The 57,380-nt window shown below is 65.4% G+C and carries 51 protein-coding genes (2 of these 51 only partly in view); 26 read left to right on the plus strand and 25 right to left on the minus strand.

The genetic code is table 11. The annotated features are described in order from the left end of the window. Positions 1-68, minus strand: partial view of a response regulator gene (locus tag LDO54_RS22065; RefSeq protein ID WP_224012786.1) — the start only. 748 nt of this gene lie to the left of the window's left edge; only the first 68 of its 816 coding nucleotides appear in the window; the start codon lies at positions 66-68; its stop codon lies beyond the left edge, outside the window. 410 nt (positions 69-478) lie between these two features. On the opposite strand from LDO54_RS22065, the gene LDO54_RS22070 reads away from it, so the two are divergent. The 3 genes from LDO54_RS22070 to LDO54_RS22080 all read left to right on the plus strand — a co-directional run bounded on the left by LDO54_RS22070 (position 479) and on the right by LDO54_RS22080 (position 3,849). Continuing rightward, complete coding sequence (locus tag LDO54_RS22070) at positions 479-1,759, plus strand: epoxide hydrolase family protein (RefSeq protein WP_224012787.1); 1,281 nt, start codon at positions 479-481, stop codon at positions 1,757-1,759. A gap of 216 nt (positions 1,760-1,975) precedes the next feature. Then, entirely contained in the window at positions 1,976-2,635 is a 660-nt protein-coding gene (locus tag LDO54_RS22075; protein WP_224012788.1) for a response regulator transcription factor, read from the plus strand. A 179-nt stretch (positions 2,636-2,814) separates the two neighbouring features. Next, positions 2,815-3,849, plus strand: a complete 1,035-nt coding sequence (locus LDO54_RS22080; protein ID WP_224012789.1) for a sensor histidine kinase — start codon at positions 2,815-2,817, stop codon at positions 3,847-3,849. Between the two features lie 13 nt (positions 3,850-3,862). On the opposite strand, the gene LDO54_RS22085 is transcribed toward LDO54_RS22080, so the two are convergent. Beyond that, entirely contained in the window at positions 3,863-4,312 is a 450-nt protein-coding gene (locus LDO54_RS22085; protein WP_224012790.1) for a universal stress protein, read from the minus strand. A 383-nt stretch (positions 4,313-4,695) separates the two neighbouring features. On the opposite strand from LDO54_RS22085, the gene LDO54_RS22090 reads away from it, so the two are divergent. Together LDO54_RS22090 and LDO54_RS22095 are read left to right on the plus strand one after the other, a co-directional pair. Further along, positions 4,696-6,162 carry an aldehyde dehydrogenase gene (locus LDO54_RS22090; RefSeq protein ID WP_224012791.1) on the plus strand — a complete coding sequence of 489 codons (1,467 nt, stop codon included), beginning with the start codon at positions 4,696-4,698 and terminating at the stop codon, positions 6,160-6,162. A gap of 54 nt (positions 6,163-6,216) precedes the next feature. Continuing rightward, positions 6,217-7,179 carry a helix-turn-helix domain-containing protein gene (locus tag LDO54_RS22095; RefSeq protein ID WP_224012792.1) on the plus strand — a complete coding sequence of 321 codons (963 nt, stop codon included), beginning with the start codon at positions 6,217-6,219 and terminating at the stop codon, positions 7,177-7,179. Here the strand turns inward: LDO54_RS22095 and LDO54_RS22100 are convergent. From LDO54_RS22100 to LDO54_RS22110, 3 genes are all read right to left on the minus strand, one after another. Continuing rightward, the gene (locus LDO54_RS22100) at positions 7,176-8,153 is read right to left on the minus strand and encodes an anti-sigma factor family protein (RefSeq protein ID WP_224012793.1); all 978 of its coding nucleotides are present in this window, start codon (positions 8,151-8,153) and stop codon (positions 7,176-7,178) included. The genes LDO54_RS22095 and LDO54_RS22100 overlap by 4 nt on opposite strands. A gap of 31 nt (positions 8,154-8,184) precedes the next feature. Beyond that, positions 8,185-8,700, minus strand: a complete 516-nt coding sequence (locus LDO54_RS22105; protein WP_224012794.1) for an RNA polymerase sigma factor — start codon at positions 8,698-8,700, stop codon at positions 8,185-8,187. A gap of 255 nt (positions 8,701-8,955) precedes the next feature. After that, on the minus strand, positions 8,956-9,372 hold the full coding sequence (locus LDO54_RS22110) for an organic hydroperoxide resistance protein (RefSeq protein WP_224012795.1): 417 nt from the start codon (positions 9,370-9,372) through the stop codon (positions 8,956-8,958). A gap of 269 nt (positions 9,373-9,641) precedes the next feature. Here LDO54_RS22110 and LDO54_RS22115 point away from each other — a divergent pair, with 269 nt between their 5' ends. Next, on the plus strand, positions 9,642-10,925 hold the full coding sequence (locus tag LDO54_RS22115; RefSeq protein WP_224012796.1) for a condensation domain-containing protein: 1,284 nt from the start codon (positions 9,642-9,644) through the stop codon (positions 10,923-10,925). A gap of 57 nt (positions 10,926-10,982) precedes the next feature. On the opposite strand, the gene LDO54_RS22120 is transcribed toward LDO54_RS22115, so the two are convergent. Beyond that, positions 10,983-11,348 carry a BON domain-containing protein gene (locus tag LDO54_RS22120; protein WP_224012797.1) on the minus strand — a complete coding sequence of 122 codons (366 nt, stop codon included), beginning with the start codon at positions 11,346-11,348 and terminating at the stop codon, positions 10,983-10,985. Positions 11,349-11,665: 317 nt separating this feature from the next. After that, positions 11,666-12,034 (minus strand): response regulator transcription factor, encoded by a 369-nt coding sequence (locus LDO54_RS22125; protein WP_224012798.1) that lies wholly within the window; start codon positions 12,032-12,034, stop codon positions 11,666-11,668. Between the two features lie 441 nt (positions 12,035-12,475). On the opposite strand from LDO54_RS22125, the gene LDO54_RS22130 reads away from it, so the two are divergent. The 5 genes from LDO54_RS22130 to LDO54_RS22150 all read left to right on the plus strand — a co-directional run bounded on the left by LDO54_RS22130 (position 12,476) and on the right by LDO54_RS22150 (position 21,325). Further along, positions 12,476-13,108 carry a helix-turn-helix domain-containing protein gene (locus LDO54_RS22130; protein WP_224012799.1) on the plus strand — a complete coding sequence of 211 codons (633 nt, stop codon included), beginning with the start codon at positions 12,476-12,478 and terminating at the stop codon, positions 13,106-13,108. After that, the gene (locus LDO54_RS22135; RefSeq protein ID WP_224012800.1) at positions 13,105-13,821 is read left to right on the plus strand and encodes a response regulator transcription factor; all 717 of its coding nucleotides are present in this window, start codon (positions 13,105-13,107) and stop codon (positions 13,819-13,821) included. Before LDO54_RS22130 ends, LDO54_RS22135 begins: the two co-directional genes overlap by 4 nt. Before the next feature lie 123 nt (positions 13,822-13,944). Next, positions 13,945-14,601 (plus strand): response regulator transcription factor, encoded by a 657-nt coding sequence (locus LDO54_RS22140; protein WP_224012801.1) that lies wholly within the window; start codon positions 13,945-13,947, stop codon positions 14,599-14,601. An 11-nt stretch (positions 14,602-14,612) separates the two neighbouring features. Beyond that, a complete protein-coding gene (locus LDO54_RS22145) occupies positions 14,613-20,666 on the plus strand; it encodes a trifunctional serine/threonine-protein kinase/ATP-binding protein/sensor histidine kinase (protein WP_224012802.1) in 6,054 nt (2,017 codons plus the stop codon). A 209-nt stretch (positions 20,667-20,875) separates the two neighbouring features. Beyond that, positions 20,876-21,325 (plus strand): DUF3331 domain-containing protein, encoded by a 450-nt coding sequence (locus LDO54_RS22150; protein WP_224012803.1) that lies wholly within the window; start codon positions 20,876-20,878, stop codon positions 21,323-21,325. A 45-nt stretch (positions 21,326-21,370) separates the two neighbouring features. On the opposite strand, the gene LDO54_RS22155 is transcribed toward LDO54_RS22150, so the two are convergent. After that, positions 21,371-21,745 carry a response regulator transcription factor gene (locus LDO54_RS22155; RefSeq protein ID WP_224012804.1) on the minus strand — a complete coding sequence of 125 codons (375 nt, stop codon included), beginning with the start codon at positions 21,743-21,745 and terminating at the stop codon, positions 21,371-21,373. A 263-nt stretch (positions 21,746-22,008) separates the two neighbouring features. Between LDO54_RS22155 and LDO54_RS22160 the strand changes: the two genes are divergently transcribed. The 3 genes from LDO54_RS22160 to LDO54_RS22170 all read left to right on the plus strand — a co-directional run bounded on the left by LDO54_RS22160 (position 22,009) and on the right by LDO54_RS22170 (position 25,318). Next, complete coding sequence (locus LDO54_RS22160) at positions 22,009-23,310, plus strand: MFS transporter (protein WP_224012805.1); 1,302 nt, start codon at positions 22,009-22,011, stop codon at positions 23,308-23,310. Positions 23,311-23,428: 118 nt separating this feature from the next. Beyond that, on the plus strand, positions 23,429-24,229 hold the full coding sequence (locus LDO54_RS22165) for a class II aldolase/adducin family protein (protein WP_436975643.1): 801 nt from the start codon (positions 23,429-23,431) through the stop codon (positions 24,227-24,229). A gap of 75 nt (positions 24,230-24,304) precedes the next feature. Continuing rightward, positions 24,305-25,318: a 2-dehydropantoate 2-reductase gene (locus LDO54_RS22170; RefSeq protein ID WP_224012807.1), complete on the plus strand. Its 1,014-nt coding sequence runs from the start codon at positions 24,305-24,307 to the stop codon at positions 25,316-25,318. 130 nt (positions 25,319-25,448) lie between these two features. Here LDO54_RS22170 and LDO54_RS22175 read toward each other — a convergent pair whose 3' ends face one another. Beyond that, positions 25,449-26,597 carry a branched-chain amino acid ABC transporter substrate-binding protein gene (locus tag LDO54_RS22175; protein WP_436975654.1) on the minus strand — a complete coding sequence of 383 codons (1,149 nt, stop codon included), beginning with the start codon at positions 26,595-26,597 and terminating at the stop codon, positions 25,449-25,451. A gap of 453 nt (positions 26,598-27,050) precedes the next feature. Between LDO54_RS22175 and LDO54_RS22180 the strand changes: the two genes are divergently transcribed. Then, positions 27,051-27,851 carry a PhzF family phenazine biosynthesis protein gene (locus LDO54_RS22180; RefSeq protein WP_224012809.1) on the plus strand — a complete coding sequence of 267 codons (801 nt, stop codon included), beginning with the start codon at positions 27,051-27,053 and terminating at the stop codon, positions 27,849-27,851. Between the two features lie 99 nt (positions 27,852-27,950). Here LDO54_RS22180 and LDO54_RS22185 read toward each other — a convergent pair whose 3' ends face one another. From LDO54_RS22185 to LDO54_RS22260, 16 genes are all read right to left on the minus strand, one after another. Beyond that, positions 27,951-29,141, minus strand: coding sequence for an MFS transporter (locus LDO54_RS22185; protein ID WP_224012810.1), 1,191 nt, complete (start codon positions 29,139-29,141; stop codon positions 27,951-27,953). Positions 29,142-29,154: 13 nt separating this feature from the next. Further along, complete coding sequence (locus LDO54_RS22190; protein WP_224012811.1) at positions 29,155-30,150, minus strand: SphA family protein; 996 nt, start codon at positions 30,148-30,150, stop codon at positions 29,155-29,157. A gap of 96 nt (positions 30,151-30,246) precedes the next feature. Beyond that, the gene (locus LDO54_RS22195; protein WP_224012812.1) at positions 30,247-31,932 is read right to left on the minus strand and encodes a CocE/NonD family hydrolase; all 1,686 of its coding nucleotides are present in this window, start codon (positions 31,930-31,932) and stop codon (positions 30,247-30,249) included. Then, complete coding sequence (locus LDO54_RS22200) at positions 31,929-32,864, minus strand: MBL fold metallo-hydrolase (protein WP_224012813.1); 936 nt, start codon at positions 32,862-32,864, stop codon at positions 31,929-31,931. Before LDO54_RS22200 ends, LDO54_RS22195 begins: the two co-directional genes overlap by 4 nt. Further along, entirely contained in the window at positions 32,861-33,802 is a 942-nt protein-coding gene (locus LDO54_RS22205; RefSeq protein WP_224012814.1) for an alpha/beta hydrolase, read from the minus strand. Before LDO54_RS22205 ends, LDO54_RS22200 begins: the two co-directional genes overlap by 4 nt. Positions 33,803-33,805: 3 nt before the next feature. Beyond that, a complete protein-coding gene (locus LDO54_RS22210; RefSeq protein ID WP_224012815.1) occupies positions 33,806-34,924 on the minus strand; it encodes an FAD-dependent oxidoreductase in 1,119 nt (372 codons plus the stop codon). Between the two features lie 27 nt (positions 34,925-34,951). Beyond that, a complete protein-coding gene (locus LDO54_RS22215; RefSeq protein WP_224012816.1) occupies positions 34,952-35,929 on the minus strand; it encodes a phosphotriesterase in 978 nt (325 codons plus the stop codon). Continuing rightward, the gene (locus LDO54_RS22220) at positions 35,926-37,029 is read right to left on the minus strand and encodes a phosphotriesterase (RefSeq protein WP_224012995.1); all 1,104 of its coding nucleotides are present in this window, start codon (positions 37,027-37,029) and stop codon (positions 35,926-35,928) included. Before LDO54_RS22220 ends, LDO54_RS22215 begins: the two co-directional genes overlap by 4 nt. Positions 37,030-37,126: 97 nt before the next feature. After that, positions 37,127-37,867 (minus strand): GntR family transcriptional regulator, encoded by a 741-nt coding sequence (locus LDO54_RS22225; RefSeq protein ID WP_224012817.1) that lies wholly within the window; start codon positions 37,865-37,867, stop codon positions 37,127-37,129. A 140-nt stretch (positions 37,868-38,007) separates the two neighbouring features. Beyond that, positions 38,008-39,153 (minus strand): NAD(P)/FAD-dependent oxidoreductase, encoded by a 1,146-nt coding sequence (locus LDO54_RS22230; RefSeq protein WP_224012818.1) that lies wholly within the window; start codon positions 39,151-39,153, stop codon positions 38,008-38,010. Positions 39,154-39,170: 17 nt separating this feature from the next. After that, on the minus strand, positions 39,171-39,377 hold the full coding sequence (locus tag LDO54_RS22235) for a ferredoxin (protein WP_224012819.1): 207 nt from the start codon (positions 39,375-39,377) through the stop codon (positions 39,171-39,173). After that, entirely contained in the window at positions 39,374-40,549 is a 1,176-nt protein-coding gene (locus LDO54_RS22240; RefSeq protein WP_224012820.1) for a cytochrome P450, read from the minus strand. Before LDO54_RS22240 ends, LDO54_RS22235 begins: the two co-directional genes overlap by 4 nt. Positions 40,550-40,643: 94 nt before the next feature. Next, positions 40,644-41,267, minus strand: a complete 624-nt coding sequence (locus LDO54_RS22245) for a TetR/AcrR family transcriptional regulator (protein ID WP_224012821.1) — start codon at positions 41,265-41,267, stop codon at positions 40,644-40,646. Between the two features lie 109 nt (positions 41,268-41,376). After that, positions 41,377-42,456: a TauD/TfdA family dioxygenase gene (locus LDO54_RS22250; RefSeq protein WP_224012822.1), complete on the minus strand. Its 1,080-nt coding sequence runs from the start codon at positions 42,454-42,456 to the stop codon at positions 41,377-41,379. Between the two features lie 58 nt (positions 42,457-42,514). Then, complete coding sequence (locus tag LDO54_RS22255; protein ID WP_224012823.1) at positions 42,515-43,840, minus strand: multidrug effflux MFS transporter; 1,326 nt, start codon at positions 43,838-43,840, stop codon at positions 42,515-42,517. Continuing rightward, a complete protein-coding gene (locus tag LDO54_RS22260; RefSeq protein WP_224012824.1) occupies positions 43,837-44,571 on the minus strand; it encodes an SDR family oxidoreductase in 735 nt (244 codons plus the stop codon). Before LDO54_RS22260 ends, LDO54_RS22255 begins: the two co-directional genes overlap by 4 nt. Positions 44,572-44,859: 288 nt before the next feature. Here LDO54_RS22260 and LDO54_RS22265 point away from each other — a divergent pair, with 288 nt between their 5' ends. The 11 genes from LDO54_RS22265 to LDO54_RS22315 all read left to right on the plus strand — a co-directional run. Next, positions 44,860-45,975, plus strand: a complete 1,116-nt coding sequence (locus tag LDO54_RS22265; RefSeq protein ID WP_224012825.1) for a porin — start codon at positions 44,860-44,862, stop codon at positions 45,973-45,975. 161 nt (positions 45,976-46,136) lie between these two features. After that, positions 46,137-47,708 carry an ABC transporter substrate-binding protein gene (locus LDO54_RS22270; protein WP_224012826.1) on the plus strand — a complete coding sequence of 524 codons (1,572 nt, stop codon included), beginning with the start codon at positions 46,137-46,139 and terminating at the stop codon, positions 47,706-47,708. 53 nt (positions 47,709-47,761) lie between these two features. After that, positions 47,762-49,027 (plus strand): aromatic ring-hydroxylating oxygenase subunit alpha, encoded by a 1,266-nt coding sequence (locus LDO54_RS22275; protein ID WP_224012827.1) that lies wholly within the window; start codon positions 47,762-47,764, stop codon positions 49,025-49,027. A 15-nt stretch (positions 49,028-49,042) separates the two neighbouring features. After that, positions 49,043-50,122, plus strand: coding sequence for an ABC transporter permease (locus LDO54_RS22280; RefSeq protein ID WP_224012828.1), 1,080 nt, complete (start codon positions 49,043-49,045; stop codon positions 50,120-50,122). Next, positions 50,119-51,054 (plus strand): ABC transporter permease, encoded by a 936-nt coding sequence (locus LDO54_RS22285; protein WP_224012829.1) that lies wholly within the window; start codon positions 50,119-50,121, stop codon positions 51,052-51,054. The genes LDO54_RS22280 and LDO54_RS22285 overlap by 4 nt, the downstream gene beginning before the upstream one ends. Next, positions 51,051-52,970 (plus strand): ABC transporter ATP-binding protein, encoded by a 1,920-nt coding sequence (locus tag LDO54_RS22290; protein WP_224012830.1) that lies wholly within the window; start codon positions 51,051-51,053, stop codon positions 52,968-52,970. Before LDO54_RS22285 ends, LDO54_RS22290 begins: the two co-directional genes overlap by 4 nt. Further along, positions 52,967-53,785, plus strand: coding sequence for a 4,5-DOPA dioxygenase extradiol (ygiD, locus tag LDO54_RS22295; protein WP_224012831.1), 819 nt, complete (start codon positions 52,967-52,969; stop codon positions 53,783-53,785). Before LDO54_RS22290 ends, ygiD begins: the two co-directional genes overlap by 4 nt. Next, positions 53,782-54,774 carry a PDR/VanB family oxidoreductase gene (locus LDO54_RS22300; protein WP_224012832.1) on the plus strand — a complete coding sequence of 331 codons (993 nt, stop codon included), beginning with the start codon at positions 53,782-53,784 and terminating at the stop codon, positions 54,772-54,774. Before ygiD ends, LDO54_RS22300 begins: the two co-directional genes overlap by 4 nt. Before the next feature lie 50 nt (positions 54,775-54,824). Continuing rightward, complete coding sequence (locus LDO54_RS22305; RefSeq protein ID WP_224012833.1) at positions 54,825-55,904, plus strand: acetamidase/formamidase family protein; 1,080 nt, start codon at positions 54,825-54,827, stop codon at positions 55,902-55,904. After that, a complete protein-coding gene (locus tag LDO54_RS22310) occupies positions 55,901-56,806 on the plus strand; it encodes a LysR family transcriptional regulator (protein WP_224012834.1) in 906 nt (301 codons plus the stop codon). Before LDO54_RS22305 ends, LDO54_RS22310 begins: the two co-directional genes overlap by 4 nt. Positions 56,807-57,018: 212 nt before the next feature. Next, positions 57,019-57,380 carry the 5' end (the start) of a helix-turn-helix domain-containing protein gene (locus tag LDO54_RS22315; protein ID WP_224012835.1) on the plus strand. The gene runs 586 nt beyond the window's last position, so the window shows 362 of its 948 coding nt (coding positions 1-362); the start codon lies at positions 57,019-57,021; its stop codon lies off the right edge, out of view.

The following is a 57,380-nucleotide window of genomic DNA, read 5'->3' on the forward strand; positions in this document are numbered from 1 at the left end:
TAGTTGCCGACCAGTTCGCGCAGGTCGCGGTCGTCGTCGACGATCAGCACATGGTCGATTTTATCCATGATGGTCTTAAGCGACGCCGAGCGTCGTGTCCGGTTCGCGTGGGGCGCGGGCCGCTCAGTCGTGCATGCGGCCGCCCGGCCCCGATGCGAACAGATTAGCCGCAGCGCGCCGCGTATTCCATCCGAATCTGGATTGAGTCCATAGACGAAAAAGGATGGGGACCCTATACGTCCGTATAGGTTGTTATAGGCCAACGGCATTCGAATCGTTATTCACGCTTATCCGGCGTTTAATTATTCGGGAAACGCATTTCACGAGTCAATTTAAAAAACTACAAACCAGACATAATCGGGATACATTCGCTGCTTTTAATGATGGCCTGCACTTCGGAATCGGTCATTCGAGAAATGGGTCACGCGCTTTCGTGTTGCCGAACCGAGGTTTTCCCTCATGAACAGGATGAACCAGCATGCCTTCGAATGTCTTTTCTCCGATGCGGCGCAGCCTGCTGACCGCCACCGCGGCGGCCGGCGCGCTGTCACTGTTTCCTGAAGCGATTTATGCCAATACGGCCACGCCCGATATCCGGCCGTTCAAGGCGAATATTCCCGATTCCGCGCTCGACGATCTGCAACGGCGCATTGCCAATACACGCTGGCCGGGAAAAGAAACCGTCGCCGACGAATCGCAGGGCGTGAAACTCGCGCGCATGCAGCAACTGGTTCAATACTGGGGCACGGACTACGACTGGCGTAAAGGCGAAGCGAAGCTCAATGGTTTTCCGATGTTCATCACGGAAATCGACGGGCTCGATATTCAGTTCATTCATGTCCGCTCGCGTCATGCGAATGCCATGCCGCTCATCATGACGCACGGCTGGCCCGGCTCCATTTTCGAATTGATCAAGGCGATTGGGCCGCTCACCGATCCCACCGCCTATGGCGCGAGTGCCGACGACGCCTTCCATGTGGTGGTGCCGTCGCTGCCGGGTTTCGGCTTTTCGGGCAAACCCACGCAGCCGGGTTGGGGCTCGGACCATATCGCGCGCGCGTGGGGCGTGCTGATGGCGCGGCTGGGCTACGAGCGTTTCGTCTCGCAGGGCGGCGACTGCGGCTCGGTGATCTCGCACCGCATGGCCTTGCAGCACGTGAAGGGTTTGATCGGCATTCACGTGAACATGCCCGCGACGGTGCCGCCCGATATCGCGCGGCATCTGGCCTTGGACGATCCCGCACCGGCCGGTCTTTCCGCCGACGAAAAGCGCGCCTACGAAAAGCTGAGCGTGTTCTATCGCGACAATTGCGGCTATTCCGCCATGATGGTCACGCGTCCGCAAACCGTGGGTTACGCGCTTGCCGATTCGCCGGTGGGTCAGGCCGCGTGGATGTACGACAAGATTTCGCAATGGACCTATAGCGGCGGCGTTCCCGAGCGCTCGCTGACGCGCGACGAAATTCTCGACGATATTTCGCTCTATTGGCTCACGAATAGCGCCACGTCGTCGGCGCAAATCTATTGGGAAGATCATTCCAACAATTTCAATGCCGTCGATATCGGCGTGCCTGCGGCCATTACGGTATTTCCCGGCGAGATTTATCAGGCGCCGCGCAGTTGGGCGGAGCGCGCTTATCACAATCTCGTCTACTTCAATGTGGTCGATAAGGGCGGCCATTTCGCCGCCTGGGAGGAACCGTTGCTGTTCGCGCAGGAAGTGCGGGCCGGTTTGCGTCCCATGCGCAAACTGGCTTGAGCGCTTGAATCGCGCGGCTATCGCGCGGCAATCGGGTCGTGAATGAAGGAAGCACTGAATGGCCGCGAATAGCGGCCAATTAGTGAGACTGCTGGCGCTAGCCGGTTGGCGATTAATAACGAATCATGGCGTGGACCGTCGAGAGGGCTTTTGTTACCATCGTTCATTCGCCCCTTTTAAAAACCCGCTTTGTTCGCCAGCGGCCCATTTCCAACGATGTCCGACTCTCCAACCGCTCCGTCCACAACGGACCCAGACAGCGCCATCGTCTATATCGTCGATGACGACGCGCTGTTGCGCCGGGCGTTGACGGGGCTGTTGCGTTCCGCCGGCCTGGCGGTGCGGGCATTCGAATCGACCGACGCCTTTCTCGCCGCGCCACGGCCGGCCACGCCTTCGTGTCTGGTGCTCGACGTGCGTTTGCAAGGGCGCAGCGGCCTCGCGTTTCAGGCCGAGTTGAGCGAGGGCGGGCGCGCGCATCTGCCGATCATCTTCATGACGGGTTATGGCGATATCGCCATGTCGGTGAAAGCGATGAAGGCGGGCGCGGCCGATTTCCTCGCCAAGCCGTTTCGCGATCAGGACATCATCGACGCCGTGCTGGCCGCGCTGGAGAAAGACGCGAGCCGTCTCGAAGCCGACCGCGCGCTGCACGAACTGCGCACAAGCTGGGATTCGCTCACGCCGCGCGAGCGCGAAGTGCTCCAGCACGTGGCGGCCGGATTGATGAACAAGCAGATCGCCGCGAATATGGGCATTGCTGAAATCACCGCGAAGATTCATCGCGGTCAGGCCATGAAAAAAATGCACGCCCGTTCCGTGGCGGAGCTGATGCGCAAGATGGAAGCGCTCGGCCTCTCGCATCTGCGCGCCTGAGTACTTAAAGCGCACGATCGATCGGCGCGAGATCGGCGCGAAATCTATACCTTCATATGATGGCGGCGCGCCACGGCGTCCCGTATTCTGACGCTGCCGCGCGAGCGCTGTGTTGCCCGCGCGTTTGCTAACGTGCGCCCAATCACCGCGCGGTTCAGAACAACGATGGGAGAACGACTATGCGTGCGTATCCGGCAGCTTCTTGCGATACGCCCGCGCGTGCGTCCGAGCCTGCCTCGCATCGTGACGCGGCGTCGTTCGTCGTGGTGATGTCGCGCGCGCTGGCGGCGTTGTTCGTGGCTGCGTGTTGCTACGCTGCGTTCGCGACGTACACGGCGTCGTCGCGCGCGTCGAATGAACCGCTGCATGGCATCGTGCCGTGGATGTTGCCTGCGCTCGTGGCGTTTGCATTCGTCGCGCTCAAATACGGGGAATTGCGCACGCGCCTGCGCCATTACGCGGAGGCGATTGAAGCCGATGCGGGCGAAACCGTCGGCGTTGCGCTGCCCGAAACCGGACCCGCACCGATTGCGCGGCTCGCGCGCGCGGCCAACCACAGCGCGCGTCAACATGCGGGGCGGCAGGCCGAACTGCTGCACGTGCTGGCGGCGTACGCGCACGATTTGCGCACGCCGCTCACGCGCATGGGCATGCGCTGCGAACTGCTCGACGACGACGCGATGCGCGACGCGCTCGAACGCGATCTCGCCGAAATGGCCGAGCTGGTGGAGGGCAGTCTGTCGTGCGCGCGCATGCAATGCAGCGCCGAGGAGCCGATGCGTTCTGTCGATGCCGATGGCCTGCTCGATCTGCTGATCGCCGACTATCGCGACGCGGGTCGCATCGTCAAACTCGACGGCCATGTGGGCCGTCCTGTCGTCACCTGTCCGCACGCGCTGCGCCGCGTGCTCGTGAACCTGATCGACAATGCGCTGCGCTATGGCGGCGACGCCTGTCTGAGCGTGCGCGTGGAAGCGCGGCGGCTCGTGATCGCCGTGCTCGATTCGGGGCCGGGCATCGTGCCCGCGCAACTCGATGCGGTGTTCCTGCCGTGGTATCGCGCGCCTGGCACGGCGTCGGCGGCACCGGGTTCGGGATTGGGGCTCGCCATCGCGCGACGTCTGACGCAGGCGATGCGCGGCGAGCTGCATCTGGAGAACCGCCGCACGGGCGGGCTCGAAGCGCGCCTGAGCTTGCCGCTCGCGAGCGCCTGAACGCAGGCGTGCTTCAAGCGGCGGGCAGCGTCACGGTCACGATCGTCGTGCCGCTCAAACGCTCCGTGAGTTCGTGATGCGCCGCGCGTTCGCCCCACCAGCGCGAACGCCGCGCCTGCTGACGATGACCGACCACGATGAGATCGGGATTGAACGCCTGCATGTGGCGCACGACCACTTCGGTCATGCGCCCGAAACTCACGTAGCCGCTCGCGGCGATGCCGTCACGCGTCAACTGGACGAGCGCCTCATCGAGCGTGCCGCGCGCCAGTTCCTCCAGACGATGAAACGCAAGATCGCTTAGCAGACCTCCGCAATGGGCGTTGGCGCTCTGCGTATCGACGACGGAAACGACGTCCACATGCGCGGACAAGGCCAGCGAGAGTTGCGTGCAGCGTTCGAGCGCGGCCTGCGCTTCGGCGCTGCCATCGTAGACGAGCAGCAATTTCGCAAAGGAGGGCATGACTTTCGGAAGGGTGAGTGTGTGGCTGAATCGTGTATCTGAATTGCGCAATCAAAACAGTTGGGCGGCGGCGTTTATTCCCGCGTGCGGCGCGTCGAATTCTGTTGTGCGGATATATTCCGACATAATTTCCGGCGCACCTTGCGCTATAAAGATTGAGATTCACGAAACGTCTCGAATCGCGGATCGTGCTGCCTGCAAGGCGCGAAATGTGCGAAATGCGCGTCATGGACAAGCATGCGCAACGTTCTGGACAAGGCTCGTGCGTGTCGGATCGCTACACTCATTTGTCATGAATCGACGCGATCTACGCGTGATTCATCGCGAGGTTTCGCCTGTGCGCGACGCCACATTTCCTTTCGAATTTCATCTGGCAAACGATCATGTCCGAGTCTTGCTCCGCACTTTCATCGAATGTCCGCCATCATTTCTTTATCGACGGCGATTGGGTATCGAGCCATTCCGATCAGCGTCACACGATCGTTTCGCCGTCGACGGAAACGCCGTTCATGACGGTGCCGCTCGCGGATGCCACCGACGTCGAACGCGCAGTCGCGGCGGCGCGGCGCGCGTTCGATCAAGGTCCGTGGCCGCGCTTGTCCGGGACCGAACGGGCGACGTATTTGAAGCGGCTGACGCATGAGTTGCGCCAGCGCTTGCCCTTGCTCGCGCAACTCTGGACCGATCAGGTGGGCGCGCCTATTTCGTTTGCGCAGAAGCTCACGCCGTTCGGCGCGAGCCGCTTTGAATTTTTCGCTTCGCTGGCCGAGCAATATGAATTCGAAGACTGGCGGTCGACGCAGCGCGGGCGCGCGTGCGTGCGCCGCGTGCCGGTGGGCGTCGCGGCCTTGATCGCGCCTTGGAATGCGACCTTTCCGATCGTCTCGCAGAAGATCGCGGCGGCGCTGGCGGCGGGCTGCACGATGGTGGTGAAGTCGCCGCCCGAGTGTCCGTTCGACGCGCTGATCATCGCGGAATGCGCGGCGGCGGCGGGCATTCCGCCTGGCGTGCTCAATGTGATTACGGCGGGGCGCGAGGCGGGCGCGCAACTCGTGCAGTCGCGCGAGATCGACAAGATCAGTTTTACCGGCAGCGTGGCGACGGGCCAATGGATTCAGCGCGCCGCTACCGACCGGCTCGCGCGCGCGACGCTCGAACTCGGCGGCAAGTCGGCGGCGATTCTGCTCGATGATGTCGATCTGCCCGCGGCGCTGGCCGCGCTTACGCCGTTCACGATGCCGTTTTCCGGTCAGATCTGCTTCGCGCAAACGCGCCTGCTGGTGCCGCGCCATCGTCACGATGAAATCGTCGCGACGTATGCGCAGATCGTCGCGGGTATGAAGGTGGGCGATCCGCACGCGCCGGACACGGCCATCGGTCCGGTGCTCAATGCCGCGCAGCGCGAGCGCGTGCGCGGCTATATCGAACGCGGCATCGCCGAAGGCGCGACGCTCGTGACGGGCGGCACCGGTAACGCGGGATTCGAGCGCGGTTTCTATGTCGAGCCGACGGTGTTTAGCCGCGTCACCTCGACCATGACCATCGCGCGCGAGGAAATCTTCGGACCCGTGGTGTCGATACTGCCGTATGGCAGCGTGGATCAGGCGATCGAGATCGCCAATGATTCGGACTACGGATTGAGCGGGTCGGTTTATGGCCGCGATGAGGAGCGCGCGTTCGAGATCGCATGCCGGCTGCGCACGGGCAACGTCGGTATCAACGGTGTGGAGATCGCGCCCAACGTGCCGTTCGGCGGGATGAAGCGCTCGGGTATCGGGCGCGAAGGCGGTCGCGAAGGACTCGAAGCGTACCTCGAAACCCAGGCCGTGTTCGTGCCTGGCGCGGCTTAACGATCTATCTGCAGCGCAACGCGAGCGCGGTTATTGGAAACCAGGAGCCAGGCCATGAACTTCGACAAACACGAGATGACGCTCGACGGCGATCCGCATGCGAGCGAAGTCTGGTCGGACGTCATGCTCAACGTTCACGGCTTGCGCTGCGATTTCGACGCGCGCGCGCCCGTGCTATCGCGCGTGCAAGGATGGAAGCTCGGCGAGGTCGGCTTTTCGCTGGCCGATCTCGCGGTGCTCTCGCTCTCGCCGGTCGGCACGGAACGCGCGTCGTGGCAAGGCGACTGGCTGTTCGTGAAGCTCGTGACGGCAGGCCATGTTCACGTGCGAAGTCAGGACACCGTTCGGCGTTTCGATGCGGGCAGTCTGTTCGTGATCGATCCGGCGTGGCCGTTCACCGAGGTCTTCGACGAACGCGCACGCTTGACGGTATTGCGCATTCCGAAAGCGGCGTTGCGCGAGCGCGGCGTGCAGTATTCGAAGCGCGCGCCGTTGACGGTCGATATGCGTTGCGCGGACGCGCGGGCGACGCGCGACATCATTCAGTGCATGGCCGCGCAGACCGTCGCGCCGAGCCGGCACACGCAAACCATGATGGGCGAGCAATTGATCGAACTGATTCAACACGCCGTACTCGATCCCGATGGACGGGCCGCGCGACGCAGCTCCGATGCGCTGATCTGGCAGGCGAAGCGTTTTATCGATCAGCGTATTGGCGATTCGGGACTCGACACGGCGGCGATTGCGGCGGCGGTTCACGTGTCGACGCAGCATCTGCAACGCGTGTTTCGCGCGCAAGGCGGCACGCCGATGCGTTACGTCTGGCAAGCACGGCTCGCGCGCGCCGCACACTTGCTGCGCAGCGATCCGGCGGGCGTGTCGATTCAGGAGATCGCGTGGCAATGCGGCTTCGCCACCGCCGCGCATTTCAGCCGTCTGTTCAAGCAGCAATACGGCGAGCCGCCTTCGGACTTTCGTCACTCGGGCTCGCCGCTGATGGCGTCGTCGCGCGATTAACTCGCGGTCGCCTCGCGCGGATTGGGACGCTGTCCGATCACCTGATCGCCGCCACCATCGACGATCTGCTTGCCGATGGCGGCCAGTTCGTTGTCGTCGAGCGCGGCGATCAGCGCGTAACTCAGCCGTGCGCGACGCCACGTGAGCACGTTGAGGCTGTCGACGTGCTGGCGCGTCATCGCGCTATCGGGCTTGTCGTCCTTCATCACGCAGAGCGCGACCGGCAAGCCGGTTTTCGGCAGATAAACGATCTGCACGAGCGGCTTGTTATTGAAGCGCAGGCGTTGAATGCGTTTGAACGTGAGGCCCGCCGCGCGCAGATCGGGCACGCGCAAGGGCACGCCGTCGTCGCTATGGATTTGTTCGATCACGCGCGCGGCGACTGCCATATTGGGCATGTCGGTGGAAACGGTGTCGCGTGTGTAGAGGCGCTGATAGTTGACGGCCGCCGCGACCCAGGGCATCACGCCCGGCGCGGATGCCGCCGCCGACGATGGACTCGCGGATTCACCGGGCAGCCAGCCAGGCGCTACGCTGAGCACGAGCGCGCCGCACGCGGCACACGTGAACGCACCCGCTAGAAATGGCCACGCGAAACGGGGCAAAGAGAAGCGAGGCCACGCAAAACGCGCTTTCCTTTTCGCATCACCAGACGCGGACCGCTGCGCGTTGCCGATCGGCGCGACTTCGGCAGTGGGCGTGACGGTCTGCGCGGAGAACGGCGCAGCCGCGAATTCATCCGCACCGCCATAAGCCCGGCCCAATTCCGCCACGCGCCGCGCGAGCCGTTCGGGCACCGGCGGCAACCGCTGATACGCAAACGCATGCCGATACCGCAGCGCCGACGCCTGGAAGCAGGCCACGCGCCGCGCGACATCGGGCGAAACGCTCATTGTCTTCTCCACGTTCTCGCGCTCGCGCGGCGTGAGCTCGCCGTCCACGTACGCCATGAGCAGGACGTCATCCATATTCATGCCCCAGGTTCCTCACTATTGGCCACGCTGGTTACGCGCTTTTCTTTTTCTGTCCTTCGATCAGGGCGCCGATTGCCTGGCGAGCCCGGGAAAGCCGGCTCATGATCGTGCCGATGGGCACGCCGAGCACCTCGGCCGCTTCGCTATAACTGAGTCCTTCCACTGCAACGAGCAGCATCACCACGCGCTGTGCTTCGGGCAACTGCTGCACGGCCGCGATGATCTGTCCGTTCATCGCCTGTTCCTCGGGCGTGCGCGCGGACGGGTCCGGCACGGTCTCCAGAAAACTGTCGTCCCAGTCCATGCCCGAGCGGTTGCGCACGTTACGCGCGCGCAGTTCGTTGATCCACGTGGATTGCACGATCGAGAACATCCAGCTCAGCGGCGCGGTGCCCGGCTGCAATTGATGCGCGCGTTCGAGCCCGCGCACGCAGGCGCGTTGCACGAGGTCCTCGGCGTCGTGCCGGTCGCCCGAAATGCGCAGCGCGAACGCCCACAAACGCGGCAGCATCGTGGGCAGGAGGGCGGAGAAGTCGGCGGCGGTCATCGGCTTGACGTCCTGTCCTCGGCCACGCGGGCACGGCTGCTCGTGCGCATGCAACGCGTATGACGCACGACGCGCGCAAAGCGCGCGCGGCGCATGCCGGCGCGCGTGAGAGCCGATTCGAAATTCTCGCTGGATTCCATGGGGTGACGCGGGTGTTGGCTGAGATTCGCCTGAACAGAACACCGGGGGGCGGCCGATATTCCATTCGCGTTCGGAGGCGGCGAGCACGCGCGGGCGCGCGGCTCGCCGGCTGCTTCAGACGACCGTGATCGTCGTGTCGATGTTGCCGCGCGTGGCCTTCGAATACGGACAGGTCTGATGCGCGGCGTGCGCGATCGTTTGCGCGGTGTCGGCGTCGAGTCCGGGCAGCGAAACGTTCAGGCGCGCTTGCAGCGAATACGAACCATCGTTGACGACGAGATCGATTTCCGTATCGACGGCAGTGTCTTTCGGCAGCGCGATTTTCATCTTGCCGGCAGCGAGACCCATCGCGCCGATGAAGCAGGCCGACCAGCCCGCCGCGAGCAGTTGCTCGGGATTCGTGCCGGGCGCGGACGAGCCGGGCGCGGAGAGCTGGACGTCGAGACGGCCGTCGCTGCTACGCGCGGCGCCTTCGCGGCCGCCGGTGGTGTGAGTCTTGCCCGTGTACAGCACTTTTGCGGTGTTTTCCATGATGTGTCCCGTGTTCGGAGTGAGTTGACGACAGGACGCATTAGACCGGTCCAACTTATCTGGCATGTGTCCCGCAGTGCGTGAATTGCAAGGCTATGTATCTGTCACGCGGGGTCGACACATTGAGATACATACGAGCGGCGTTCACACGCGAATGCGTGAATGCGTGAATGCAAAAACGCGCCGCGAACTGAAATATGCGAGATACAAACGCGTGCTGAAATGCAAGGCCATTTCTTTAAGGCGCGATCGACAATCGCGTTCAGCCCATGACGATCATGCAGAACGAACCCGTGGAATTCGAAAGCGATCACGCGAGCCACGCGTGCGAAAGCGCCGTACGAAAACTCGGCGGCACGGAACAGCTTTTCTGGTTGCTCGACCGCCACAGGCCGACGCATTTCGTGATGGCCGCGCAGATCGACCGCGTGTTCACCGCCGATGCGTGGCGCGCGGCGCTGCATGCCGTGCAGCAACGTCATGCGTTGCTGGGTACGCGCATCGTCGGCGACGAGCAGGCGAATCTCGTCTTCCATCGCGATGACGAGGCGCGTATTGCGCTGCGCGTGATTCGAGGCGCGGCATCGGAGTGGCAAGCGCAGGCGGAGCGCGAATTGCGCGAGCCTTTCGACACGTCGGTGGCGCCGCTCGTGCGCGTGACCGTGTTGCAGGACGAGCGTGCGTCTACGCTGCTGCTGGCCGCGCATCACTCGGTGCTCGACGGCATGGGCGGCGCGTATGTGATCGAAGATCTGCTGCGCTCGCTCACGGGTGAAGCGCTCGATCGATTGCCCGTCGTACAACCGCTCGAAACGCTATTGCGCGAGTCCATCGAGCAGGCGGATGCACCACCCGCGCCCACACCCGCGCCGCAAGCGAAGGTGTTCAGGCCCGTTGGCGCTACGTCGTTGCAGGTGGGCGCGAGCGCGCTCGATCCCGCGCTCACGCAGGCAGTCGTCGAACGCGCACGCATCGAGCAAACAACCGTGCATGGCGCGCTCGCGGCCGCTGTTCACGAAGCGGGCCGGCGTGTGTCGGATGCGTGGCGCGCGCGGCCGCTGCGCACCGTCACGCCCATCGACGTGCGTGCGCTCGCGAACGGCGCGGGCACGGCGAACGGCGTCTATATCACGCAGACAATCACCGTCGACGATCATCCCGTTGGCGCGGACTTCTGGGCCGCCGCGCGCGCCATGAAAGCGCAACTCGCACCGGCGCAGAAGCGCGAAAACGTGGTCACGGAATTGAAGGGACTGGATGCGGTGATGGCGACGAAGCCGTCGGTCGAACATGCGTCGGGTTTTCTCGCGCACGTGCTCGCGTTCGACGTGCTGCTGTCGAATCTCGGCGATGCGCCGATTCCGACCGGCTACGCGGGATTGAAGCTCGAAGCGCTGTGGGGGCCGATGGTGTCATCGGGTTTCGCCGACGATCAGGTGATCGGCGTGTGCACGCTCGATGGCGTCCTGCGGCTCACGCACGCGAGTTATGGCGCGCTGCCGGGACTGCTGGCGGAGATGGAAGCGGTATTGCGCGAGGCCGTCGCGCCGTGAGGCATTGACGGCCCGAAAAACGCGGCGCGCAACCCACACGCGCCGCGTGGCACGCCATCAGGGCGTTTCGTACGTCATCAGCTTGCTGGCGACCGTCTGCACGCCCGCGACTTTCGATGCGGTGTCCTGAGCAATCTGATCCTGCGATTGATCGAGGATCGTGCCGGCCAGCACGACCTTGCCGGTGCGCGCCTTGGCGAACACGGCGATGTCGGTGTCGTTGAGCGCCTTCGTGGCGTAGATCGCCTCGCGGACCTTCTTCGCGAGCGCCTTGTTGGCGGCTCGGTCGGCCTTCATTTCGGCGCGGACCTGTTCCTTGGTGAGCGCCGGAGCATCGGCGGCGGGCGCGGCGGTCTGGGCGAACGCGGCGGAGGAGAGCAGTACGGCGAAGGCTGCCGTGAGAGCCTTGGAGCGAAGCGTCATGAAATCACCTGTTGAAGTTTGGAGGAAGAACGTGGAGCCGGGACGCGTTATGTTGTCTTGCCCTGCTTGCGAAAAGCATAGACCGCGCGCGCGCATGCATCCATCAGACCTTCGGTGTTCATCTCCTATACGAAAGGAAACTGCGGGGCATACCTCGGGTTATCGGCGCGACGCCGCGCGATACGGAACGAAAGGCGGAAAGGGAAGCGAATGCGAATAGAAGCGCCCATGCAGGCGCGCGCCGTCTCACACTGTGAGCAGCACACGGGAATCGAAAGGGTATGAAGCAGGCAATCGGCGGAACGAGCGCCGTCACGTCACGATGCAAGCGCTGCGTTCACGGCCGCAGTCAGATCGTCGACACTGACCGGTTTGATGAGAAACGCGCTCGCGCCCAGCGCCAGCGCGCGCTGGTGCAATTCGGGCATCGGATAAGCGGTGATGAAGAGAGTCGGGATCGCGAGCTTCGCGTCGATCAGGCGCGCGAACATGTCCACGCCGCTCATGCCCGGCATCTGCACATCGGAAATGATGCAGGCGGGACGCGCGCGCACGACGGCGCTCAACAGCTCCGCGCCGGATTCGAATGTCACGACTTCGTAATCGAGCGACCTCAAGAGGCTCGACAAGCCCGAGCGGACCGACGCGTCGTCGTCGACCACCCAGATCACTGTTGGCGTACACAAAACTGTCTCTCCCATGGCGTGCCGGAGGGCGGAACGGCTGATCCGTCGCGTGTACGCGGTTCAAGCTTACCTGACGGGAAAAAGCCCCGAAACCATACGGACGTATATGTAGGGTTCGCCGCAATGAGCCGCTATTATTCCACGCAGGTCAAAAGCCCTCGAATACGGCAAGGAATCAAACTGGCCGCCCACGCGAACTTCGCCGGATCGGCGTCGCCGGGCGAGCCCTGCTTGCCGCTCATTCATTACAAAATCAATTCGAATCTATTTCATAGGCATTTCTCCGTGCCTTGTCGCGTCGCTGCGTGCCGCGCGGCGCGAGGCATTGCGGTGGAGTGGAATATGGTCCAAATCGACAGCGAACGTGACGAGCGCGGCCTCGCGACGGCGAGCGGCGCGACGGCGCACGCACGCGATATTGGCGCGTCTGCATCTGCATCTATGTCCGCTACCGTTCCCGCGCCCGACGATGCGATCGCGCAGGAAGAAGCGAAGATCTGCGCGCGCCTCAAGGCGCTGCGGCTCGCGCGGCGCATCGATCTGAAAACGCTCGCGGCATTGTCGGGCTTCACGGAAGATCAGCTGCGCAGCATGGAAAGCGGCGTGCGTGCGCCGCCGTTCGCGTCGCTGGCGCGGCTCGGGCGCTGCCTTGGCGAAGACCTCAGTTATTTCTTCGTCGACCGTTCGCCCGCGCAAACGCAGCAAGCCGACCGGCGCATGTCGATCGTGCGTAATGACGAGCGCAAGCCGGTCGCCAGGGACGATGCCGCATTGGGATTCGAATACGCGACGCTCGCGCATCATATGGCGCGCAAGCGCATGGAGCCGCTGTATTTTTCGTTCTCGGCGCACGCGCAGCATGATTATTTTTTCGAGCATCCGGGCGAGGAATTCGTGTTCGTGCTCGAAGGGCAACTCGATTTCGAAATCGTGATCGACAAGGACGTAAAGACGATCCGTCTCGAACAGGGCGACAGTTTCTATTTCGATTCGGCGTTGCCGCATCGCTGCTTCGCCGCGGGCGCCGACGCCAAGGCGCTGATGGTCGTGGTGAATCAGGAGGACAAGCGGTGAGCCACGTGCAGCCCGAGGCGTCGGCGGCGGTCTTCATCGTCGACGACGACGACAGCTTGCGCAAGGCGCTCACGAGTCTGCTGGAATCGGTGGGCTTTCGGGTCGCGGCGTTTGCTTCGACGAGCGCGTTTCGCGCGCATGCGAAAGCCGATGTGCCGAGCTGTCTGATTCTCGACGTGCGTCTAAAAGGCGAAAGCGGGCTGGAATTCCAGCAATGGGCCGCGGCGAATGCGCTTCATATGCCGATCATTTTCATGACCGGTTATGGCGACGTCGAAATGTCGGTGCGCGCGATGAAAAGCGGCGCGGTGAATTTTCTCGCCAAGCCGTTTCGCGAGCAGGACATGATCGAGGCCGTGACCGAGGCGCTGGAGCGCGATTCAGCGCGCCGCAAGGCGCAAACGTTGGCTAGCACGCTGCGCGAGCAGTTTTCGACGCTGACGCCGCGTGAACGCGACATCGCCGTGCTGGTCGCGGCGGGCAACATGAACAAGGCGACGGCGAGCCAGCTCGAACTCAGCGAAATGACCGTGAAGATTTACCGGGCGCGCGCGATGAAGAAGCTCGCCGCGCGCACGACTGCCGAGCTGGTGCGCAAGGTCCGCGCGCTGCAACTGGAAGGCGCAGGCGCCGGCCGATTTGAAGGCAGGATCGAAGCAAAAAGCGAAGCAAAGAGCGAAGGTGAAGTAGACGGCGCAGCATGGCCGCCGTAACGAGCACGCCAGCAAGCGGCATCGTCATAACAAGAACAGTACACCGGTAACGGAATTGGCCAACCTGCGCTGGCGTCGGGGCGTCGGGGTCAGGCATCGTGCAGGGCTGCATGGGGAACATCGATGGAGAACAACGCTTATCACGCCGCGCCGAAGGTCGACGACGCGGTGGTCTACGTGATCGACGACGACGAGTCGATCTGCGCGGCGCTTTCGAGCCTGCTGCGTTCGTCGGGCTTCAGCGTCCAGACCTTCACGCGTATCGAGGAATTTCTTTCGGCGCCGCGTTCGGACGCGCCGAGCTGCCTGCTGCTCGACGTGCGTCTGCGCGGCGAGAGCGGGCTCACGTTTCAGCAGAGCGCGCGTCAGCATCAGGTCGATATGCCGATCATCTTCATGACCGCGCACGGCGACATCGAAATGTCGGTGCGTGCGATGAAGGCGGGCGCGCTCGACTTCCTCACCAAGCCGGTGCGCGACCAGCGCGTGATCGATGCGGTCTCGACCGCCATCGGCCGTCACGCGGCATGGCTCGAACGCAGCCGCTCCGAGGCTTCGCTGCGCGCGCGTTACGACCTGCTGACCGCGCGCGAGCGCGAGGTGGTGTCGTATGTCGTCGAAGGTCTGCTGAACAAGCAGATCGCCGGTGAATTGAACCTCAGCGAAATCACCATCAAGATCCATCGCAGTTCGGCGATGCGCAAGCTCGAAGCGCAATCGGTCGCCGACCTCGTGCGCAAGATGGAAGTCATCAGCGCGGCGGCGCAGGCACGCTTTTGACGGAGACTTTTATGGCCGTACTGGCGCAGCGGCTGGCGAGCAACGAGATTCCGGGTTGGGAAGCCACGGGCGCGGCGGATGCCTACGGGCGCGTGATCGGCGCGGAGCTGCTGCAGCGCGACGACGATCTGAGCACCTGGCGCGCCATCGCCGAAGGCTGCGAGCAGCCGCTGTTCGTGAAGGTGCCGACGGCGGAGGCGGCTTCGCGCGGCTTGCTCGCGGCGTTCGAAAAGGAATACAGCCTGCGCGAGGCGATCGATCCCGAATGGGGGCTGTGTCCGCGCGAACTGTTTCGCAACGGCGGCCAGTTTCTGCTGACGCTGCAGCATTGCGAGGCCGTGCCGCTGGGCAGCGACATCGCGCACGCCCGCTCGTTGCGGCAGTTTCTTTCGCTGGCCGTGTCGCTGTCCGCCGCGCTCAAGAACATGCACGCGCAGGGGCTCGTGCATAACAATCTGAGTCCGGCGAATCTGTTCGCGGGCAGCGATTCGCGCGTCTGGGTCACGGGATTCGGACATGCGTCGAGCACCTTCGGCCTCGGCGTGCCCGGCGGCGTGGTGGCGATGAGCCGCCTGCCGTATCTCGCGCCCGAGCGCACCAGCACGGCGAGCCAGCATAGCGATCCGCGCAGCGACCTCTATGCGCTCGGCGTGCTGCTTTATCAGCTGCTGTCCGGGCACATGCCGTACGAGGCGCGCGAGCGCGAGGAATGGGTGTATTCGCATCTCGTCAGCACGCCGAGGCCGCTGCGCAACAGCGTGCCCGACCTGCGTCCGCAGATCGAATTCGTCATCAGCAAGCTGCTCGCCAAGGCCGCCGACGACCGCTATCAAACCGCCGCGGGCGTGGAAGCCGATCTGCAATTGTGTCTCGAGGAATTGACGCAAGGCGTGGAGATTTCACCCGCTTCGCTCGGGCGCGGCGACCGCAAATCGCGCGCGGTGTTTCCGGTGCGCACCTATGGACGCCAGCGCGAACTGGAGCAACTGCATAGCGCGCTCGAACGCGTGCGCAAGACCGGCGACGCGATGGCGGTGATCGTCGAAGGCGAGCCGGGCGTCGGCAAGACCTTTTTTATCGACGAATTCAAGCGCAATATCGGCGCGGCGGGCGTGCATTTCACGCTGGGTAAATTTGATCAGTACAACGACAATATTCCCTATGCGGCCTTCGTGCAGGTATTGCGCGGACTCGTGCGGCCGCTGCTGCGCAAGTCGGGGCCGGAAATCGCGCTCTGGCGCGCGCGTTTCGAGGACGCGGTCGGCAAGAGCGGCCAACTGATCGTCAATCTGGTGCCGGAGATCGGCGCCATCGTCGGGCCGCAGCCGCTTTGCGCGGCGCTGCCGCCGCAGGAAGCCACCAATCGTTTTCTGCTGGTGGTGAAGCGCTTTCTCATGCTGTTCTCGGACAAGCAGCGCCCGCTCGTGCTGTTTCTCGACGACGTGCAATGGCTCGATTCCGGCACGCTCGAAATCATCGACGGCTTGTCGTCCGATGCGGAGCTGCGCAATCTGCTGCTGGTGCTCGCGCATCGCAGCATCGAACTGGGCCGCTCGCGCGTGGCGAGCGAGCGGCTCAACAGCATTCTGTTTGGCCGCAAGGTGACGGAGCGCATCGGGCTGCGTCCGCTTGGTCTGCCCGACGTCGTGAGCCTGATCGCCGAAGCGCTCGACGAAGGGCCGGGCGTGGTTGCGCCGCTCGCGTCGGTGATCTTCGAAAAGAGCGGCGGCAATCCGTTCTTCACGATTGAATTCCTGCGCGAGCTGATTCAGGAGCGCCTGATCGTCTCGGACGTGTTCCGCGTGGGCTGGACGTGGGACATCGATCGCATTCGCGACAAGGGCTACACGGGCAATGTCGTCGATCTGCTGACGATCCGCCTCACGCGTCTGAACGAAGACACCAAGCGCGTGCTGTCGATCTTCGCTTGCCTTGGCGGCACGGCGCGCGTGGGCGCGCTCGCGCGGGTGCTCGGGCTGGAAAGCGGCCAGGTGCTCGCGACGATGCGCGAGGCGGAGTCGGCGGGCCTCGTCACGCGCAAGGGCGACGCGTATCGCTTCGTGCACGACCGCGTGCAGGAGGCGTCGTACGCGATGCTCGGCGAGGCCGCGCGCGAAGCGGCGCACGCGCAGATCGGCACGCGCCTGCTCTCGGCCATGTCCGCCGCGCCCGCGACCGCCGACGTGTTCGAGGCCGTGGGCCATCTGAATCGCTCGCAGCGGCGGCTGTCGTCGGCCGACCGCGCACGCCTCGCGGAACTCGATGTGATCGCGGGCAACGCCGCGAAGGCGGCGGCCGCGTGGAGTTCGGCGCGCGAGTATTTCGCGCAGGCCGAAAAACTCATCGTGCAATACGGCGTGCGCGGCGCGAGCCTCGACGTGTTCAAGCTGCATCTCGATCTCGCGGAGTGCGAGTATCTGACCGGCGACTTCAACCGCGCGATCGATACGGCGCGCACGGCGCGCGGCTATGCGGCGAATCTGCTCGAACGCGCGAGCGCGATGCGCATGGAGATCCGCATCCATCAGGCGGCGGGCGATTACCGGTTGGCGGTCGAAACGACTTTTCACGCGCTCGCCTTGCTCGACGTGGACGTGCGAAACGAAGCGCTCGACGACGCCACCGTGCAGCAGCAAATCGCGCTGATGCGCGAACAGTGCCGCGCGCAGCCGATGCGCGAACTGCTGATGCGCGGCTGCGTGCAGGACCCCATGCACGAGGCCGTGATCGGTCTCATCATCGACGCGATTCCGAGTGCGTATATCGGCGTGTCGAATCTGTTTCCGCTGCTCGTGCTCAAGGCCACCGAGCTGTGTCTCGCGCACGGCAATACGCGTCTTTCGGGCTATGTGTATGCCATTTTCGCGCTGCTGCTCGTGGGCAGCGCGCGCGATTTCGATCTCGCGTTGCAGTTCTCCGAACTCTCGCTCGAAGTCAACGAGCGCTATGGCGAGGCGCGCCTGAACGGCACGCTGCTGCATCTGCACGCCGATCACGTGCTGATCTGGCGTCGGCCGTTTCGCACCGCGATTCCGGTGCTCAGCCGCGCGATGAGTCAGTGTGTGGAAGCCGGCGATTTCATTTACGCGGGCTATATCGCCTTCGAAGGCATCTGGCAGGCGTACGAGCGCGGCGAGCATTTGAGCGAAGTGATCGCGCTGTGCCGCGAGAATGCGCGCTTTGCGAACGAGCTGCGCAACAAGGCCATTTGCGTCACCATCGAACTCGAATTGATGTTCCTGCTGCGCTTGCAGGGCATCGAGCCGGGCGGTGCGGGCATTGCATCGACGCATCGCGAACTGGTCGAGAGCGTGCGCGAGGCGCAGTTCGGTTGCGGCATTGCGTTCGCCGCAATCATGGCGATGAAGGAAGACTTTCTGCATAACCGCTTCGCGGCCGTGCTGGAGCGCGCGCAGGAGATCGAGCCGCTGCTCGGCGCGGTGATGGCGATGCCGATCGAGGTGACGTATCACTTCATTCGCGCGCTGTCGATCTTGCGTGTGCTCGACGAACGCGTCGAAGGGCTGACCGAAAGCGCGCAAGCCGATCTGGTCGGCTCGATGGATCGGCTCAAGGCGTGGGCAGAAGGATCGCCCGAGAATTACGGCAGCCGCCATGCGCTCGTGATGGCCGAATACGCGCGTCTGGTCGGCGATATCGAGCAGGCCGGCCAGGCGTATGAGCGCGCCATCGCGCTCGCGCGCGAGAACGGCCAGCCGCATTGCGAGGCGATTGCGCACGAGTTTTCCGCGCATTTTTACGCGCGTCGCGAACTGCGTTCGCTCGCGCAGGCTTGCTTGCGTTCGGCGCGCGACGCCTATGCGCGCTGGGGCGCGGACGCCAAGGTGCGCAATCTCGAACAGGCGTTCCAGCATCTGCGCGAACCGGCGGTGTCGGCGCGCGGCGCGGCGGTGCAGATGGCGCCGCTCGGCACCGTCGACGTGGCGGCGATGGTGCAGCTTTCGCAGGCCGTGTCGAGCGAGATCGATCTCGACAAGCTGGTGCAGGCGTTCATGCGCATCGCCGTGCGCCATAGCGGCGCGCAGCGTGCGCTGCTGATCCTGTGGTCGGGCGAGAGTTTTCGCATCGCTGCCGAAGCGGGTTTCGACAAGAGCGGCATCACGGTGCGCGCGAACGATCTCGGCCTTTGCGAAAGCGTGTTGCCGCTCACGGTCGTGCGGCACGTGATGCGCGTGCGCGAGAATGTCGTGATCGAGGACGGCGCGGAGCCGAACGATTTCCGCGACGACCGCTATCTGGTCGCGGGCCGCTGCCGCTCGCTGCTGTGTCTGCCGTTGTTGCGGCACGCGGAACTCGTCGGCGTGCTGTATATGGAAAACGGCATCACGCCCTATGTGTTCGACGTGGCGCGCGTCAATCTGATGAACATGCTCGCTTCGCAGGCGGCTATTTCGATCGAGAACGCGCGGCTGTATTCGGCGCTCAAGCGCGAGAACATCGAGCGTCGTCACACTGAAGAACGGCTGCGTCGCAGCGAGGCGTTTCTCGAAGAAGGCCAGCGCATCAGCAAGACCGGCACGTGGATCTGGAACGCGACGACGGGCGAGATGCTGTGGTCGCGCGAGAACTACGAACTGTGGGGCGTGGCGGTGGCGTGCGCGAGCCCGACGCTCGAAATGTGTCTGGAACGGGTGCAGATCGAGGATCGGCTGCGCTTCAAGGAAGTGTTCGCGAACGCGATCTGCGAAGACGGCATGCACAGCTTCGAATTTTCGACGGTGCAGGGCAATGGCGCGGTGCGTCGCTTGCAGTTGATCTTCCGGCCGTGGTCGAGCCGCGAAGGCGGCGAGGCGGCACAGGCGAACCACGCGAACCACGCGGTGGGCGAAGGCGGCGTAAGCGGCCAGAGCGCAGAAGCGCCCGCGCGCGAGTACATCGGCTCGACCACCGACGTCACCGACCGCCGCGCTTCGGAAGACGCCTTGCGGCGCAGCGAGATGTATCTCTCGGAGGCGCAGCGCCTGAGCAATATCGGCAGCGTGGGCTGGAACGTGGAGTCGCGCGACATGACGTGTTCCGCGCAGACCTATCGCATTCTCGAAGTCAGCGAGCCGCGCCAGCCGCATATCGACTTCATGCTGGAGCGCATTCATCCCGACGATGTCGAGCAGGTCCGGCGCGCGCTGAGCGAGGCTGAGGCGGGTGCGTCGATCATCGAAGTCGAATATCGCGTGTGCGTGGCGCGCGGCGCGATCAAGTATCTGCGCATGGTGGCGCGGCCGGTCGGCAACGCGCAGTCGAAGGCGGTGGAGTACGTGGGCGCGCTCGCGGACATGACCGAGATTCATCAGGCGCAGAACGCGCTGCTGCGCGCCCAGGCGGAACTCACGCACGTCACGCGCGTGTCCACGCTCGGCGAGTTGACCGCGTCGATCGCACATGATCTCAAGCAGCCGCTGATGGCGATCATCACGCACGGCGAGGCGGGCATGCGCTGGCTGAACCGCGCGGTGCCGTCCATCGACGAGGCGCGCACGAATCTCGCGCGCATTGTCAGCGACGCGGATCGCGCGAGCGAAGTCATCAACCGCTTGCGCGCGCTGGTGCGCAAGGAGCGCTCGAACCGCGCCGCCATCGACATGACGCAGACCGTCACGGAAGTGGTCGCGCTGGTGCGTCAGGAACTCGAGAAGAACGATATCCGTCTGCGCGTGACGGCGGGCAGCGACCTGCCGAAGCTGGCCGCCGACAAGATCCAGATCCAGCAGGTCGTGATGAATCTCGTGTTCAACGGCATGCATTCGATCCTGCGTTCGCCGGGCGGCTCGCGCGTGCTGAAGATTGCGGCGGAACGTTCGGGCACGCATGCGGTGCGCGTCTCGGTGAGCGATTCCGGCACCGGCATTCCCGCCGATATCATCGACCGGCTGTTCGAGCCGTTCTTCACGACCAAGTCGGACGGCATGGGCCTCGGGCTCTCGATCTGCCGCTCGATTATCGACGAGCATCGCGGCGCCATCTGGGCCTTCAACAACGACGATGCCGGCGCGACCTTCTGCTTCGAACTCTCGGCGCTGGACGCAGCAAACGCATCGGCGGATTGAGGCCGCGCGATCAGGCGTGCATACGCACAGAGTCGGTGCATGAGTCGCGTGTGCGCGCGACTTATGCCTTGGTATAAGCCGTAGCACGCCAACGTATGCAGCCGGAAACCGATCGTGCAATGGACCGCGATGATGCTCCACGGATAACGTGATGCTTGCGTGCGCGGGCACGCGAATCCGGCGTGATGCCGACTAACGGAGCCGCAACGATGAACGCGATAAACCTGGTCGCAATGCAATCCGATCCGTGGGCGCATACGCTCTCGGTGCTGTCGCGGCTCGCGTGCGCGCCGGGCGATGCGCCCAGCGCCGCGCGCACGCGCAAGACGGCGTCGCCGCGCCTGGACACGCCCGCGCCGCGTGCGCTGGGTGCGCGCGTTGGCGTCGCCGTGCGCATCGTCGAGCGTCCCACGCCGATGACCGCATCGATCATCTGGATGGACCCCACGTCGTGCCGCTACGGCGAGCAGATCTGGCGCTGCACGAAGGCGCGCCGCAACGGCGTGTGCGTGTTGAGCGGCGAGTCGATCCGGCGCGGCGACGAAATCTATCGGCCATTCGGGCGTCGGCCCGCGCCCGCGAATGCGGAGTCGATGATGCTCGCGGCGCGCGTGCGCATCGCGCCGATCAACGAGTTGCTGGCGGGTGTGGCGATCTGATTGCGCCGGTAAATGAGCCGGTGAATGCGGCGGTGAATGCAGACCTCAGCGTGCGGCCAGCAGCGCGGCTTCCACGTGGGCCGCGAGATCGTTGGCGTTGACGGGTTTGGTGAGAAAGGCGCGCACGCCGATGGCCTGTGCGCGCTCGGCGAGTTCGGCGGTGGGATAGGCGGTGATCAGCAGCAGCGGCGCGGGCACGCCCATCTCGCGCAGACGCGCGAACAGCTGCATGCCCGACATGCCCGGCATTTGCAGATCCGAAATCACGCACGCGGCGCGGTTCGCGCCGATCCACGCCAACAACGCGTGAGCCGATTCGAACGTGGCGACCTCGTAGCCGAGAGAGCGCAGCAAGCTCGCGAGCGCGAGACGAACCGATTGGTCGTCGTCGACCACGCAGACGTGATGAGCGCTGGACACGAATACTCTCCCCGACAGCCGTGCGGCGATGTTGCCGACCATGTTGCTCGTTCTCGATGCGAGCCCGTAGCGCAGTGTAGGGACTCGACATGCTTCGCGAAATCATACGCTTGTATAGCGGCGCGACGCAGCCAGGGAGTACGCGAAGCGCATTTTGAGGGCATGGAATAGGGCGCGCAGGCCAGGTGTTGTTCGCGATGTTCGCAGGTGGCGTGACACGTTCGCGCCATTTCCCGCCCTCCCGCAACCCGGCTCCCTCGACCATGAACACCCTGAACCCGCCTTCGATTCCACTCGCGCCGACACGCGCGCTCACCCGCAGCGACCATCGCACCCTCGTGCTCGCCGCGCTCGGCGGCGCGCTGGAGTTTTACGATTTCGTGATTTACGTGTTCTTCGCGGCGACTATCGGCCAGTTGTTTTTTCCGCCCGCGATTCCCGACTGGCTGCGCCAGTTGCAGACCTTCGGCATCTTCGCGGCCGGTTATCTCGCGCGTCCGCTCGGCGGCGTGATCATGGCGCATTTCGGCGACCGCGCCGGACGCAAGCGCATGTTCACGCTGAGCGTGATGCTGATGGCGCTGCCCACGCTGGCGATGGGCCTGCTGCCGACCTTCGACGCCATTGGCATCGCCGCGCCGGTGCTGCTGCTGATCTGCCGCGTGCTGCAAGGCGCGGCGGTGGGCGGCGAGGTGCCGGGCGCGTGGGTGTTCGTCGCCGAACATGTGCCGCCGCGTCATGTGGGTTATGCGTGCGGCCTGCTCACGGGCGGGCTCACGCTCGGCATTCTGCTCGGTTCGCTGATCGCCTCGGGCATCAACCATCATTATTCGCATGCGGAGATCGCGGCGTACGCGTGGCGCATTCCGTTCGTGATCGGCGGGCTGTTCGGCATGTTGTCGGCGCGGCTGCGTCGCTGGCTCAGCGAGACGCCGGTGTTCGTCGACATGCAGGCGCGTAAGGCGCTCGCCGCCGGTGCGCCGCTGAAGGCCGTGTTGCGCGGCCACCTGCGCGCGGTGCTGGTCTCGATGCTGCTCACGTGGACGCTGACCGCCGCCATCGTCGTCGTGATCCTGATGACGCCGACGCTCGTGGCGAAGCGCTTCCACATCGATCCGGCGCTGGCGTTGCAGGCGAATTCGGCGGCGACCTTGTGCCTGACATTCGGCTGCGTGATCGCGGGCTGGATGGCGGGGCGCATGGGCGCGCGGCGCACGATCGGCGTGGGCTGCGTGCTGCTTGGCTCGGCGTACTTTTTGATGTTGCGCGGTGTGGCCGCCGATACGGCGTGGCTCGTGCCGCTGTATGCGGTGTCGGGTTTGTTCGTCGGCGCGGTGGCGGCGATTCCGGTCGCGATGGTGCAGGCGTTTCCGCCCGCCGTGCGTTTCTCCGGCATTTCGTTCTCGTACAACGTGGCGTATGCGCTGTTCGGCGGACTCACGCCGGTGTTCGTCGCGCTGATGCTCAAGTGGAGTCCGCAGGCGCCGGAGTTGTACGTGGGCGCGCTGTGTGTGGTGGGTGCGCTGGCGGCGTTGGGGTTGAAGCGTGTGCCTTCTGTGAAATAGCTAGGCATCCGAAATAAATCGCGATGCGCGAATTCCACGCGGCGATCCGCAGGCGAAGTGGCATGCGCACGGAGACTTGTCGGCTAGCCGACACATTGCAGGCGAATTCGCGCGCATCATGGCGCTTTCGAACCCCGATAAGGAGCGACCCGTGACTACGTCCACTGCCCGCCTCAAGCACGACATCTCGCCCGCCGAATGGGACGCGCGCGTCAATCTCGCCGCGGCCTATCGGCTCACCGCGCTGTTCGGTTGGGACGACCTGGTGTTTACCCATATCTCGGCGCGCGTGCCCGGCCCCGAGCATCATTTCCTGATCAACCCGTACGGCATGATGTTCGACGAGATCACGGCCTCGTCGCTCGTGAAGATCGATCTCGACGGCCGCAAGGTCAGCGACTCGCCCTACGACATCAATCCGGCGGGCTTCACGATCCACAGTGCCGTGCATCAGGCGCGCGAGGACGCGCTGTGCGTCATGCATACGCATTCGGTCAACGGCGTGGCGGTGTCGGCGCAAGAAGCGGGGCTGCTGCCGCTCTCGCAGCAGTCGCTGGGCGTGCTGGCCTCGCTCGGTTATCACGACTACGAGGGCATCGCGCTCAACGAAGCCGAAAAGCCGCGTCTCGTGCGCGATCTCGGCGACAAGACCTATCTCATGCTGCGCAATCACGGCTTGCTGACCGTGGGCGCGACGGCGGCGGACGCCTTCGTCGCGATGTACTTCTTCGAGGCGTCCTGCATGATCCAGGTGCGCGCGCAGTCGGGCGGCGGCAAGCTCACGACCATCGGCCAGCCGATTCTCGACGGCATCAAGCAGCAGATCGCGCAGGTTACGCGCGGCATGTCGGCGGGCGCGCTCGTGTGGCCCGGTTTGCTGCGCCGTCTCGACCGGCTCAATCCCGGTTACGCGGAATAAGCGTGCATCGCGCGGAATAACGCGCGCGCCAGAACGTTATTCCCCGCGCGGACCCTATAAAACGAGAACGACGGCATGGCAAAGATTTTCATCTACGGGGCGGGGTCGGTGGGCTGCTACCTCGGCGGACGGCTGCTGGCGGCGGGCAGCGACGTCACCTTCATCGGGCGCGCGCGCATCGCCGACGCCTTGCGCGCCCAAGGGCTCACGCTGTCGCGGCACGACGCGCGCCGCTGGCAGGTGCCGCCCGAACGCGCCGATGTCGCGACCCATGCCACGCGCGCCGTTGCGGCCGATCTCGTGCTCGTTACCGTGAAGTCGGCCGCGACGCCCGTTGCCGCGGCGGAACTCGCAGGCGTGCTGCGGCCCGGCGCGGTCGTCGTGAGCTTTCAGAACGGCGTGGGCAACGCCGACGTGCTGCGCGCCGCGCTGCCGCAGCAGACCGTGCTCGAAGGTATGGTGCCGTTCAACGTGGTCGAGCGCGGGCCGGGCGCGTTCCATCAGGGCTCGACGGGCGAACTGACGATTCGTCACGCGGCCGCCATGCAGCCGTTCGTCGACGCGTTCAGACAGGCGGAACTGCCGCTCGTCGAGCACGCCGACATGCTGCCGGTGCAATGGGCGAAGCTGCTGCTCAATCTGAACAACGCGATCAACGCGCTGGCGAACCGGCCGCTCAAGGAGGAGCTGTCGCAGCGCGCGTATCGGCTCTGTCTCGCAATGGCGCAGAAGGAGGCGCTCGCGCTGCTCGGGCTGGCGGGCATTCGTCCCGCGAAGGTGACGCCGCTGCCGGCCACGTGGATACCGCGACTGCTCGCCGTCTCCGATGCGTGGTTTGAACGGTTGGGCCGCGCGATGCTGACGATCGACCCGCACGCGCGCTCGTCGATGTCCGACGATCTGGCGGCGGGCCGCGCCACGGAAATCGACTGGATCAACGGCGAAGTGGTGCGGCTCGCGCGGCATCTGGGGCGCAAGGCGCCGGTGAACGCGCGGCTCGTGGAACTCGTGCGCGAGGCCGAGCGCAGCGCCGAACGGCCTTCGTGGTCCGGCGACGCGCTGCTGGCGCAATTGCGCGCGGTGCGTTAGGCGCAGCGCAGGTACGCATTCGATCCGCACGCGCCGAAAAGCACAAAGCCGCGAAAGCGCTCACGCCTTCGCGGCCTCGTGCATCGCCGTGCGTCCTCGTGCGTCCGCGTGCGGCCCGGTTGCGGGCGGCTTAGTCCTTCACGCCCACGGTCTGCAGCGGCTTCCACTCGCCGCCCACCACCTTGTACACCGTCACGCCGCCGTACTTCAGGTCGCCGTACTGGTCATACGAGAGTTCGCTGGTCGTCACGCCCTTCATGTTGGTCGCCTTCAGCGCGTTCAGGAACGTGTGCGGATCGGTCGAGTCGGCCTTCTTCATCGCGTTGAACACGGCCATCGTGCCGTCGTAGGCATACGGCGCGTACAGTTCGACCGGCTGGCCGAAGCGCTTCTGATAGTGATCGGCGAACGCCTTGCCGCCCGGCATCTGCGCGAGCGGGCTGCCTTCCGACGCGGCCAGCGTGCCGTCCGAGGCGTCGCCCGCGACCTTGATCAGATTGGCCGACTGCACCATGTCCGGGCCGATCAGCGGCGCCTTGATGGCGAGCGAGCGCATCTGCTTGAGCATTGGCGCGGCCTGCGTGTCGGCGCCGCCGTAGAACACGGCATCGACGTTGGCGGCCTTGATCTTCGTGAGAATCGCGCGGAAGTCCACGGCCTTGTCGCTTGTGTATTCCTGATCGACGATGGTCGCGCCTGCCGCCTTCGCGGCCTTGCTGAACTCTTCGGCGACGCCCTGGCCGTAAGCCGTGCGGTCGTCGACGATCGCGAGGCGCTTGAACTTCAGGCCCTTCACCGCGTAGTCGCCGAGCACGCTGCCGAGCTGCGTGTCCGACGTCAGCAGGCGGAAGGTGGTCGGCAGGCCGAGGCGCGTGTAGGTGGGCGCGGTGGCCATGGCGATTTCGGGGATGCCCGCCTTCGCGTAGATCGGCGCGGCCGGAATGCTGGTGCCCGAGTTGTAGTGGCCGATCACGGCGACCACGCCGTCGTCGACGAGCTTCTGCGCCACGGTCGTGCCCGTGCGCGGATCGGCCTGGTCATCCTGGGCGTCGAGCACGAAATGCACGGGTTTGCCGCCGATGACCGGATTGGTGGCGTTCATGTCGTCGACGGCGAGCTGCACGCCGCTCTTGAAGTCGGCACCATAGTGGGCCTGGCCGCCGGTCAGCGGCGCGGCGAAACCGATCTTGACCTCGACGGGCGCGGCTGCGAAAACGCAGGGCGCGATGCTCAGGGTTGCGCCCAGAACGCATGCGGCGGAAACGAACGACTTCTGCATTTTCATTGTTGTTGGACTCCTCGATGATGGATCGTGCGGGAACCTGCACCCTTGACGGTCTTGCAGGCGCGTGCCCCTCGCATTGCGGCATTGCGCTGGTCGGCTGCGAGCAATATAGAAGTCCAAAAGTGGTCGAGTCTTGCAGGAATTAAACAGCTTCGATGCAGAAATCGGCATAGCGGCGCTTTTTCGCCCGGCGCTGTCGTAATTCGCGCGGCGTGCCAATTATCAGAAACACGGATAGGTCGATGGTTTACCCCAACGTCGCGGCGATCGGTTTTGAGCCGTGCGTGGCGGGCTGCTGGCGGTCGCGGGCGATTGCCCGAACGCCGCGAAGCAGTCAATTTCGATCGAGCAAGGCCGCAAGGCGTATCTGTCCGAAGAAACGGGCGGCCGATAGCATAAAAAAGACGGCTATCGGATGAACCCTAACGTTCAGGACAACAAGGCGCCATGAAGCTTCCTCTCTATCAGATCGACGCGTTCACCAGTGAAATCTTCAAGGGCAATTACGCGGCGGTCGTGCTGCTCGAACACTGGCTGCCGGTTTCGCTGATGCAGGCGGTCGCGACGGAAAACAATCTCTCCGAAACCGCGTTCGTCGCGCCCAATGCCAATGGCGGATTCGATATTCGCTGGTTTTCGCCGATCACCGAAATTGCCTTTTGCGGCCATGCGACGCTGGCGAGCGCCTTCGTGTTGTTCAAACGTTTTGCGCAACGCGAGCAGATTGAATTTCACGCCGATGCGGTGGGCGCATTCACGGTGCGGCGCGGCGTCGACGGCATGATCGAAATGGATTTTCCTCAGCGCGAAATCGAACCGGTCAGCGCATGGCCCGATGAACTGGCGCGCGGCTTGTCCCTTCGCCCGAAGGAAGTGCTGGTGTGTCAGCAGGCCTATATCGCCGTGTATGAAAACGAGGAACAGGTGCGCGCCGTCGTACCCGATCTCGCCTTGATCGCGCGGCTCGGACCGCGCGATGTGGTGTTGACCGCGCCCGGCGATCACTACGATTTCGCCTCGCGCTATTTCTGGCCCGCGAATGGCGGCGATGAAGATCCCGTGACCGGTTCGATTCACACGGCGCTCACGCCGCTGTGGGCGAAGCGGCTCGGGAAAACGCAATTGCTGGCGTTGCAGGCGTCGAGCCGCAGTGGCGTTTTGCATTGCCGACTGGATGCGGGGCGCGTGCGTATTTCGGGGCAGGCCGTTCAGTATCTCGAAGGCACGATCGAGGTGCCGGATCTGTAGTTGTCGGGCTGTATTTGTCTGCGCTGGGCTGTTGCTGGCCAGTGAAGATGCGCATCGGGCGGCGGGCGAAGTCAGCCGATGCCGCCCGCCGCTCCAAGGTCACACCGCCTGCGTCTGCTCAAGCGGCGATTCGCTCCGTACTGCCACGCGCGTCAGGTTGAACAACAACAGTTCCATCGCGACCAATGCGATGGCGGCATAGCCAATCGCACCGAAACCGATGAACTTGACGAGCGTGCCGCCGAGAAACGGCGCGATGGCGGCGCCTACCATCAGCATGGCCGGTGTGGCCGCCACCGCGCGTCCGCTTGTATCCAGCCGCGCGAGCAGGCCGAAAGCAAAGGTATGCGTGAACAGGATCGTGAACGCCATCAGCGCCCCCGAGGCGGCAAACCACGCATAACTCCACGTATGCGTCACGATCATGGCGCACACAGCCTGCATGATCGGCACGACGGAAATGACCGTCGTGGCCTTGATGCGCTTTTCGAGCAAGCCCGCCAACGGCGCCGGAAACAGTGTGACGACGCCATAGATCACGAGCGCCAGCGTCACCAGTTCGCGACCGAAGCCGCGCTCCATGCCGATTCGCTCGTAAAAGCTGAGCGTCATGGCCTGCGTCATCGCGAGCAAGGCGATGGCGCCAATCGAATACCAGACCGCACGCGAAAGCGGCTGAGCCCGCGCGGTCGATTCGTGACGATCGTCTTCGCCCCGCTGGCTCGGGCGCGGGAAAAACAGCAGCCCCATCACGGCCGCCAGTCCCATGACGGCCGCGAAAATGGCGAACAAGGTCGCGCCGCCGAACCTGGCCAGCACGCCCGGCGTACCGCCGAGAAAGACGATCCCGAATACGCCGATCGCCAGCCCGGCCCATGCGAATACACGATGAGGATTGAGCGCGCGCCCAATCGTGCCGTGCGTGAAACTGAGCGCGCTTCCCGCGGCCAGGCCGCCGACGAAATGCAGCGGCGCGAGCACGGTCATGGTCGTTTGCCCGAAGCAGAGCGTGAACGCCAGCGCCGCCATGGCAAAGCCCATGACGGCCGCCCACTTCGCATTCATGCGGTTGAAGCGAGAGGCAAAAAATACGCTCGACAGCGATGCGCCGATCAGAAACAGCGTCGGCAACGTGCCCGCCTGTTGAGGGTTGAGCCGGTAATACGCGACCAAAGTCCCGACCCACAACGGCAGCGCGACCAGGTCCAGCATGCCCGCGCAGTGCGAAACCATCAGTGCCGCGATGCCGCGGGCGCTTTCGATTTTCGGTGAGTTGCTTGCCTTTTGCATGGTCATCTCCTGGTCAGAACGAATGAATCCAGCGCAGGTTGACGTGCGTGCCCGAGTAGGTATTACGCTCGACGACCGGGAAATAGAGGTTCGCGAACACGAAGTTCTGGCGATTGATGGTCCACTCGACGCCCGGGCCGAGAGACAGATTGGTCGTGCGCGCGGCGGGCTGGCTGGCGCCGTTCACGCGGTCGTCGGTAATCTGGCGGAACCAGAAGCCGTTCAGGCCGACTTCGAGATTCGGCAATACTTTGTAAGACGCCGCAAAATTGGCCCATACCGCCTGGCCCGCCTGGAAGTTCATCATGTTCGGGACTTCGAACGGATTGTTGATCCCCGGATTGGTGTTCTTCAGGTTGTACAGATAGTGCATACGCACTGAAACAGACGTCTGCGGCGTAGGCAGAACCGTCACCGACCAGTAAGGGTTCAGCGACCAGAAGCCCGAACTCGGATTCACCAGCTTGTTGGGATCGTAGGCACCGGTCGGCGCGATGACGTCGAACTCGAAACGCTGCACGAATACCGGGCGGCCGTTGCTGATCACCGGCGCCATCTGCAAGAACGGGCCGAAGGTAATGTCGCCAAAGCCGGAACGCGAGCTCAGCGTCGGTGCGTAAGGATTGAATTCGGTCGAGTGCGAGCTCAGCCATGCAACGGGCAGCATCGCGGTGAAGCCGAGCGAGCCGCCCAGTACGTGAATCGGCGACGTATAGACGATCTGCGGCATCCACACGAACGCGTTGAGCTGGGCGTCCTTGAAGGCCGGGCTTTGCGAGCCGGTGTTCGTATAAAACTTCGTGTTGTGTTCGTACTGGAAGAGTTGAATCGATGTCCAGCCTGGCTCGGTGGAGCCGAACGCATCGTTGAATGTCGTGGCGCCGAGATCGATCCCGGCGGGCTGGTAGGTCGATGCGTTCGCGAGACAGGACAACGCCGCCCATGTCGCGCCCACCACGACCTGGCGGTATCGTCCGATCCTGCCTTGATATCCCATTCCTTCGGTCATTCTTTTGTCTCCGTTATATAGTAGTACTAGTTATTATGGGTAAAGCTTCACAACTGGGATGCTGGCGGCGATGTGCTGCCGCCAGCAGGTCGACGGTTACTTCGGCGACGACGCGAAAGGCAGAACGAGTCGCGAAAGATGCGTCGCATCCCGATAGATCGTGTGCGCGACCGGCCGTCCAACGGGCAGATGGAACGCATCGGGCGGCAACAGCGAATTGTGCTCATCCACCAGCGGCTCGTTACACATGAGTTCGAGGACCAGCTTGTGGCCGGCCTTGAATTCATTAGCGAAGGGATAGAGCCGAATGACGTATTCGTTGATCACGCCAGGCTCGACCGGCACGCTGCGCGTGTGCGGGTGATATGGATTTCCCTCGCTGGAGCGCTCGTCGAGTTCGCGATGCGATGCCTTGAGAAAGCCCGTCGTGACGAGTTGGCGCTTGCCGGTGGGCGCTTCGTCCCAGAGGCGCAGAATGAAGTTCGTATCGTCCTGATCGATGGCGGCGTAGAGATGCGCGGCGCCTACGCCATGCACCGACGTCGCGGTATGGAAGGGTTCGGTGGACCACGACAGCTTCTCCACCTTGTCCACGATCGTCAGCGGCGCCTGATAGAAGCCCTCGGGATGAGCGTGATCGACATCCATCGGCTCGGGCTCGAACGTCAGCTTGCTACGGGTACGCAAGTACAGGGGCCGGTATTCGATGGGCGCGACGGGCCAATGTTCACCGGTCATCCACTGGCGGCTGCCTTCGACATGCACCTTCACCTGCGGCTCGTCCATGATGCCGTTGTCGATGCCCTTGAGCCAATAGTCGTACCAGCGGAACATGGTGTCGTGTTCGTCGACCCAGGGGCGCGTCTGCATCGGCGGATACGGTCCGATCTCCAGTTTCTTCGGGCCCTTCAGCACATCGAACAGTTCGATCGTGCCGTCGACGGTCCAGCCGCGGCCCTGATTGATCTGCAGGTACACCGGGATGTCGATGTTCCTGGCCAGATTGATTGGGTTCTGTTCCTCATACCACTCGCCGTCGAGGTGATTGGTGACGATGTCGAACCACGATTCATGGTGAATCGGATAGTTGAGCACATGCACGAGGTTCGGCCAGGCTGCCACGTCGGGATCGGCGAGCCGCTCAGCCACGCGCTGTTTGATTTCCGCCTCGGAGTAAGCCTCGAGCATGCGCGACTTGTGACGATGCGTGAAGGCCCAGCCCGAATCGCCGCCACGGCCCTCGCGCGCGGCGCGCGGCATGAACCACATGACGCCGCCGTGATAGGTCGTCTCGTAGAAGTCGAAGTGCCCGCCGCTCACGAAGATCGCCTTGAGATGCGGCGGGCGCTCGGCTGCGGCGAAGATCTGCATGGAGCCGAAATACGAAATGCCGATCATGCCGACGACGCCGTTGCACCACGGCTGAGCCGCCACCCATTCGATGAAATCGTAGGCGTCCTGACCAAGCGGGACGCCACCGGCGTTGTAGTTGCCGATGTGTTCGCCTTCGGAGGCGCCCGAGCCGCGCACATCGCCGATCACGTGCACATAGCCTTCCTTCACCACGCGCGCGATATCGCCGGCCTCGATGCAACCGTCCCACAGCGGAGACGGACGCCGCTGCGGCGGGACGGTGAGCGCCAGCGCCTGGAGTTCCTTGCCATAGGGGCTGAGCGCGACGAGAGCCGGGCGAGGCATATCGCCTTGGGCGTGATAGGCATCGGCCGCCAGATGAACGCCGTCGCGCATCGGCACGCGCAAATCCTTGTGTACGACGATCATGACCGATAACCCTTGTGGAAGTAGCCGTGCATAGTGGTGAAAAACGGAGAAGGTTCGAGCGTGGGATCGCCCTCGTAGCGCAGGTGCTGCGCGATACAGCAGAAGGGCGAACAGGAAGCCTGGGCGACGGCGGCGTCGTCGAGGCCGAATTGTTCGGTAGCGGCGCGCACGCGGGCCTCGATGTCGAGGCTTTCCTGGATCTTTGCCGCCGCCTGTTCGCGGTCGAGCACCACGCCCAGCGATTCGGCGCCCTGGCTTCGATACGGATGGCCGAGGAACAGGCGGTTCGGTTTGACGTGGTCGCGCAGGTGCAGCAGGCTGGCGCGGTACGCGTCCGGGTCGGCGTAACTCGGGAAGCCGTTGGCGGCGCCGTGGATCTGCACGGCGTCGCCGACGAAGACGTCTCGCTGGCCCTCCACCACATACGCGACCGAACCGGCCGTGTGGCCTGGCACGGAATGCACCGTGATCTTCACATCCGGCCCGAGTGAGATTTCATCGCCGTCGCGTACCACGAGGTCGGGTTCCATTTCGCCTGAGATGGCGGCCTCGCAGGCGGCCGTCAACTTCGCTTCCGCTTGCGGGTCGTCGATATAGCGGCCACGCGCGGCCAGATATTCTTCGACATGCGTGCGGCGCGAACGAAGGAACGGTGCGTCGGCCTCGTGGATCACGATTTTGGCTTTCCGGCCCGTGAGTTCCCACAGCGCATGCGCGCCGCCGATGTGGTCGATGTGTCCGTGCGTCAGAAGAATCCAGCGCACGTCCTCGATGCGCCGGCCCAGTTGCGCCAGCGCGGGCGCAATGCCATTGGCGGGCGATGCGGCGATCCCCGTATCGACAATCGCCGGTTCGCTGCCGTCGATGAAAAAACTGTAGAGGCCGAATCGCCCCCACTGGGAAAACAGCGGGTGGATATCGACAGCTTTCATCGTTTGGTATTCCTGATGAAATTGGCCGTTTCGGCAAACACACCCTCGAACTCGGGCAGCCACGAAAAGTATTGGACGAAGCCGTGCGCCGCCGACTCGTAGCGATGAACAGTCGCTGAAACGCCCGCCTGTTTCAGCTTGTGCCCGTACAACTCGCCTTCGTCGCGAAGAGGATCGCATTGCGCCGTGACGATGAGCGCGGGCGGCAGCCCAGAGAGAGTATTTCGCTTGATGGGCGAGACGCGCGGATCGGCGGGGTCGGCGCCGCTATCGATGTAGAACGCGTTGAACGGCTTCAGTGCCGCGGTCTCCAGCCCGTTGCCGACGGCGTTGCTCGTCAGCGATTCGTAGCGCTCGACATCGAAGTCGAGATCCAGCGACGGGTAATAGAGCACCTGGTGCGTGATGCAGTTCAGGCCGGCGTCGAGCGCCATCGCGGCGACCGCAGCGGCGAAGTTGCCGCCCGAACTGTCGCCGGCCACGGCCAGGGTCTGACCGTCCCAGCCGATGCCGCTCGCCGGATCGCGGCCCGTCTTTTCGATCCACTCGACCACGGCGAAGCTGTCGTTCAGGCCCGCCGGGAAGGCGTGCTCGGGCGCGAGCCGGTAGCCCACCGACACCACCGCGCATTGCGTGGCATTGGCGAGCGCGCGCGCGACATGATCGTGCGTGTTGAGGCTGCCGAGAAAGAACGCGCCGCCGTGGAAATACACCAGCACCGGATGACTCTCGGCGGCCGTCGGCTTGTAGACGCGCACGGGCACGTCACCGGCGGTCGTCGGCACGGTCTGGTCATGCACCGCATGCACGGGCATGCGCTGCTCCAACGGCGCAACGTGGCTTTCGTCCGCCGCGCGCATGGCGTCCGGGTTGAGCGGTCCCGGCGGCGCGGGCGGCAAGGAGGCGATGAACTGGGCGACCTTTGGATGGAGTGCCATGATTTAGCTCCGTGCGGCGAGTTCGCCCTGGTGCTGGCTGGGGAAGACGCTTTGGACTTCGTCCTCGCTCCAGCCCTGGCGCGACAGGCGTTGAAGTTCATCGGTGACCGGCTTGCGGCTGGCCTGGAAGTGCGCGAGCGCTTCGGGAATCGAATCGGCTTCGATGAGGCTGGCGGCAAGCGCGCCCGCATCGAGCACCGCCGAGTTCGCGCCCTGGCCCTGGTGGTGCAGCATCGCGTGCGCCGCATCGCCGATCAGCACGACGGAATTCGAATGCCAGTTCGGCACCGGGTCGATGTCATACACGGCGCGCAGGTTCACCTTGCCCATGTCGAGTCCCTCGGTGATCGCGACCAGTTGCGGATCGAAGCCCGCCACGACTTCGAGCAGTTGCGCCTTGCTCGCGAGCGGCGCGGGCGTGGAGTCGGTCGCGAGGCACGTGACGTCGAACGACACTTCGTTGCGATGCTTCAGCGGCAGCAGATAGATCTTGGTGCCGTGGCCCACGTACATGCGAAGGTTGCCGTCGTCGACGAGACCGCAGGTGTCCGCAGCGGGGATCACGGCGCGATACGCGTGTTCGCCGGCAAACACCGGGGCCTGGTCGCTGAACAGATGCTGGCGCACCTGCGAGCGAATGCCGTCGGCGCCGACGATCAGATCGGCGGTCACGCTCACGCCGTTCGCAAACACGGCGGTGGCGCTGTTGCCGTTGTCGACGATCTTGCTCAGGCGATGGTCGAGCTTCACCATGCCTTCGGGCAGCACGCCGAGCAGCGCATCGATAAAGTCGCCGCGATGCACGAAGCGCGTGGTGGCGCCGAAGGCTTCTTTTTCGGGCCATTCTTCCATGGCGATGCGCTGACCAAGAGCCGTCAGGATCTCGAAGTAATCGCTCGCCGAGGTCACGGCCGCGATACGGTCGTAGATACCGAGCTTGCGGAACTGGTCCATCGTCGAGGGGCGCAGGCCGATCCCGGCACCGACCTCTTTGACCTCTTGCGCCTGCTCGTAGACCGTCACCGTGGCGCCCGACTGGCTGAGCGCCAGCGCGGCGGTCGCGCCGGCGTAACCGGCGCCGATCACGGCAATATTCAGGTTCTTCAAAGTACCGGGTGTCATGATGTGTCTCTTGAGTTGATCTTTTTGTTAATGCTGCGGATTGGGCGTCAGGGCGAGAAACTCGGCCGTGTTATGCACGAACAACTGGTCGATGACGGTGTCCTCGACGCCTTCGGCGCGCAGATCGGGCAGCAGTTGCTCGAACAGATAGTTCACGGTGTGACCCTTCACGCCGGGCCAGCCGAGCGGCGAGCAGTTCGCATCCGCCGAGGCCAGCACCTGGTTCACCAGACCGCTGTCGAGGAATCGCAGGAAGTGCTTGAGACGCTCCTGGCGGTGGCGGCCCCAGAACGGCGGATCGGGCAATTCGAGGTCGTAGCCGAAGGTGTCGAAGCCAATCCGGCCGCCTGCGCCCAGAATGGCTTGCTCGTTGACGAGACCCTGGCTCACGCCATCGTCGGCGTGGCCGAACAGCACCCGGTGGCAGGGCAGTTCCTCTTCCGCGAAGATCGTCAGCGCGGGCGCGGAGTCGACCGCGAGGTGGGTGAAAATCGGTGCGCCCGTGATGCGCGCCGCGCGCGCCGCCGCGCGATAGATGCGCAGGTCGAGCTCTTTCATCTTGAAGCCGCGGCTCACGCCCACCTTGATGATCCCGGCCTTGGCGCCGGTATCGCCGATGCCGACGGTGATCTCGTGCACGAACTGATCGGTCAGATACTCGACGCTTGCGCGTTCGAAGAACGGCAAGGCCGTGTCGCCGCCGACGAAGCCCGTGCTGGCGACGATATGCACGCCGGTCTTGTCGGACAGCGACTTGTAGTAGTCGATGTCGCGGCCATTGCAGATGCCCGTCGCTTCGACGAAGGTCGCCGCGCCCCAGGGCTTCGTGTTCTCGTGAAACAGACGCAGCTTGGGCACGGTCTCTTCATAGCGCTGCTCCGGCGTCTTCCACCAGCGGCTGTCGAGCTCGCAGCCAGGCATGCCATAGCCGATGTGCTCGTGAATCGCAACAAAGCCCAGCTCCGAAGCCGAAATGGTGCCCAGCACCGTATTTACGCGTGTCATTTGACTTCCCCATTGACGCTCAGCAGGTGTGCCGTGTTGGTGATCAGCATGTCTGCGATGTGTTCTTGTGACACCCCTGCGGCGTGGAGCATGGGCACGAACTTCGTCAGTACGTCGCAGTAGGGAATGTCGTTGCCGGGTTCGCCGAACGCCACGCCGGTGGCACTCGACGAGAGGATGATGCGATCGGCGTAGCCCGCTTCGATCAATTCGCGGATCAGCTCGACGCGTTCGGCGTCGCTGATATGGAGCGGATCGGTCGAACCGATGTGGTCCACGCCCACGCGCACGCCCGCGCGTGCGACGGCCATCGGCCAGCCTTGGGCGACGGCGTCGCGGCGGTCCATGCCGCCCATGACGAGGCGTTCCGGGCTGAGCACTTCGTCGAGAGCCAGTTGCATTTCTTCGAGCGCATCGGCGCCGCAGCGGATGAAGACGGGCACGCCATAGCTCGCGCCCGCGCGCGCCGCGCCGCGCACGAGGCTGCCGTCGGTCGGCGTCATGCCGCTGCGGGTGACGGCCGTGGCCACCATGCCCGCGGGCGCGCGGCGCTCCAGGCGGGGCACCACCATGCCTTCGTTCACTTCCCGACCGAACATCTCGGCGAACTTGGCCGCCGGCCAGGGCGCGGGCGGATTGGTCTGCGGCGTCAGAAAGTAGCCGCCGAGCATGGCTTCCGGTCCTTGCCCGGTCGACGCGACGATATGAACGCCGGTGGCGCGCGACAGCGCCTCGTACAGACGCAGGTCGCGTCCCTCGAACATGCCGGTCGCATCGACGATGGCGCCGCCGCCTGCCGCCTTGAACGCGCAGAGCTTGGCCGCGATCGCATCGAAGATTTCGGCGCGGTCGATCTTGAGGTCGTACGCGTACTGGGCGCCGGGCAGCACATACAGCAGCGACTCGCTGATCAGCGTGACGCCCAGCTGCCTGGCGTCGACGGGGCCGAGCACCGTGTTGACCAGCGTGGTTTCGGCGCCGCCGTCGTTGCGCGGGGCAAGGATGAGGGAGGTGAAGGGCGGCGTCGGTTCGGGGACGCCCTGGCTGTGTTTAACGCACATGGTTGCCTCCGATGGGCTCCGGGGTGCGATGCACGTCACCAGCAATAGAAACGGTCATGCCTCTCACGAGGATGTCTCCTGTTTGTTAAGGATAATGTTGTATTGTTATGACAAAGTTCGGGGCAAAAAAAACCTGCTAACGACTCAGGCCGAACGCGTACTTGAAGTCTTCGGCGCGATGCACGGCGCGGCGCCAGCCGCCCGGCTGCCCGTCACTGCTAAAGAGCGTGGTCTCGGCGACGAGGACGGGCGCGCCCACATCGACTTCGAGCGCTTGCGCCTCTTCCTCGCTGGCGCCCGACGCCCAGATATGCTGCTCGCCGCGCGTGTACACCACGCCGAGCGCCTGCTCGATCAGCGCGAACACGGTGCCGACGCGCTCGAGTTCCTCGACTGACGGCGCAAAGTCGGGCGGCGTGCACAGGTAGGTGCACGCCCAGACCAGCGGCGCGCCCTTGACCGAAATGACGCGCTGGAGATAGAGCAGTTTCTCGGCCGCATCGAGCCCGAGCGCCTCCCGCACCCCCTCGGGCGCCTCGACGCGCCGAAGGCCGGTCACCCGCGAGGTGGGCGTGAGCCCTTGCTCGGTGAGGTAACGGGTCAGGCCGCCGAGTTCCAGCGCCGGAGGCAGGCGGACATTGACGCCGTGTACGGGAAAGGTGCCCTTGGCGCGCTGGCGCACCACGTAGCCCTCGTCGACCAGTTCCTTGAGCGCCTGACGAATCGGCGCCCGGCTCACGTGAAACCGCTTCATCAGGCTGGCTTCCGTCAAGGCCGGCGCGGTGGCGTTGCCCGCGCCCTGTAGCTCGCTGATCAGGATCTGCTTGATCTGGCTATACAGGGGAACAGTCGAAATGCGGTCGATGGTCTGTTGCATGTGAGTTTATTGGTACAGGTGTGTACCAATAATATTGTTATGCCAAAGTGATGTCAACCTGAACCTCGAACGTTAGCGACGTTAGCGACGTCAGCGACGTCAGCGACGTTAGCGACGTCAGCGACGACTGCTCCGCCTGGTTAGACGCTGTGCGCGGTCAGACGGCGCAGCTTCGGGATCGGGAGGCGATAGTCGAGCGCGGCAGCGGTCGCCGAGCCATCCGGCTGCCGCCAGCGGAGCACACCTTGCCTGCCGGTGCCCTCCACGATCTCCGGCTCGCCGACGACCGGCGTCGGTCCGATCGCCTTGAGCGAGAGACCGAACGCCTCCGTCCAGAAGTACTGCTGAAACGCCAGTTCCGGCGCGTCGGACTTGAGCAGCGCGGCGGCGCTCACCTTCGCCTGATCGATGGCGCTGGTCCACAGCGGCACACGGGCGACGCGCCCCGCGTGCGGGAAGGCCGCGACATCGCCAGCCGCCGCGATAGTCGGGCGGACGAGACCGCGCCTGTCGACCACGAGCGCGCCGCTGGTGAGCAGCCCGCTCGTGGCGAGCCACTCGACATTGGGCGCGTCGCCGATGGCGGTGACGATCACCTCCGCTCCGATCACCGTGCCGTCGCCCAGCGCCACCACCGAGGCGCCGTCGCGCGTGACCACCTCCGCCGCGCCCGTCGTCACGATCGTGAGTCCCTGCGCGCGCGCCGCATCGTGGAACGGCGTCGCGAGCCACGCGCCGAGCTGCGCCGCGAGCGGTATCCCTTTCGCGACGAGTGTCGTCGCGCAGCCGGCCCCGACCGCGCCGGACGCGATCTCCATGCCGAGCGGGCCGCCGCCCACCACCACGACGGACGGTCGTGACGCGAGCCGTGCCCGCAGCGCCAGTGCATCAGCGAGCGTGCGGACGGTGTATTCGTCGCTGCCGCCATCCGGCCCGAGTCGCCGCGCGCGCGTGCCCGTGGCGATCACCAGCGCGTCGTACGGCACCTCGTCGCCATCCGCGAGCCGCACGCGTTGCCGATCGACATCGAGACCGACCGCCGCGACGCCGCGCCGTTCGTGCGCGCCGTGCGTCGCTTCAGGCAGCAAGTGCGAGCTCAGATCGTCGCCATCGCGCAGCAAGGCCTTGGACAGGGCGGGGCGGCTGTACGGCGCGACCGGTTCGTCGCCGATGACCGTGATCCGGCCATCGAATCCTTCGGCGCGCAGCGTGTCGCAAGCGGTCAGGCCCGCGATGCCGTTGCCTACCACCACGATCTCGCGTGGGGCGTTCCGATGCGTGCTCATGAGGTTCACCCTGTCCATTACGTCGACTTGATCTCGACGAGCCTGAGCGCGGCCACCGGGCAGACGCGTGCCGCAGCCTGAGCCGCCGCGAGGTTCGCGTCGTTGATCTCGTCGACGTCGATGGCGGCATAGCCCTCATCGTCGATATGCAGAAGCTGCGCGGCCACCTCTTCGCAGAGGCCATGACCTTCGCAACGCGGACGATCGAGAATCAGCTTGTTCATACGGTCTCCAGTTCCAGGACGGGAACGGTGTTGAACGACACCGTGACATTGCTCGGGACACGCGCGACTTCGCCAATGCGGAACGACTTGATCTGTGTGGCCAGCGCTTCGATGATCGCCGCGCCTTCCATGCGCGCGAGGCCTTGGCCCGCGCAACCGTGCGGGCCATAGCCGAAGGAGAGGTGGTCGATCGGGTTGCGCGCCACATCGAAGACTTCAGGGTTCGCGTAATGGCGCGGGTCGTGGTTGCCCGCGCCCAGCATGAGCGCCACGCGCGAGCCGCCCGGAATCGTCACGCCGCCGATCTCCACGTCTTGCGTCGTCACGCGGCTCCACACATGAACGGGCGAGTAGTAGCGCAGCACCTCGTTGAACGCGGCGGGCACGAGCGAGAGATCGGCGCGTACCTTCGCGAACGCGTCAGGGAAGCGCCCAAAGAGCGCGACCGTGTTGCCGATCGCGGCGAGCGTCGTGTCGAGACCCGCGCCGAGATACTGGTGGATGATGTGGCGCGCGGTGCCTTCGGGAACCACGCCTTTGCGCTCCGCCTCGAAGACGCCCCAGCCGACCGAGCCCGCAGCGAGCGCGTCCTGGGTGATCTGCGAGCAGTAGCCGTAGAGTTCGCCCGCGATGGGGAAATGTTCGGCGGTACGCGGGTTCATCGGCCCGATGACTTCCATCGCGGCTTGTCCCCAGCGGAGCATGTTCGTCCGCGCTTCGCCCTGGAAACCCACAAGGTCGGCGACGACGCCGATCGGAAAGCGGCGGGCGATGTCGTCGATTGCGTCGAAGGACGGCTGCTTGACCAGGCGCGCCACCAATGCCTGCGCATTGGCCTTGATCTGCTCGCCCAGACCGCGCAGCGCGCGTGGCGTGAGGTTTTCCGACAGCACCGCGCGCAACTGCGTATGCACGGGCGGATCGGACGCGAGCGAGGTGCCCTGCAAGGCGCGGTTGACGTCGTCGTTGAAGCCGACGCCCTGAGCGGAGGAGAACCGCGCCGGGTCGGCCAGCGCGTGCTTGATGACGTCGTAGCCCGTGAGGGCGTAGAGCTTCGAGTGCGTCAGATAGACGACGTCGCCGAGTTCGCGCAGCGCGCGATACACGGGGTAGGGGTCAACGAGGACCTCGTCGGCCCAAAGGTCGATGCCTGAATGGGGAATGGGAGTCACAGGCCTGCTTCTCGTAGTGGAGTAAGGCCTGTATTTTTAATTTCACTTTATAATGTGTAAACCCAATGGATACCATAACAGGGTAATCCCTGAATCATGGTGCGCCCAGCATCTTCCACCACAATTCGCTCAATACGTCGAGCGCCGGTTCGGCTTTCAAATCCAGCTCGCCGCGCATCCAGGAGAGCGCGGTCTGTTCGAGCGCGACATAGGCTAGTTCGCCGCGAAAATGCCGCGTGCCCGGTTCGTAGCGGTTGGCTGCATCGAGCCCTTCGCAGATGTCGGCCACGACTTCTTCGATCCAGCCGCGCATCAGCAAGCGCATTTCGGCATCGACCGCGGCCGCTTCGGTGACCGCGAGAAGATAAGGCTTGATCGTCGGCCAGCGCGCCGACTGCTCGCGCAGCCAGCCGCCCAGCTTTTCGCGCGAGCCTTCGCGCACCGCCGCCACCAGCGAACTGGCCGTGGAGCTGCCGCCGGGTGCGTCGAGCCGTTCGAGGATGCCGTTGAGGTCGTGGATCAAGGCGCGCATCAATTCGCGGCGCGACTCGAAGTGAGAATAGAAGGTGACGCGGGTGGTGTTCGCGGCGGCGGCAATATCATCGATGGTGGTGGCCACGTAGCCGCGCGAAACGAACGATTCGAGCGCCACGGAAAGGATGCGCTGCCGGGTCGCTTCCTTCTGGAGTTGCCGTTGGTTTTTGCGTTCTTCAGTCATGGCGGCAACGATAACATCAACAGCTACGGCCGCAACGCCAGCACAAGTGGCGTTTTACCGGGCGCGGATGACGCCCGTCTCCCGCTCACCCGCTCACCCACCCCGCGCCTCAAACCTCAAGACGCGGCACCGCCGCCACAGCAATACGGAAATTACCGCGCGCGTCGCCGCTCGTCTGATCGCGCGGCTGATAACGCTCCTGCACGACGCCATTCTTGCCGAAGCCCGGAATCAGCGAACGCGGCGAACTGCGGCGCAGCCACAGCCGCAGCAAATGGCGGCGGCGCTGCGGTTCTGCGAAATCGGTGAAGCGCGTGCGCGAATGCAGCGCCGCGTAATTCGACAGCCATTGAATGTCGCCGGGACGGAAATCCATCGCGAGCGACATGCCCGGCTCGTAGGTGATCGCTTCGAACAGATTGAGCACTTCGATCTGCTCCGGCGTGAGGCGCGGCACCTCGGGGTAATCCTGAGCCGTGAAGATATAGAGCGAGCCCGCGTACATGCTGAACGTGCCCTCGGCGAGACTCACGATCGGCGAAACATAGGTGTTCGCAGGCGCGTTGTGATCCTGACGCCGCCAGTCCCAATGAAACGGTTCGAGCAGCAGCGGCGCGAGGTCGGGGCGGCGCTTGAGAATTTCGTTGTAGATCTGCGCGCCCGAGACGAGGCACGACGCGCCGCCTTCGAGCGATGGGCGCAGGCACATCAGCGCGACCACGTCGGAGCTATCGGAATGGAACGGCAGCACGTCGCGAATCTTCGAGGAAAGCGCTTCGGGATCGTCGAGCGTTTTGTCGGAGGTGGCGTAGACGTGATCGAGCAGATCGCCGAGTTCGTTCTGGCGGATCGGGTCGCCCATGTGCAGGCCGAGAATGTAGTAGATCGCCGCCGAGAGCGCGTCCGAATACAGATGCGTGCGCAGGCCGCGCACGAGCACGAAGCCGCGGCCATCGTCCACGTCCTGGCACCAGGCGTCGACGGCGTCCGCGCAGGCATCGACGGGATAATCGGCGGCCTTCACGAAACGCAGATCGGGATCGTCTTCGACGAAGCGGCGGCCGAGCGCTTCAAGCTCCGCAATCTGCGCTTCGCTCAGGTGATAGATCCAGTTTTGCAGGGTGAGAAGCTCGTCACCTCGCCAGGCGGCGGGGCCGGTCACGGGAGACAGCATTGCGGAGGTCGTCATGTCGGTGTCGATGGAGAGTGGCGTGGGGAGGTGATCGGCGATCACCACCGTATCATGGTCAAATTTCCGGCCGCGATCTTGTCTGCGGGCGTATGGCGGCTTGATGTCCGCGCGGGTCGGGCGCGATGGCGGGTGTCGCGGCAGATGTGACAGCGGGTGTAGCGGCAGCCATGCTGGCGGGCGCGACGGCGCGCCACCAGCACAGCGCGCCGAGCGTGACGGCGCCTGCGTGCGCGAGCGCCATGCGCCACGCGCTGTCGAACACGAAGTGCGGCGCGGCGGCGGCGATGCACGCGAACAAGGCCATCTGCACGAAGCTTTGCAGCGACGCCGCGAGCCCGCGCGCGTGAGGCAGATGCGCCTGCGTGATCGCCGACATGCCGGGCATGGCGATGCCCATGCCGAAGGCGTAGACGCCGATCGGCACGACGGCCCACGGCAGCGCGGCGGCGCCGTGCGCGTTGCTTGCGAGATTGATCAGCGCGGCGAGCCAGGCCGTGCCGAGTCCCACGCGCACGCTCGCCGCCGCGCCCGCGCGCGTGGCGAGCCGGGCGCTGGCGGCCGAGCCCAGCATCACGCCGGCGATCATCGGCACGAACAGCCACGCGAACGCCGTGGCGGGCCGGTGCAGCACGTGCATCACGAAGTTCGCGGCGCACGAGATATAGAGCGCGAAGCCGCCGAACGCGCAGCCGTTCGCGACGATCCCCAGCACGAAGCGCCGGTGGCGCAGCGCCGACGCGTAATGGCGCGCGAGCGCGCGCGGCCGCCACGGCTGGCGATGCTCGGGCGCGAGGCTCTCGGGCAGCCAGCGCAGGCAGGCCGCGAGCAGCGCCGCCGCGAACAGCGCGAGCAGCGCGAAGATCGAGCGCCAGCCCCAGTGCGCGTCGAGCTGCCCGCCCACCACGGGCGCGGCGGCGGGCGCGAGCGCGAACACCATCATGATGTTCGACAGCATGCGCTGCACCGCCGCGCCGCGAAAGCGGTCGCGCACGATCGCCTGGCCCACCACGATGCCCGCGCCCGCCGAGAGTCCCTGCAAGACGCGCCACGCGAGCAGCGCGCCGAAGCTGGGCGAAGCGGCCGCGCCCGCCGAGGCGAGCGTGAAGATCGCCAGCCCGCCGACGATCACCGGGCGACGTCCGAACGCATCGGAGAGCGTGCCGTAGAGCAGCGTCATCGCCGCATAGCCCATTAAATAGGCGCTCAACGTCATTTGCGCGCTTTCGTCGCCGACACCGAACGCGCGCGCCACGTGCGGCAACGCGGGCAGATAACTGTCGGTGGCGAACGGGCCGATCATCGCGAGCGCGGCGAGCAGCGCCGTGAGGCCCGCGCCGCGCAGGCGCCGGACGCGTGGATGCCGTGGGCGCGCGCGCGTCATACCGGCTGATTCGTCGACGCCAGCATCAGCTCGCGGATGCACACGTGCTGCGGCATCTCCAGCGCGAAGCGGATCGACTCCGCGACTTCCTCGGGTTGCAAGATCACGCCGCCGATCGACGCCTTCCATTCCTCGAAACCTTGCTTGATGGCCTCGTTGGTCGTGACCGACTGCAATTCGGTGTGGCACGCGCCCGGCGCGATCAGCGTCACGCGCACGTTGTGCGGCGCCAGTTCCTCGCGCAGATTTTCGGAGAGCGCGTGCACCGCGTGTTTCGTGCCCACATACGCGACGTGCGACGGATAGGTCTTGCGCCCCGACGTCGAACTCACGTTGACGATCGTGCCGCGCCGCCGCTCGACCATGCCCTTGACGACCGCGTGGATGCCGTTGAGCACGCCCTTCACGTTCACATCGAGCATGCGGTCCCATTCTTCAGGATCCTGTTCGGCGACGGTGCCGAGCAGCATCACGCCCGCATTGTTGACGAGCGATTCGACCGGACCGAAGCGCGCTTCGGCTTCGGCCACGGCGGCGAGCAGCGCGGCGCGATCGGTGACATCGGCTTCGCGGCAGAGCGTGTTGGGCAGGTCGAGCGCTTCGAGCCGGTCGAGACGCCGCGCGAGCAGCAGCAGCGGATAGCCGCGGCTCGCGAGCAGACGCGCCGTCGCGGCGCCGATGCCGGAACTTGCGCCGGTGATGAGGGTGAGTCCTGGGGTTCGCTGAGGCACGGTGTCGATCTCCTTCGTTGGGGGACAGGTTGCGCGCACAAGCTTAGACAGCCAGCCCGGCGCGGGCTTGTCCCCACGCGCGCCGCGACTTGATGCGGCGCGCCCGATTTTTGACGGCGGAACGGCGGGATTTTTGACGGAGTATTAAACAAATTGCCACGCGCATTGGGTCAAGAATCCTGGAAATTGCCTGGATAGCGTTGAGCGTGCTGACTCGGGCCGCACAGAGGCGAGCGGCGGCGGTTCGGTTTTCGACAAGTACGTTTCTCCACTACCCAGGATCACGCTATGAAGAAATATCTGCTGGGCGCGCTATTGATGGCCGCCTTCGGGGGTGCGCATGCGCAAAGCTCGGTCACGCTCTACGGTCTCATCGACGCGGGCCTCACCTACATCAACAACCAGGGCGGCGGACGCCTGTTCGAGTTCCAGGACGGCGCGAATTTCGGCAGCCGCTTCGGCCTGAAAGGCTCGGAGGATCTGGGCGGCGGGCTGAAGGCGATCTTCACGCTGGAAAACGGCTTCACGCTCGGCACGGGCGAGTTGCGCAACAACGGCGCGCTGTTCGGGCGACAGGCCTTCGTGGGTCTTTCGAGCCCTTACGGCACCTTGACGATGGGTAATCAGTACGACTTCATCGCCGACTACATCACGCCGTTCAATCTGAACGGCTATGCGAGCGTGTACGCGGGCCACATGGGCGACATCGACCGCATCTCGGCCGTGCAGTTGCCGAACTCCGTGAAGTACCAGAGCCCGGACATCGACGGCTTCAGCTTTGGCGGCATGTGGAGCTTCGGCAACGTGGCCGGCAACTTCAACGAGGACAGCGCGTGGAGCGTGGGCGCGGGCTACAAGCACGGCGGCTTCAGCGCGGCCGCGATCTACGAGCGGCTCTACAACGTCGATATCTATCCGTTCGCGCAGTTCGGCGTGACGAGCTTCCTCGGCCAGACCGTGGCCACGCGCAACGCCGACGGCAGCATCAACGATCTCTACTACACGACGCCGTTCGAGGTCGATCGGCAGTCGGAATTCGGCATCGGCGCGAGCTACACGATCAACCAGCTCACGCTCTCGGCCAACTTCACCTCGACGAATCTGCGCAAGGGTTCGGAGAGCGACACGATGAACGTCTACGAAGTGGGCGCGATGTACTTCCTGCGCCCGCAGATCGCGATTCTCGGCGGCTATCAGTACACGACGTGGGATCACACCCACTGGCACCAGCCGACCATCGGCGCGCAGTACTACCTCAGCAAGCGCACGAGCTTCTACGTGAATGTTTCGTATCTGCACGCGCAGCCCGGCGTCTACGCGAACCAGGGCGCGGGCTTCTACTCGCTGCCGTCGAGCACCAATACGCAGATCACCTCGCGCATCGCGATGATTCACCAGTTCTGATGCGCCCGGCGCGCACGCGGTCGCCGTAGTCAGGTCCGCGTGCGCGCAGCGACAAGACGCGCCGTTTTTGCCCTTTTAACCTGTAGCCATGCCGTGAAGCCGACGAACGCTCACTCAAGCCTACGAAGGCCGGCGCGGCGCTGCATAACAAGGACTTCCCCATGACCACTCGCAGAAACTTCATCCAGATGCTCGGCGGCAGCCTGGCCGGACTCGCCGCGCCGGGCGCGGGCACGCTCGGCGGCCTGACCGGCCTCGCGGGACTGGGCGCGCTGACGGCCAGCGGCGCGGCGTCGGCGGCCGCGCCGCTCACCATCGCGTTTCCGACCGACGTGCCGTCGTGGGACCCGCTCGTGCGCGTGGCCCCGAATCCCATTTCGATCTATCGCAGCGTGTTCGACGCGGCCATCGACATCGACGAAAAGGGCGTGCTGCGTCCCGGCGTGGTGACGGCCTGGCGCTGGAAAGACGCCTCGGGCAAGGCGCTCGAACTCGATTTCCGCCCCGACGTGCTGTTCCACAACGGCGACAAGCTCACCTCCGACGACTTCAAGTTCACGCTGTTCGACCGACTCCAGGCCGACAAGTCGCTGCAGGTCGGCGGCATCTGGTGGGCGCTCGAAGGCATCGAAACGCCGTCGCCCACGCGCGCCGTCATGCACTTCAAGGCGCCGATGGTCACCGCGCCCGCGTTCCTCGGCTACATGGGCAGCTATCTGCTGCCGCGCAAGTACTTCGAGAAAGTGGGCGCGCAAGGCTTCGTCGCGAAGCCGGTCGGTTCCGGGCCGTACCGGCTCGTGAACTACGAGCGCGATTCGCGCATGACGCTCGCCGCGTTCGACAAGCACTGGCGCGGCGCGCCGAAGATCCGCGACGTGGTGTTCCAGGTCGTCAAGGATCCGACCGCGCGCGTGGCGGCGGTGCAGGCCTCGCAGGCCGACGTCTCCGGCATGCTGCCGCTGCGCGAAGCGCTGCGGCTCGCGCAGGGCGGCACGCACGAGAGCAAGATCACGCCGACGATCGACTCGTACATCGTCCACATGGTCAACGGCGGGCCGACGGCCGACCGCAACGTGCGCCTCGCGATGCATCACGCCATCGACAAGCAGGCGCTCGTGCGCGCGTTCTTCAACAACGTGCCGGTGCCGATGTCCACGCCCGCCGCGCCCGGCACGCCCGCGTTCGATCCGGGCTTCACGTTCGCCTACGACCCGGCGCAGTCGAAGCAGCTGCTCGCGCAGAGCGGCTATTCGGCGGCCAAGCCGGTGCGCGTGAAGTTTCTCGCCACCAACGGCGTCTATCCGAGCGATTACGACGTGGCGCGCGCGATCCAGCAGATGTGGAAGAAGGTCGGCATCGAAGCCGATCTGAGCCCGATCGAGCCCGCGCAGTTCTTCTCGCAGGCCGTCGCGGGCACGCTGCCCGGCCCGACGCTGTGGCTCTGGCAGAACGGCAGCGGCGACCCGGAACTCTCGGCGGGCTCGTACCTGAATCCGAAGACCGGCTTTTCCGTGTGGCGCAGCGCCGATGTCTCGCCGCGTCTCGATCCGCTGCTCGTCGAACTCGACGAAACGAAGCGCATCGAGGGCTACAAGGCGTTTCACCGCTGGGCGGTCGGCGAGGGTTACGCGCTGCCGCTGATGCAGGGCATCGCGACCGCCTCGTATCGCAAGGGCGTGCAGTACACGCCGTTCCTGAGCGGCTGGATGCTGCCCGACTACTGGAGCGCCTGAGTCCGCCGCGCGGCTCAAACGCGCAGTTAAACGCTTATCGCAGAGAACCACCGATGAAGAACCGATCCCTGAATCCGAAGTACGACGCAGCGTTCTTCGCCGCGCTCGACCGCTCCGCCGTGCCCGTGAGCCAGGCGGAAACCTTGCCGCCCGACTGCTACACCGACGCCGAATTCTTCGAGTTCGAGAAAGAGGCGCTGTTCAACCACGAATGGCTCTGCGTGGGCCGCGAGGAATGGCTCAAGCAGCCCGGCGATTACTTCACCACGTCGATCGTCGGCGAGCCGCTCGTCATCACGCGCAATGCGCGCCGCGAGATCAAGGCGATGTCGTCGGTGTGCCAGCATCGCGCGATGGTCGTCGCCGAAGGATTCGGCAATGCGCGCGCGCTGCTGTGCCCGTATCACCACTGGGCGTATTCGCTCGACGGCGAATTGATCGCCGCGCCCGCGATGGACGAAACCGAGGGCTTCGAGAAGAAGGACTTCTGTCTGCCGACCATGCAGGTCGAATGCTGGCAGGGCTTTATCTTCATCAACTTCGATCACGACGCGCCGCCGCTCGCGCCGCGCCTCGCCGCGCTCGACGCCGTGCTCGCGCACTTCGATCTCGCCAACGCCGAAGGCCCGCGCCCGGAGAAGCCGTTCCACTTTCCGTGGAACTGGAAGGTGATGTTCGAGAACAACAACGACGGCTATCACGCGAACCGTCTGCATCACGGCCCGCTGCACGATTTCGTGCCGAGCGCGCTCGCCACCTTCCCGACCGATCTGCCGAAGGACACGGCCGGTTATTACCGGTTCAACGGCACGCTGCATCCCGACGCTGCGTTCAACCCCACGCAGAAGGCGCTGTTCCCGATCTTCCCGAAGCTCACCGACGAGGAGCGCCATCGCATGGCGTTCGCGAATCTGCCGCCGACGCTCTCGCTCGTGCTCTCGTGCGACAGCGTGATCTACATGATCCTGCGCGCGGATTCGGCGGGCACGCATCATCTCGATCAGGGCGTGCTCTATGCGCCCGGCGCGATGAAGGACCCGCTGTTCGAGAAGCGCGTGGAGATGAGCATGAGCGCGGTCTCGGACATCATCGCGCAGGATCTGCATGTCGATGAGATGGTGCAGGTCGGTCTGCAATCGCGTTACGCCGTGCGCGGGCGCTATTCGTGGCAGGAGCGCGCGCAGCAGGAACTGAACGCGTGGCTCGTGCCGCGTTATCAGACCGCGTATGCGCGTTTGAGCGAGACGGCGGAAACGACGGCAGCGGCGACGAGCATCGCGCAAAGCAAGCTCGCCGATATCGCCGTGACGGTCGCCTGAGCGGAGGACGTGCAGATGGAGACGCCAATGCAGACGCAGATCGGCACGCCGATAACCAATCACGCCGCAACACAAAGCGCGGCGGCCCGCTTCGCCTGGCGTTTCATAACGCGGCTGATCCGACGCGCCGCGATTCTGGCCGCCGTCTCGGTGGTGATCTTCGCCACGCTGCGTCTCCTGCACGCCGATCCGGCGGCGATGCTGCTGCCCGCCAACGCGACGCTCGAACAGGTCGCGGCGATGCGCCATCAGCTTGGCCTCGATCAGCCGATTGCCGTGCAGTATCTGCATTGGCTCGGCGGCATGCTGCACGGCGACTTCGGACGCTCGATGCAGAACGGCCAGCCCGTGGCCGCGCTGATCGGCGCCGCGCTGCCCACGACGCTGCAACTGCTCGCGCTCGGCCTGCTGCTTGGCGTGAGCGCGGGCGTGGGCAGCGCGCTCTACGCGTTCAGCCGGCGCGGCACTTTCGCGGAGCGGCTGTGCGAACTCGTCAACGGCGTGGCGATGGCGGTGCCCGATTTTCTCTGGGGCATTCTGTTCGTGCTGCTGTTCGGCATCGCGCTGCGCTGGCTGCCGTTTCTCGGTCCGATCGACAACGTCTACATCGTCGCGCGCCACACGGGCTTTCTGCTGATCGACACGCTGATCGACGGGCAATTCGCCGCCTTCGGCAACGCGCTGCTGCATCTCGTGCTGCCGTGCGTCGCGCTCGCGCTCGGCATCGCGCCGCCGCTCATGCGCATCCTGCGTTCGAGCCTGCTCGACACGTGGGCCGAGGAATACGTGCACGCGGCGCGTCTGCGCGGCCTGAGCGAAGCGCAGATCCTGCGCCGCCACGGCTGGCGCAACGCCGCGCTGCCCACGCTCAACCTGCTTGCGATGCAGGCGAGTCTGCTGATCGGCGGCACGCTGCTGATCGAAAAAGTGTTCGGTCTGCCCGGCATCGGCGCGCTGATGATCAACGCCATCGGCTCGCGCGATCTGCCCGTGATCGAAGCGCTCGCGCTGATCTACGCCGTGGTCGTGCAGTGCGCGAACGCCGCCGCCGACGCGCTCGAAGTCCTGCTCAACCCGCGCCTGAGGATTCAATGAGTACGCCGCTTCCTCCCCATGCCGCGGCCGATCTGTCGACCGCACATCCGAACGCCGCGCCGTCCTGGCGCACGACGCTGCGCCGCGTGCTGCACGAGCCGCGCGTGTTGTTCGGCGCGTTCGTGCTGTGCGCGATCGTGTTCGCCGCCGTCGCCGCGCCGCTGATCGCGCCGTTTCACCCCGACGATCAGGATCTGCTCAATACCTTGCTGCCGCCCGCGTGGATGCCCGGCGGCATGCGCGAGCACTGGTTCGGCACCGATTCGCTCGGCCGCGACGTGCTGAGCCTCGCGCTCTACGGCACACGCATTGCCGTGCTGGTGGGCGGCATCGCGCCGCTCGGCACCGCGCTGGTGGGCGGCGCGCTCGCGCTGCTCGCGGGCTGGTGCGGCGGCAAGGTCGACTGGTTCGTGCTGCGCGTCGTGGAGGTGTGGATGTCGTTTCCCGCCGTGGTGCTCGCGCTCGTGCTGGTCGTGGCGCTGTCGCCGAGCGAGACCAACGTCATCATCGCGCTGATTTTCGTCGACTGGACGCGCTTTTGCCGCGTGCTGCGCGCGGAGATCGTCGTGATCCGACGCCGCGATTACGTGGCCGCCGCGCGCATCGCCGGGGCGAGCCCGCTCGGCATCGTCGTGCGCGATGTGCTGCCGGGCGTGCTGCCCGCGCTCATCACGCTGATGAGTCTCGAAGTGGGCATCGCCATCGTCGCGGAATGCAGTCTCTCGTTTATCGGCCTGACCGGCAATGCCGCGAATCCCGGCTGGGGCGGCATGATTTCCGATGGTCTCGCCAATGTGTTCGCCGCGCCCTGGGGCTTGATCCTGCCGATCGCCTGCATGGTGCTGACCGTGGTGGCGACGACCTTCCTCGGCGAAGGGCTGCGCCGCACCACCGATTCGCGGCTCATCGAGCGCACGGAGTCCGCGTCATGATCGCGCTGTTTCGTTCCCTGCACGCGCATGCGCAAGGCGCGCCCGCTGGCGTGGCTTCGGCTTCGGCTTCGTCGGCTTCGAGCGACGCGCCGCTGTTGACGATCGACGCGCTCAACGTCGAGCGCAACGGCGTGGCCTTGCTGCGCGACATCACGCTGACGCTGGCGCGCGGACGCACGCTCGGCCTCGTCGGCGAATCGGGCGCGGGCAAGAGCATGCTCGGCCGCGTGCTCGCGCGCAGCCTGCCGCGCGGCTTCGCGCTGAACGCGCGGCGGCTGAATTTCGCGGGCATCGATCTGCTCGCCGCGAGCGACGCGCAGCAGCGCACGCTGCTCGGCAAGCGCATCGCCTTCATTCCGCAGGAGCCGATGAGCGCGCTCGATCCGACGCTCTCGATCGGGCGTCAGTTCGCGCTGCATCTGGCGCGGCTCGGCGTGTGCGCGAAAGAACGCCGCCAGCGCAGCATCGACGCGCTCGCCGAAGTATTGCTGCCCGATCCCGAGGCGCTGCTCGCGCGCTATCCGTTCGAACTCTCGGGCGGCATGTGCCAGCGCGTGTGCATCGCGATGGCGTTCGCGAGCAATCCCGACCTCGTGATCTCCGACGAAGCCACCACGGCGCTCGACGTGACCACGCAGCGCCATGCGGTCGAGCTGATGCGCGAGATGCAGCGGCGACGCGGCACGAGCGTGCTGTTCGTCACGCACGACATCGGCCTCGCGCTGCACGCCTGCGATGAGGTCGCCGTGCTCTACGCGGGCGATCTGGTCGAGCGCGGCGGCGTGCGCGACGTGGTGGGCGCGCCGCGTCATCCGTACACGCAGGCGCTGCTGCGCGCGAATCCGCCGCTCAAGGGCGAGCGCGTGCGCGTGGTGCCGCTCGACGGCCATATGCCGGGCTTCGAGGAAATGGCGGCGCTGGCGGGCTGCCGATTCGCCGCGCGTTGTGCGCATGCGAGCGACATTTGCACGAGCGCGCCGCCGCCCGAACAGACGCTGAGCGCCATCTCGACGGATTCGGTACCCCGCGCCGCACGCTGCGTTCACGCCGATGCCTTGCCCGACGCGCCCGCGCGCGCACCGCTGCCGCCGCAAACCGCGATGAACGCCGCGCCCTTTCTCGCGCTGCGTGGCGTGACCAAGCACTACGCCGCGCGCGGCGGCGCGAAGACGCCCGTGGCCGCGTTGCAGCCGCTCGATCTGGAGATTGCGGCGGGCGAGTTCGTCGGCGTGGTGGGCGAGAGCGGCAGCGGCAAGAGCACGCTCGGCCGCCTCGTGATGGGGCTTGAGACGCCGAGCGCGGGATCGGTGGTGCTCGACGGCGTGCCGCTCGACGCGAGCCGCGCCATGTGGGCGAAGCGCATCGACGCGATCCAGATGATCTTCCAGGACGCGCGCGCCGCGCTCAATCCGCGCCGCCGCCTCGCGAGCATCGTCACGCAGCCGATGGAAAACCGCACGCATCTGCACGTGGACCGCGCGCGCCGCGCGCTCGATCTGCTCGACGAAGTCGGCCTCGCGCCCGAACACGCGGCGCGCTTTCCGTCGCAACTGTCGGGCGGCCAGCGCCAGCGCGTGAATATCGCGCGCGCGCTGTGCGAAGTGCCGCGCCTGCTGGTCGCCGATGAAATCGTCTCGGGCCTCGACGTGTCCGTGCAGGCGCAGATCATGGAACTGCTGCTCGCGCTGCGCGAGTCGCACAAGATCGCGCTGCTGCTGATCTCGCACGATCTCGCCGTGGTGCGCTACCTCTGCTCGCGCGTGCTGGTGATGCAGCGCGGCGTAGTGGTCGAAGCGGGCCCGACCGAAAACGTGCTCAGCGATCCGCAGCATCCCTATACGCGCAGCCTCATCGCGGCGGCTCCGCACGCCGACCTGAGCGCTCCGTGCTCGACTCTCACCGCCATCGACTCATGACCTCGACTCCGTCCTCCCCGCGCATGCCCGTGATCTTTTTCGGCCACGGCAGCCCGATGAACGCCCTCGACGACAATCGCGCCACGCGCGCCTGGGCCGCGCTTGGCGCGGCAGCCGCGAAGCCGCGCGCGATCCTGATGATTTCCGCGCACTGGCTGCCGCGCGGCGTGGCCGTGACGGCGATGGACGCGCCGCGCACGATCCACGATTTCGGCGCGTTTCCGGCGGCGCTGTTCGCGCAGCGTTATCCCGCGCCCGGCGACCCCGCGCTGGCGCGGCGCATCGCCGAACTGCTCGCGCCGGAGCCCGTCACGCTCGACCAGACCTGGGGCTTCGATCACGGCACCTGGTCGGTGCTGCTGAAGGCCTATCCGAACGCCGATATCCCCGTCGTGCAACTCGGCCTCGATCGGACCCGCGACGCGCGCGCGCATTACGAACTGGGCCGCGCGCTGCGTCCGCTGCGCGACGAAGGCGTGCTGATCGCGGCGAGCGGCAACGTCGTGCACAACCTCGGCGCGATGGACTGGCGCGCGCGCGACAGCGCCTACGACTGGGCGCAATCGTTCAACGATTACATCGCCGATGCGATCGTCGCCAATCGACCCGAAGACGCGATCCGCTTCATGGAGCAGGGCGCGATGGCTGAACGCTCGGTGCCGTCGCCCGATCATTACTGGCCGCTGCTCTATGCGCTGGGCGCGCGTCATGCCGACGATCCGGTGCGGCTCGAAACGAACTTTCTCGAACACGGCTCGCTGAGCATGCTGAGCTTCATGCTCGGCGAACCGGTGCCCGCGCTGGAGGCGGTATGAATCTGCACGACGCTTCGGCCGCGCACCTCGACATGCGCCTGAGCCTGCGCGTGGCGGCGCGCGAGGACATCGCGCAGGACATCGTCGCGTTCGATCTCGAAGCCGCCGATTATCTGCCGCTGCCGGGTTTCGAGGCGGGCGCGCATATCGAAATCGATTGCGGCGGCGTGGCGCGCCAGTATTCGCTGTGCGGCGATCCGCGCGCGCCCGAGCGCTGGCGCATCGCCGTGCAGCGCGAAGCCGAAGGACGCGGCGGCTCGCGCTATCTCTGCGAGCAGGTGAAAGTCGGCGACACGCTCGACGCGCGCGGTCCGCGCAATCTGTTTCCGCTCGTGCCTGGCACGGCGCGCGCGCTGCTGATCGCGGGCGGCATCGGCCTCACGCCGATGCTCTCGATGGCCTGGGCCTTGCATTCGGCGGCGCAGGATTTCGCGCTGCACGCCTATGCGTCCGCGCCCGAGCGCCAGCCTTTCGCGGATGCGCTCTCCCGCATGCCGTGGGCCGCACGCGTGACGCAACACATCGGACGCGGCGCGGGTTTCGCCGATGTCGTGGGCGCGTTCGAACCGGGCCGCCATCTCTACGTCTGCGGGCCGTTCGCGATGATCGACGCGGTGCTCGACACGGCGCGCGCGCTCGGCTGGCCCGAGGATCACCTGCATTGCGAGCGCTTTGCCGCGCCGTCGCCGAATGCCGCTGCGCAGGCCGATCGCGCGCCCGATACGGCTTTTGAAGTCGAACTCGCGTCGAGCGGCAAACGTATTCACGTCGCGGCGGAACAGAGCGTCTGCGACGCGCTCGGCGCGGCGGGCGTCTACGTGCCGGTCTCGTGCGGCGAGGGCGTGTGCGGCTCGTGCGCGACGCGCGTGCTCGCGGGCACGCCCGAGCATCGCGACTGGTGCCTGAGCGCCGAACAGCAAGCCGCGAACACGCTCTTTACGCCGTGCTGCTCGCGCGCGGCATCGCCGCTGCTCGTGCTCGATCTTTAAACGCTCGATCTTCGAGTTATTCCCTTCCCGCTCACCGAAACGGACCTTCCATGGCACTGATTTCCTCCGAAGCCGCCGCGCGCGAGCGCGTCGAACCGGGCGCGCTGCACACGCTGCGCGCCACGCGCGAGAACGTTCACTGGGGCTACTTCGACGCCTCGCTCGCGCCCGCGCTGACCGTGCGCAGCGGCGACCTCGTCTACGCCGAAGCCGTCACGCACCACGCGGGCGACGCGCCCGAGCTGATGATGGACGAAGCGCTGCACGCGCTATGGCGCGCGATTCCCGAGCACGACCGCAATCCCGGCGTGCACATCATGACCGGCCCGATCTATGTCGCCGACGCGCAGCCGGGCGACATGCTCGAAGTGCGCTTCCTGAACCTCACGCCGCGCTGCCGCTACGGCTCGAATCTCGCGGCGAACTGGGGCTGGCTCTACAAGGAAATGGGCGAGAAGGAGCGCGTGACGATCTACGAACTGGACGAGGGCGCGAATCACGCCTCGGCGCTCTACGCCTACGATTTCAAGGGCAAGTACATGACGCCGGGCACGATCACGAATTGCCCGGTCTGCGACCGCGAGACGGCGCTCGACGGCGTGCGCGTGCCCGCGCGGCCGCATCTGGGCACGGCGGGCGTCGCGCCGGCGGTCGATGGACGCGTGAGCACGATTCCGCCTGGCCGTCACGGCGGCAATATCGACAACTGGCGCATCGGCGCGGGCGCGACCATGTATTACCCGGTGCAGGTGCCGGGCGCGCTCTTTTCGATCGGCGATCCGCATGTTTCGCAGGGCGATGGCGAGATCAGCGGCACGGCCATCGAGTCGTCGCTGAACGTGACGATGCAGATCGTGCTGCGCAAGGACTTCGCATTCCCGACGCCGCTGCTCGAAACCACCGATAGCTGGATCGTGCACGGCTTCGATCCGCAACTCGACCGCGCGCTGCGCAACGCGACGCTCGACACGATGCAACTGCTCGAAGATCACATCGGCCTGTCGCGCAACGACGCTTATTCGCTGCTGAGCGTGGCGGGCGATGTCGGCATCACGCAGGTCGTCGATGCGACGCTCGGCGCGCACGTGCGCCTGCCGCGCGGCATCTTCCCGAAGCTCGGCAAGAAGTGAACCGGCTGCGCGAGATCGAAGCGTTCGTGAGCGTGGTGGACTCGGGCGGCTTCGCGGCCGCCGCCGACACCGAGGGCATTTCGCGCGCGCTGGTCTCGCGCACGATTCAGGGACTGGAAACGCGACTCGGCGCGCGGCTGCTGCATCGGACCACGCGCAAGATCGCGCTCACGGCGGCGGGCGAGGCGTATTACCGTTCGTGCCGCGAGATTCTCACGCAGCTCGATCACGCCGAACGCGCGGCCCAGGGTGAACGCGAGCACGCGTCGGGCGAGTTGCGCATCAGCGCGCCTGTGAGCTTCGGCATCAAGCATCTCGCGCCGCTCTGGCCGGGCCTGCTCGTGCGCGCGCCCGATGTGCGGCCGGCCATCGCGCTGTCCGATGCATTCGTCGATATCGTGGCCGAGGGCATCGATCTCGCCATCCGCATCGCGCGGCCCGCCGAATCGTCGCTCGTGCACCGGCGCCTGGCGAGCACGCCGCTCGTGATTTGTGCGTCGCCGTCGTATCTCGCGCAGCACGGCGTGCCGCACACGCCCGCCGACCTCGCGGCGCATCGCTCGATCGCTTACGGACACGTCGCGGAGCGCGGCGAATGGCGTCTGCTCGACCACGCCACCGGATGCGAGCAGATGGGCCGCCCGCATCCTGCGATGACCGCCAACAACGGCGAAACCTGCGTGGCCGCCGCCGAAGCGGGCCTCGGCCTCGTGCTCCAGCCCGCGTTTCTCGTCATGGACAGCCTCGCGCGCGGCACGCTGGTGAGCGTGCTGGAAGCGTTTGCGCCCGCGCCCATTGGCATCTACGCCGTGTATCCGAGCCGCCATCAGCTGCCCGCCAAGACGCGCGTGACGATCGACTATCTCGCCGAGCAGTGGCAGGGCGCGCCGTGGACGGCATAAGTGGACGGTCTGATCGGGCGGCATACGCGGACGGCGAGCGCGTTCAGCACGGTGCGAGGCATGCACTCATACGGAACGCATAGACGCCCGTTTGGGGCAATCGGCGGACAATCGGCGGCCGCGACGCGCGCCAACACGCCGAAAACCGCTGTTCACGCTGGCGCGACAATTGCATAGCTTGATCTGCATCAATGTTCACGCGGAGGCTATGCATGTCGCTGAAGTCCTGGCATTTTTCCACGCAAGCGGGTACGGCCGATCAGCGGTCGCACGTGTGGCGCGAGGCGATGGATACGGTCTGTCTGCCGTCGAGCATGATGCCGGTCGACGAGCACTTCAGCGGCGACGTGGTGGGCATCGAGTCGCCGGTCGGTATCGAGTTCTCGCGCGTGCGCGCGACGCCGCTGACCATTTCCGGTAGCGCGCGCAACGATCACGCGGCGCTGTGGCTCGCGCTGCTGCTCGACGGGCAGTCGGTGTTTCTCGAATCGGGCGAGCGCGTGGAAGTTTCGCGCGGCGACATGCTCTACGGCCCGTGCGGCCGCGATTCCACACTCGAACTCTGCGCCGACTT

Source organism: Paraburkholderia tropica (assembly GCF_914484835.1).
Taxonomy (GTDB): Bacteria; Pseudomonadota; Gammaproteobacteria; order Burkholderiales; family Burkholderiaceae; genus Paraburkholderia; species Paraburkholderia tropica_A.

What these genes read in the sequence shown, in the direction of transcription:
- LDO54_RS22270 (WP_224012826.1), top strand. Translation starts at nt 46,137, where the DNA reads ATGACCACTCGCAGAAACTTCATCCAGATGCTCGGCGGCAGCCTGGCC.
- LDO54_RS22255 (WP_224012823.1), bottom strand. Translation starts at nt 43,840, where the DNA reads ATGACGCGCGCGCGCCCACGGCATCCACGCGTCCGGCGCCTGCGCGGC.
- LDO54_RS22120 (WP_224012797.1), bottom strand. Translation starts at nt 11,348, where the DNA reads ATGACGCTTCGCTCCAAGGCTCTCACGGCAGCCTTCGCCGTACTGCTC.
- LDO54_RS22150 (WP_224012803.1), top strand. Translation starts at nt 20,876, where the DNA reads ATGAACGCGATAAACCTGGTCGCAATGCAATCCGATCCGTGGGCGCAT.
- LDO54_RS22300 (WP_224012832.1), top strand. Translation starts at nt 53,782, where the DNA reads ATGAATCTGCACGACGCTTCGGCCGCGCACCTCGACATGCGCCTGAGC.
- LDO54_RS22105 (WP_224012794.1), bottom strand. Translation starts at nt 8,700, where the DNA reads ATGACCGCCGCCGACTTCTCCGCCCTCCTGCCCACGATGCTGCCGCGT.
- LDO54_RS22115 (WP_224012796.1), top strand. Translation starts at nt 9,642, where the DNA reads ATGACGATCATGCAGAACGAACCCGTGGAATTCGAAAGCGATCACGCG.
- LDO54_RS22080 (WP_224012789.1), top strand. Translation starts at nt 2,815, where the DNA reads ATGCGTGCGTATCCGGCAGCTTCTTGCGATACGCCCGCGCGTGCGTCC.
- LDO54_RS22250 (WP_224012822.1), bottom strand. Translation starts at nt 42,456, where the DNA reads ATGACGACCTCCGCAATGCTGTCTCCCGTGACCGGCCCCGCCGCCTGG.
- LDO54_RS22140 (WP_224012801.1), top strand. Translation starts at nt 13,945, where the DNA reads ATGGAGAACAACGCTTATCACGCCGCGCCGAAGGTCGACGACGCGGTG.
- LDO54_RS22145 (WP_224012802.1), top strand. Translation starts at nt 14,613, where the DNA reads ATGGCCGTACTGGCGCAGCGGCTGGCGAGCAACGAGATTCCGGGTTGG.
- LDO54_RS22090 (WP_224012791.1), top strand. Translation starts at nt 4,696, where the DNA reads ATGTCCGAGTCTTGCTCCGCACTTTCATCGAATGTCCGCCATCATTTC.
- LDO54_RS22160 (WP_224012805.1), top strand. Translation starts at nt 22,009, where the DNA reads ATGAACACCCTGAACCCGCCTTCGATTCCACTCGCGCCGACACGCGCG.
- ygiD (WP_224012831.1), top strand. Translation starts at nt 52,967, where the DNA reads ATGACCTCGACTCCGTCCTCCCCGCGCATGCCCGTGATCTTTTTCGGC.
- LDO54_RS22265 (WP_224012825.1), top strand. Translation starts at nt 44,860, where the DNA reads ATGAAGAAATATCTGCTGGGCGCGCTATTGATGGCCGCCTTCGGGGGT.
- LDO54_RS22235 (WP_224012819.1), bottom strand. Translation starts at nt 39,377, where the DNA reads ATGAACAAGCTGATTCTCGATCGTCCGCGTTGCGAAGGTCATGGCCTC.
- LDO54_RS22280 (WP_224012828.1), top strand. Translation starts at nt 49,043, where the DNA reads ATGGAGACGCCAATGCAGACGCAGATCGGCACGCCGATAACCAATCAC.
- LDO54_RS22190 (WP_224012811.1), bottom strand. Translation starts at nt 30,150, where the DNA reads ATGACCGAAGGAATGGGATATCAAGGCAGGATCGGACGATACCGCCAG.
- LDO54_RS22210 (WP_224012815.1), bottom strand. Translation starts at nt 34,924, where the DNA reads ATGACACCCGGTACTTTGAAGAACCTGAATATTGCCGTGATCGGCGCC.
- LDO54_RS22215 (WP_224012816.1), bottom strand. Translation starts at nt 35,929, where the DNA reads ATGACACGCGTAAATACGGTGCTGGGCACCATTTCGGCTTCGGAGCTG.
- LDO54_RS22195 (WP_224012812.1), bottom strand. Translation starts at nt 31,932, where the DNA reads ATGATCGTCGTACACAAGGATTTGCGCGTGCCGATGCGCGACGGCGTT.
- LDO54_RS22175 (WP_436975654.1), bottom strand. Translation starts at nt 26,597, where the DNA reads ATGCAGAAGTCGTTCGTTTCCGCCGCATGCGTTCTGGGCGCAACCCTG.
- LDO54_RS22275 (WP_224012827.1), top strand. Translation starts at nt 47,762, where the DNA reads ATGAAGAACCGATCCCTGAATCCGAAGTACGACGCAGCGTTCTTCGCC.
- LDO54_RS22205 (WP_224012814.1), bottom strand. Translation starts at nt 33,802, where the DNA reads ATGGCACTCCATCCAAAGGTCGCCCAGTTCATCGCCTCCTTGCCGCCC.
- LDO54_RS22245 (WP_224012821.1), bottom strand. Translation starts at nt 41,267, where the DNA reads ATGACTGAAGAACGCAAAAACCAACGGCAACTCCAGAAGGAAGCGACC.
- LDO54_RS22230 (WP_224012818.1), bottom strand. Translation starts at nt 39,153, where the DNA reads ATGAGCACGCATCGGAACGCCCCACGCGAGATCGTGGTGGTAGGCAAC.
- LDO54_RS22285 (WP_224012829.1), top strand. Translation starts at nt 50,119, where the DNA reads ATGAGTACGCCGCTTCCTCCCCATGCCGCGGCCGATCTGTCGACCGCA.
- LDO54_RS22290 (WP_224012830.1), top strand. Translation starts at nt 51,051, where the DNA reads ATGATCGCGCTGTTTCGTTCCCTGCACGCGCATGCGCAAGGCGCGCCC.
- LDO54_RS22180 (WP_224012809.1), top strand. Translation starts at nt 27,051, where the DNA reads ATGAAGCTTCCTCTCTATCAGATCGACGCGTTCACCAGTGAAATCTTC.
- LDO54_RS22070 (WP_224012787.1), top strand. Translation starts at nt 479, where the DNA reads ATGCCTTCGAATGTCTTTTCTCCGATGCGGCGCAGCCTGCTGACCGCC.
- LDO54_RS22170 (WP_224012807.1), top strand. Translation starts at nt 24,305, where the DNA reads ATGGCAAAGATTTTCATCTACGGGGCGGGGTCGGTGGGCTGCTACCTC.
- LDO54_RS22100 (WP_224012793.1), bottom strand. Translation starts at nt 8,153, where the DNA reads ATGAATATGGATGACGTCCTGCTCATGGCGTACGTGGACGGCGAGCTC.
- LDO54_RS22085 (WP_224012790.1), bottom strand. Translation starts at nt 4,312, where the DNA reads ATGCCCTCCTTTGCGAAATTGCTGCTCGTCTACGATGGCAGCGCCGAA.
- LDO54_RS22185 (WP_224012810.1), bottom strand. Translation starts at nt 29,141, where the DNA reads ATGCAAAAGGCAAGCAACTCACCGAAAATCGAAAGCGCCCGCGGCATC.
- LDO54_RS22110 (WP_224012795.1), bottom strand. Translation starts at nt 9,372, where the DNA reads ATGGAAAACACCGCAAAAGTGCTGTACACGGGCAAGACTCACACCACC.
- LDO54_RS22130 (WP_224012799.1), top strand. Translation starts at nt 12,476, where the DNA reads ATGTCCGCTACCGTTCCCGCGCCCGACGATGCGATCGCGCAGGAAGAA.
- LDO54_RS22200 (WP_224012813.1), bottom strand. Translation starts at nt 32,864, where the DNA reads ATGAAAGCTGTCGATATCCACCCGCTGTTTTCCCAGTGGGGGCGATTC.
- LDO54_RS22095 (WP_224012792.1), top strand. Translation starts at nt 6,217, where the DNA reads ATGAACTTCGACAAACACGAGATGACGCTCGACGGCGATCCGCATGCG.
- LDO54_RS22305 (WP_224012833.1), top strand. Translation starts at nt 54,825, where the DNA reads ATGGCACTGATTTCCTCCGAAGCCGCCGCGCGCGAGCGCGTCGAACCG.
- LDO54_RS22075 (WP_224012788.1), top strand. Translation starts at nt 1,976, where the DNA reads ATGTCCGACTCTCCAACCGCTCCGTCCACAACGGACCCAGACAGCGCC.
- LDO54_RS22225 (WP_224012817.1), bottom strand. Translation starts at nt 37,867, where the DNA reads ATGCAACAGACCATCGACCGCATTTCGACTGTTCCCCTGTATAGCCAG.
- LDO54_RS22165 (WP_436975643.1), top strand. Translation starts at nt 23,429, where the DNA reads ATGGCGCTTTCGAACCCCGATAAGGAGCGACCCGTGACTACGTCCACT.